Below are 55,082 nucleotides of genomic sequence, written 5' to 3'. Positions count from 1 at the left end.
CCTTCTCGCTGCCGTCCTGCACCAGGAAGCGCAGGGTCCGGTGGAAGGTCTTGTCCTGCACCGCGAGTGGTCGTGCGTGCAGGGACCCGTCCTCGCTGACCGTGGTCAGGAGGGCTGTTCGGGCTCCGTGGACGATGTCCGAGATGGCGGCGAGCTGGTCTGCCTGCGTGTCGGTCATGGTGCTCCTTCGCATCGAGTGCCCCGTTGCACCGACCTGGCCGGGCAACCCGGGGGCGTACCGTTCGGGTCAGTCTGCCCCTCCAGCCTGGACACGTCCAGCACGCCGACGAGCGGCTCCAGACCCGGCCTGGAGGCTCGGCACGGCCCCGCCCCGCCGGCTGCGGAGCGCGCGGTGCGGGTCCGTCAGGCGGGCTCGTGGATGGTCGTCTCGACGTCGACGACCTGCGGGATGCGCGGCATCGACGCGAAGCCGAAGCGCACCGGCGGGTCGAGCGGCGCGAGGTCCCCGAGGGGCTCCCCCGCCCAGGTCCCGCGGACGCCGGTGACGTCGTGCGCCCCGGTCACGCCGTAGTACTCGCGGCGGCCGTTGCCCGCCGAACCAGCGGTGCCGGCGCCCGGTGCGACGAGCCGCGCGATGGGGTTGATCGTCCGGAGCCACCTGGGGTCGCGGGCGATCGCCTTCGGCACGACGCGGAGCAGCCGACCGAGCGGCGAGATGGTGCCGACGTCGATGGTCGCGCGGAGCTGCCCGGCGTCGAGCTCCAGGCCGGCCGCCGTGCGCCTGGCGTTCACGGGCAGGACGTCGACCGCGTCGAACCGGTAGGTGCCGGAGACGTAGGCGGCGACGATCTCGTCCGGGGCGAGCAGCACGCTCGACCCGTCGGGCAGCTCCACGAAGACGTCCGTGAACGCACCGAACGGGGACTGCTCCCACATCCCGATGACGAGCCGGACGCCCGAGGTCGTGCCGACGCCCATGATCCGGCCACGGAAGCGACGTTCGATCATGCTGGAGTGCTGTGGCATGCGGTGGACGCTACCCGGCGCTCCCGTGAGTGGATGCGGCGGACGCGCCCCGGGCCTCCAGGCCGTGCCGCGTGCCCTTCTGTGCCCACGACGCGATCGAGGGAGCAGCAATCGTCGAGTGACCTGGGCCGACTCGACGATTGCTGCTCCCTCGATGCGGGGGAAAGCCCTCACGGGACGGGGACGGGCTCCGCCAGGAGCTCGCGGACCCGCGGGGCGACCGCGGTGCCGTAGAGCTCGATGGAGCGCATCATGTCCTCGTGCGGCAGGCGCCCGGTGGCGTAGCGCATGTCGAAGCGGGAGACGCCGAGGATCCGCATGTTGCGCGCGATCTTGCGGGCGACGGTCTCCGGGGAGCCGACGTAGAGCGACCCGCCGGCGGAGAGCCCGGCCTGGTACTGCGCGACGTCGAGGGGCGGCCAGCCGCGTTCGCGACCCAGACGGTCGGTGACGTCCTTGTGGTACGGCCAGTAGCGCTCGGCGGCTTCCTCGTCGGTCGCGGCGATGAACCCGGGCGAGTGCATCGCGATCGGCTGCTGCGGGATCTCGAGCTGGTCGAGGGCCTGGCGGTACAGGCGCGAGAACGGTGCGAACTGCGCGGGCTGCCCGCCGATGATCGCGAGGAACAGCGGCATGCCGTAGGACGCGGCGCGGATGACCGACTGGGGCGAGCCGCCGACGCCGATCCACGTCGGGATGGGGCCGTGCTCGAGCTTCGGGAAGACGTCCTGCTCGGTCAGCGGGGCGCGCTTGGTGCCGCTCCACGTGACGGTGTCGCCGCCGCGGAGGGCTGCCCAGAGCTGGAGCTTCTCCTCGAAGAGGACCTCGTAGTCGGACAGGTCGAAGCCGAAGAGCGGGAAGGACTCGGTGAAGGACCCGCGGCCGAGGATGACCTCGGCGCGGCCGTTCGAGAGCGCGTCGACGGTGGCGAAGCGCTCGTACACGCGGACCGGGTCGTCGGAGGACAGCACGGTGACGGCGGACCCCATGCGGATGCGCTCGGTGCGGGCGGCGATGGCGGCGAGGACGACCTCGGGGGCGCTCACGGAGTAGTCGGCGCGGTGGTGCTCCCCCACGCCGATGAAGTCGATGCCCACCTGGTCGGCGAGGACGGCCTCGTCGACGAGGTCGCGGAGGCTCTGGGCGTGGGTGCGGGTGGTGCCGTCGAGGCGGTCGGTGACGTCGCCGAACGTGTCGAGGCCGAGCTGCACGGGACCGACGCGGTCCGGTGCGGGCGGCGGGACGTCCGAGGGACGACCGGTGCCGAATGCGTTGCTCATGCGATGCCTCCTGTTGATGCGTACGCATGAATCTACCACAGGGGGACGACGGACGCGAGGGGTCGGCAGGCCCCGCGTGTACCGTCGCGCCCATGCCGCAGATCCCCGACCAGACCGGCCGACGCATCATCGTCACCGGGTCCAACAGCGGCACCGGCAAGGAGACCGCCACGCGCCTGGCCGCCGCCGGTGCCGACGTCGTCATCGCCGTGCGCACGACGTCGAAGGGCGAGGCCGCCGCCGACGAGATCCGTGCCGCTCACCCGGGCGCCTCGGTGGAGGTCCGCGAGCTCGACCTCGCCGACCTCGCGAGCGTGCGCCGCTTCGCCGCGGGCGTGCTCGACGACGACCGGCCGCTCGACGTGCTCGTGAACAACGCGGGCGTGATGGCGCCTCGCGAGCGCTTCGAGACCGTCGACGGGTTCGAGCTGCAGTTCGGCACGAACTACCTCGGCCCCTTCGCGCTGACGAACCTGCTGATGCCGGCGCTGCTCCGGGCCGAGGCGCCGCGGGTGGCGACGATGTCGAGCCTCGCGGCCGTGCCGGGGCGCATCCGGTTCGAGGACCTGCAGTGGCACCACGGGTACGCACCGTTCCGCGCCTACGCCCAGTCGAAGCTCGCCGACCTGCTGCTCGCGCTGCACCTGCACACGCTGTCGGTCGAACTCGACTGGCCGCTCCTCAGCACCGCCGCGCACCCGGGCTACACGCGCACGAACCTGCAGTCCGCCGGGCGGTCGCTCGGTCGGTCGGCGCCGGTGTCGACGGACCAGCGGGCGTGGCCGTGGACCCAGGGCGTCGAGCAGGGCAGCGAGCCGCTGTTGTTCGCCGCGGTCGGTCGTTCCGCCACGGGCGGGGCCTACTACGGCCCTGCCGGCGCCTTCGGCATCACCGGCCCGACCAGCGTCGCGTCGATCCCCCGCTCGGCCCGGAGCACGGACCTGGCGCGCAGCCTCTGGGCCGTGGCCGAGGACCTGACGGGGACCCACCTGCCGGCCTGAGGCCCCGTCGGCCGGCCTGGTTGCGGCGCTGCCGACACGGCGCACCGTGCGCGGTCGCTCGGCCCGTGCGAGGTTGTGCACCCCGTGCGCGGTCGTCGTGCCGCACTGGGTGGGCAAGCTCGCACCGGGCGGGTGTCCCCACCGGGGCCGAGCGGGTCAGGCGCGGTGGAGCTCCACCGAGCCGCTGATGTCGCCCGGGTCGGCGAGCCGTGCGTGCTGCAGCACCGTGCGCCCGGGCCCGACGGCCGCGGCCACGATGGAGAGGGTCGCGAAGTGCCCCTCGGGCTCGACGGTGTCGCGGAGGATCGCGTCGGGGTCGTCCGGCGCCAGTGCGGCCGAGGCAGCGAGCACCCCGAACCACGGCCCCCACCCGTCCCCGGCGTCCCCGGCGTCCGCACCCGCGGAGGCGTCGGCGTCCGCCGCACGGAGCTCGTCGAAGGGCGCGAGTTCGGGCGGTCCGTCCGGCGCGGCGACCTGCCGGAAAGCCTCGAGCCACCGGCCGATCCGCGGCGCCGCGGGGTCGTCCGGCTCACCGTGCGTGACCATGTGCACGCCGGGTCCGAGCTCGGTCGTCCGGACACGCGAGCCGTCCCACGACAACACCTCGGCACCGGACGCCGTGGCCCGCACCAGGTTGAACGCCCGCGTCGTCGGCAGCGACCCGTCGTGTCCCGGCAGCTCCCCGTCGGCGACGGCGTCGATGGGCAGCACCCCGCGGGTGGTCCAGGTGCCGTCGGCGGAGGGGACGTCCTCCCACCGGTTCAGCACGACGGCGAGACCCCGTTCGTCGGACGCGGCGAGCCAGGCGCCGCCGGCCTCGCGGTCGCGGACACCACGGACGGACGGGTCGCGGTCGGGCCACCAGGCAGCGGGCGGGTCCCACGGGCGGGACGGGGACTCGTCACGCATGGCGAGCATGGTGACGGGCCACGCCGATCGGGGATCGACGCGGACGACGACGGTGCACATGCGGTCGATCCTGCCACCCGCCGCCCGACCGCCAGGCGGTGCCGTCCGGGTAGCGTGACCGTCGTGAACGGATCACCCGAGCAGCGCAGGACCATCGTCGTCGGCATCACCGGAGGGATCGCGGCGTACAAGGCCGTGCAGGTGATCCGCGAGTTCGTCAGGGCCGGCCACGACGTCCACGTGGTCCCGACCGAGGGCGCGCTGCGCTTCGTCGGACTGCCGACGCTCGAGGCCCTGAGCCGGAACCCCGTCACGACGAGCGTGTTCGAGGACGTCGCCGAGGTGCGCCACGTGTCGCTCGGGCGTCGGGCGGACCTGGTGGTCGTCGCCCCCGCCACCGCGGACTCCCTCGCGCGGATGGCTGCGGGACTCGCCGGGGACCTGCTCGGCACGACCCTGCTCGCGACCGAGGCGCCCGTCGTCGTCGCCCCCGCGATGCACCCGCAGATGTGGGAGCACCCCGCCACCCGGGCGAACCTCGCCACGCTGCGCGACCGCGGCGTGCACGTCGTCGGACCGGTCGTCGGCGCGCTCACCGGGGACGACGCCGGCATCGGGCGGATGTCGGAGCCTGAGGACATCGCGGCGGCGGCCCTCGCGGTGCTCGCGCAGACGACGGACGCGCACCGGACCACCGGGGGCGAGCCGAGCCTCCCGGCCGGCACCGCGGACGAGACCAGCGCGACCAGCGCGACCACCAGCGGCACCGGTCCCGCTGCCGGGACCGGCTCCCCCGCTGCCGGCACCGGCTCCCCCGCCGGCACCGGCGCCCGCGGCGAGCAGGGCGACCTGGCCGGCGTCCACGTCGTCGTCAGCGCCGGCGGCACCCGCGAGCCCTTCGACCCCGTGCGCTTCGTCGGCAACCGCTCGAGCGGCCGACAGGGCGTGGCGATCGCCGCCGACGCCGCGTCCCGGGGCGCGACGGTCACCCTGGTGTCCGCGAACGTCGACGCGGGCCTGACCGCCGGCCTCGACGCCCGGATCGTGCCCGTCGGCTCCGCGCTCGAGCTCGCCGAGGCCGTGCACGCCGCAGCCGCCGAGGCCGACGTCGTCGTGATGACCGCAGCGGTCGCCGACTACCGCCCCGCCGAGGTGCTCCAGGAGAAGCTCAAGAAGGACGCGCAGGGCGAGCGCATGACGCTCGAGCTGGTGCGGAACCCGGACGTGCTCGCCGACCTCGTGGCGAACCGCCGTGCGGGGCAGGTCATCGTGGGGTTCGCCGCCGAGACCGAACCCGACCGGGACGCCCGCATCGAGCTCGGCCGCGCAAAGATCGCCAGGAAGCCGGCGGACCTGCTCGTGGTGAACCACGTCGGCTGGTCGGCGGGCTTCGAGCGCGAGGAGAACCAGGTCGAGGTCCTGGTGCCCGGCGGCGCGGTGGTGCGGGAGGCCTCCGGCACGAAGGCCGAGGTCGCCACGGTCCTGCTCGACCTGGTCGCCACCGCGCTGACCTGAGCCGGCTGCGGGTCCGGTGCCGGGTCCGGCGGCTGACAGCATCCTGTGGTGCCTCCGGGCTCCGAGGGCCACGATGGGCGCCATGGGACGACGCTCCGACCGCGCCAGGCGCGCCTCCAGGACGGCGGCCGTGCTCGCCGTCCTGCTGGGCGGCGCCGGTGCCACGCACTTCCTCCGCCCGCGCGGCTACGACCGCATCGTGCCGGCCGGTCTGCCGCCGCGCACGACGACCCTGGCGTCCGGCATCGCCGAGCTCGGCATCGCCGCCTGCCTCGCCGTGCCCGCCACCCGACGAGCCGCCGGGCTCGCCGCCGCCGCGCTCTTCGTCGCGGTCTTCCCCGCCAACGTGAAGATGGCGCGCGACCTGCTCGACAGCCCCCGTTCGACCAGGGCCTCGCGGCTCGTCGCCGTCGTCCGGCTGCCCCTGCAGGCCCCGCTCGTCGCCTGGGCCCTGCGCGTCGGCCGGCACGCACCCCGCCGGTGATCGTCGCCCCGCGGGACCGGGCCTCGGAGCCCCTGCTCCACCGGCCGGTGACCGTCCACGCGTGGGACGACGTCGTCTTCGCGCACTGGCGGCACGACCCGGAGGCCCTCGCACCGCTGCTCCCCCGCGGGGTCCGTCCCGACGTCGTGGACGGCAGCGCCTGGGCCGGGCTGTCCGCCTACGTCTTCCGCGAGACCGCCGTCCCGCCGTTCCCGCCGTCGCGTCGGCTCGGGTCGATGACCGAGGTGACGATCGAGGTCCTCACCGTGGACGACCGCGGCCGGCACGGGGTCGTGTACCGGACGGTGGACACGAACAACGTGCCGGCGATCGTCGCCGCGCACGCCCTGCTCGGCGTGCCGTACACGTTCGCCCGCGCCGGTGGTCGCCGCCGCGGGGACACGCTGGAGTACCGCTCGGTGCGGCAGCCGGACGGGTGGAGGGACCGGTTCGGGTCGCTGCGGTCGCTCCGGTCACTCCGGTCACTCCGGTCGCTCCGGTCGCTCGGGTCGCTCCGGCCGCTCCGGCCGCTCCGGGACGGAGGCTCGGCACGGCCCCGTCCCGCCGCCACCGTCCGGGTCGTGGCCGGGGAGGTCGACGACTCGCCCCTGGCCGCCGAGCTCACCACACGAGCGGGCATCCACGCGACGCTCCTCGCGCAGACGGTGTTCTGGCAGCGCCACCACCCGCAGCTCGTCCTGCGACGGGCCCGGCTCGAGCGGCTCGAGGGCGACCTGCCCGACGCCGTCGGTCTGCCGGGGCTGTTCGACCGCGCACCGGACTCGCTGCTCGTGCTCGACGGCACGACGGTCCGGTACGGCTGGGGAGACGTGGTCCGGTGAGCGGCGCCGACGAGCGCGACCCGTTCGACCTCGACCGCTTCGTGCGGGCGCAGGACGGCGTGCACGAGGTGGCCCTGGCGGAGCTCCGGCGGGGCCGCAAGTCCTCGCACTGGATGTGGTTCGTGTTCCCCCAGCTCGCCGGGCTCGGGCGCAGCGCCACCGCGGAACGGTACGCACTGACCGGCCCCGACGAGGCCAGGGCGTACCTCGCGCACCCCGTGCTGGGCAGCCGGCTCCGCGAGGTCACCGACGCTGCCGCGACCGCACCGGCGTCGAACGTGGAGGCGCTCATGGGAGGGATCGACGCGCTGAAGCTCCGGTCCTCGATGACCCTGTTCGCGGCGGTCGCACCGGACCCGGCACCCTTCCGCGCGGTGCTCGAGCGCTGGTGGGACGGAGCCGAGGACGAGCGGACGCTGGCGATGCTGCGCACCACGACCTGACACTCCCGATCCGAGCGCAACGCCGTTCGCATATCAGGTATCGTGACCGATGCGTCCGTACAGATCCCTGGTCGAACCGGACGAACCCGACCCGAAGGAAACGACATGCCGGTCCCCACCAGCGCTCCGACCGAGCACCAGCTGCTCCGCGACACCGTCCGTCAGAAGATCCACGAGGCGATCATGGACGGCACGCTCGAACCGGGAGAGCGCCTCAACGACGACGAGCTCATCTCCTGGCTCGGTGTCTCCCGCACCCCCATCCGCGAGGCCCTGAGCCAGCTCGCCCGCGCCGGCCTGATCGAGATGGCGCCGAACCGCTACACGCGCGTGACGACGCCCGACCCGTCCGAGGTGATCGAGGCCATGCAGACCCTCGGCGTGCTCTTCGGCGGCGTCGTCCGGCTCGCGGTGCCCCGACTCACGACGGCGTCCCGGAAGAAGATCCTCACCGCGCTCGACCGCACCATCGGCGAGCTCGAGTCGCACGACGTCGCCGCCGTGAACACCGACGCCCTCGGGGTCTTCGCGCTCTACGTCGCCGAGTGCGGCAACCCGAACCTGCAGCGCGTCTGCATCGACACGATGGACGGTCTGGCCTTCCGGCTGCGCTTGCCGAACCTCGACCAGCTCGTCGACTGGGACCGGATGACCGAGGACTTCCGCGCCCTCCGCGCCGCCACCGAGAACGGGGACAACGTCGCCGCCGAACTCGCGACCGAGGCCATCCACCAGCTGCCCGGCGAGAAGCGCTGACGACCTTCAATTCTGCGAGTACCTGAACACTCACACAGCAACCGCCCGTCGCGACCACCGAGACGGGCGGTTCGTGCGTCCCCCGTGGTCGGCCGACACCCCGCCCGAGGACTCCCAGCAGCAGGCTGCAGCCACCCGGTAGCATCGCGGGAACCCACCCGACGAGCACTCCCGGAGCAGCAGATGAGCACTCGGCAGACGGACCGCACCGAGGTCGCCGCGCGCCTCGCCGGAGCGGTCGGACGGATCAACCGCCGTGCCCGCACCGACTCCGCCTCGCTCGGGTACGGGATCATCTCCGCGCTCGCCACGATCCAGGCCCACGGACCCCTGCGTCCCGGCGACCTGTCGCGGATCGAGGTCGTCACGAAGCCCACGATGACCCGCATCCTGACGGAGCTCGAACAGCGCGGGTTCATCGCTCGTGAGGCCGACCCCACCGACGGTCGCGCGTTCATGGTCAGCGCCACCGAGGACGGGATCGCGGCGGTCGAGGAGGCCCGCTCCCGACGCACCGGACTGGTCGCCGAGCTCATCGAGGAACTGCCCGCCGACGACGTCGCTGCGATCGCCCAGGCCCTCGATGCCCTCGAGCGTGTGGCGCAGGGTCGGACCGCTCAGGAGAATGCCAGCTCGGACCGCTGAACCGCCCGTTACCGAACCGTTACCAGGCGTCGAGGGGGGCTTCACCGGGCCTGCGACGGACCGTCCGTTCAGGGTGACGAGTCATCGTTGCCGCTTCGCCACCGCGGCGGCCGCCCCACACGGCCCTGCACCGGCGGACGGACGGGCCCCACACCACCGTCCGGTCTCCCCCGGCTCCCGGTGCCCGTGCGACGACGCAGCGCGCACCCACGGAGCCGCCTGACCACCGGAAACGATGACAGGACAGCACCCTCTCCCCCCGAGCACGAGCCCGAGCACCACCCCCACCACCCGCCGTCAGGCGCTGGACACCCCGAGCCGCCGGCTCCGCCGGACCCTCCACAAGCGGGGTGGCCTCGCCGTCAGCGGCGCAGCGGTCCTCGCGGTCGCGGGGGGCGCCCTCGCCGTCGGCACCCAGCCGGCCATCGGTGAGGCGCTCGGCGTCCCGACCGCCAGCGCCTCCGCGACGCCGGCGCTGCACGGCACCGACCTCGACCGGGCCCAGGCGGCGGCGACCATCGTCACCGCGCGCACGGTCGTCGCGGACGCCAACGACAAGACGGACACCACGGCACTCGAGCGGCGCATCTCCGCACTCTCCGACTACCGGACGCTCTCCAGCGGCGCGCTCGGCGACCGGATCGAGTCGACCGTCGACACCGTGCAGGACGTCGCCCAGGCGAGCGCCGACCAGGACAAGCGCGACGCCGACGCCCGGGTCGCCGCCGCCAAGGCCCGGGCTGACGCCGCAGCCGTGAAGGCCGCAGCCGACGCAGCAGCAGCGGCCGCCGCGAAGGCCGCAGCAGCCCAGGCGGCGGCGAACACGCCCGCCGGTGCGAAGGCGACCGCGAGTGCCCTCGCCGCGTCGCGCTTCGGCTGGGGTGCCGACCAGTTCCAGTGCCTGGACAACCTGTGGACCAAGGAGTCCGGCTGGGACTACCGGGCCGTGAACCCGAACGGCGGCGCCGCCGGCATCCCGCAGGCCCTGCCCGGGTCGAAGATGGCGACGGTCGCAGCCGACTGGCAGACCAACGCCACCACCCAGGTGACCTGGGGGCTGCAGTACATCTCCGCCGCCTACGGCACCCCGTGTGCCGCGTGGGGCCACTCGCAGGCGAACAACTTCTACTGAGCGCGTCCCAGCCGTGTAAGCAGAACCCGTGCCCCCGCTGACCGGACTCCGCCGCATGGCACCCCGCGACCCCGCGGAGGACCACCGCGCCGCGAGTCCGCTCGAGCTGCTGTTCGACCTGGTGTTCGTCGTCGCGGTGGGCTTCGCCGCGACGAACCTGCACGAGATCGAGGCCGAGGGCCACGTCACGGCCGCGGTCCTGTCGTACGCGCTGGTCTTCTTCTCGATCTGGTGGGCGTGGATCAACTTCACGTGGTTCGCCACCTCGTTCGACACCGACGACTGGCTGTACCGCGTCACGACCTTCGTGCAGATGGCCGGCGTGCTCGTGCTCGCCGCGGGGGTCGGTCCGGCGATGCAGGACGGCGACTTCACCGTCGTCGTCATCGGCTACGTGGTGATGCGCCTGGCCCTCGTCGCGCAGTGGATCCGTGCTGCCGTGTCCAGCCCGGCGTACCGGCCGAACGCGGTCCGCTACGCCGTCGGCATCGTCGTCGTGCAGGCGCTGTGGGCCCTGATGCTGGTCCTGCCCGACGGCTCCATGCCGTTCGTGGCGCCGGTCTTCGTGCTGCTCGAGATGGCCGTCCCGGTGTGGGCGGAGTCCGGCACCGCGACGACCCCGTGGCACCGACACCACATCGCCGAGCGCTACTCGCTCTTCACGCTGATCGTCCTCGGTGAGGGGCTCGTCGCCTCCACGAACGCGGTCATCGACGGGCTGCACGACGCCGAGCACCTGACGCCGCTCCTGGTCCTCGCTGCAGGCGGTCTCGTCATCGTCGCGGGGCTGTGGTGGATCTACTTCTCCCGCGAGCAGCACGAGCACATCCACGGCCTGCCGAGCGCGCTCCTGTTCGGCTACGGGCACTACGTCGTGTTCGCCGCCGCTGCCGCCCTGCCCGCCGGCATCGAGGTCGCGGTGCGCGCCGACGCCGGCCACGCGGACCTCTCGCACGCCTCGGTCGCCGCCACCATCGCAGTGCCCGTCGCGGTCTTCGTCGCCGCCGTCTGGGCGCTCGCCCTGCGGCCGTCGCTCACGCTCCGCGCGAACGCGACCGTCGTCGTCCTCACCCTCGCGATCGTCGCGAGCATCGCCGTGCCGGCAGCCTCGCTCGTGGCGACGGCGCTGCTCGTGGCCGCGATCGTCGTGGTGCTGGAAGTCGCCACCGTCCCCCTCCCAGGAAGCAGGACCCCATGACCACGTTCCCTCACGGCACCACGTTCCCTCACGGCACCACCTTCTCCCACGTCACCGTCGTCGGTGCCGGTGTCCTCGGCGCGCAGATCGCGTTCCAGGTCGCCGTGCACGGCATCCCGGTCATCGCGTACGACGTCGACGACCAGGCGCTCGAGGCCGCGCGCACCCGGCTGCAGACGATCCGCGCGCAGTACCTCGCCGACCTGGGCGAGGACCAGCGCGACGCGGCCGATGCCGGGCTCGCCCGGATCACCCTCACCACCGACCTGGCGACGTGCGCGGCGGACGCCGACCTCGTCATCGAGGCGGTCCCCGAGGTCCTCGCACTCAAGGAACGCATCTACGCGGAGCTCGGCGCGACGGCCCCGGAGACGACCGTGTTCGCGACGAACTCCTCCACGCTGCTCCCGAGCCAGCTCGCCGACGCCACCGGTCGGCCGGACCGGTTCCTCGCGCTGCACTTCGCGAACCACATCTGGCGGCAGAACACCGCCGAGGTGATGGGCAGCCCACGCACCGACCCCGCCGTGTTCGACCGGGTCCTCGCGTTCGCGACCGAGATCGGCATGGTCCCCATCCCCGTCCGCAAGGAGCAGCCCGGGTACGTCCTGAACTCGCTCCTCGTCCCGCTCCTGGGCGCTGCCGCGCAGCTCGTCCTGCGCGGGGTCGCCGAACCGGAGACGGTCGACGCGACCTGGCGCATCGGGACCGGGGCCCCGATGGGACCGTTCCAGATCATCGACGTCGTCGGCCTCCGGACGGTCCACGCCATCTCGTCCGCGAGCGATGACGAAGGCTCACGGCTGTGGGCCGCGTACCTGCAGACGAACTACCTGGACCAGGGGAAGTACGGCGTGGAGTCCGGGGAGGGCTTCTACCGGTACTCCTGACCCAGCCAGGTGACGGACAGGAGGCTCGTGGCGGCGCCGCCACGAGCCTCCTGTCCGTCCTGGGGTCGCGTCAGCCGATGCGGGCGATGCGGACGTCGACGCGCGAGAGCACGAGACGGTGTCGTGCCGCTTCCGCGAGCGCAGCGTCGTGCACGGCGCGGGCCACGCCCGGAGCCGGCGCGAAGCCGTCGGTGCCGATCACGATGTGGAGCACCGCACCGTCGAGCACCAGGCGGCTGACTGTCGGCGTGACGCCGGTGCGGATCGCGGAGACGGCGTTCTGCACCGTCGGGCGGGCGCGGAAGACGTCGGCGACGCCGGGGACCTCGAGAACGACGGCCTCGATGGCGGTGAGAGCGGTGGCCGACCACGTCGGCGGCTCGGTCGGGACCGCGGTGGCACCTGATGCGGCGGTCGTGCCGGTCTGGTCGGCCTCGTGGGTCTGGTCCGTCTCGCGGGTCTCGTCGGTGTCGCTCATGCGTCTGCCTCCCCTGCGGTGGTGTCGGTGGTGTCGGTCGGCGGGGCCGTGCGGGTGCGGCCGGACGCGGCTTCGGCGACGGCGGCCGGCTCGACCAGGAGGTCGCGGACCACGACGTCGACGGCCTCGACCACGAGGTCGGTCTGCTCGGCCAGCGCGGCGGTCACACCGGTGCGGACCAGCTCCGCGGTGGCGTGGATGGCGGGGCCGGCGATGATCGCGACCTCGACCGTGACACGGACGGGTGCGGCGAAGACGGTGATGTCGCCGTCGATGGAGCACCGGGCGACGACGATGCCGGGGACGGCGTCACCGGCACGGCGCACGAGCGAGCGGATCGCGCCCTCGGTCATCACGGGGCGCTCGGTCTCGGAGACGGCGCGGAGGGGGACGTCGCGGCCGGCACGGGCCTCGAGCGAGATGTTCGCGAGCACGCCGCCGATCCAGGACTCGTCGGCGGGGGCCTCGTGCTGTGCAGCGGCTTCGAGCGCGCTGAGCGAGGCGTTCCGCAGCCGGATGATGGCGGCGAGGGCGTTCTGGCAGGCCGGCGAGTCGTCGATGCTCGGGTCCGCCGGCTGCATGCCGGCGTCGAGGTAGTCGGCGAGCTCGTCGATCGAGTGGCCGTCGAGGTCTTCGGGTTCGAGCGCTGCGAGGGCGGTCGAGTCCGTCTCGCGGGGGTCGGGTCCGGCGGTCATCGCCATCCCTCCATCAGGCTGATCATGTTCTTCCGGGCTCGGGACAGCAGCCCCCGGACGGTCGAGAGCGGGACGTCGAGCTCCTCGGCGATCTCCTCGTACCGGTAGCCCAGGAGTTCCTTCATCACCCAGCACCGCCGCTGCGCCTCGGGGAGGGAGGCCAGCGCCACCTCGGCCGCGTGCTCCCGGTCCCGGGCCTCGGCGACCCGCTCGGGGGCGCCGTCGGTGGGAGCGGCGACCTCGAGCTCGTTGACGTCGTCGTGCTCACGACGCGCACGGATGCGGTCGAGGCACTTCCGCGAGAGGATCCGCATCATCCACGCCCTGACGTGTGCGCGGTCCTCGAGGGCGTCGAGCTTGTCCCAGGCCGTGATGAAGGTCTCCTGCACGACGTCGTCGAGCTCGTCGGTGGAGCCGAGCGTGCGGCGGGCGTAGGCCCGGAGCAGCGGCGTGTGCCGACGGATCAGGACCTCGAACGCCCGGACGTCCCCGTCGGCCGAACGACCGGCGAGGACGCCGTCGTCCAGGTCGACGAGGGCCGTCCCGGGGTGTTGGTGCTGCACGCTTACCTTCTACTGGTCGCTGGTGAGGGAATGCCGTGCGCGAGGTCAGGCGACGCGGGCCGGCTGCTCGTCCTTGTCGTCGTCGTCCTCGCCCGGGATGAAGACGTCCTGCACGGTGACGTTGACCTCGGTGACGTCCAGCCCGACGAGCTGCTCGATCGCGCGGGTGACCGACGAACGGATGGCCTCGGCGAGGTCCTGGAGCGCGACGGGGTACTCGGCGACGATGACGACGTCGGCGGCGACCTGGTGCTCGCCGACCTCGACCTTGACGCCCTGGCCGTGGTCGCGCTGACCGATGGCGTCGCGGAGGGCGCCGATGGCACGCGCTGCGCCGCCACCGAGGCCGTGGACGCCCGGGACCTCGCGCACGGCGATGCCGGCGACCTTGGAGACGACGGCGTCGTCGATGACGGTCTTGCCGGAGGCCGTGGGGGTGGTGCTCGTGGCGCGGGTGATGTCGGTCATGGTCGTGCTCCTTCTGTCGCGGGTCGTGGTGCTGTGCACGTCGTGCGTCATTCACGGATGGGACGGCACGGTCGAGCGGATCGTCACGGGGTCCAGCCAACTGCCAGCTTCCGCCCGGGGCACCGGATGCGGCAGGTTGGGGACATGTCGACCGTGATCGCCGTCTGCCGCGTGGACCACCTGCTGCCCGACTCCGGCGTCATCGGGGTCACGGCGATCGACAAGCGTCCCGTCGAGGGCCCGGTCCGCGTCCGCCCGCTCGGTCTGCACGCCGACGTGCAGGCCGACCGCAAGCACCACGGCGGCGAGGACCAGGCCGTGTACGCCTACGCCGACGAGGACGCCGAGCACTTCGCCGCGATGCTCGACCGCCCCGTGCCCGCCGGGCTCTTCGGCGAGAACCTCCGCACCTCGGGGGTCGACGTCACCGGAGCCGTCATCGGCGAGCGCTGGCGCGTCGGCGAGACCCTGCTGCTCGAGGTCACGATCCCGCGCACGCCCTGTGGCACGTTCGCCCGGAGGATGGGCGTCGCGAAGTGGGTCAAGCGGTTCGCCGAGGAGGGCCGCCCCGGCGCCTACCTCCGCGTCCTGAAGTCGGGGCCGGTCGCCGCGGGTGACTCGATCACGGTCGTCGACCGGCCGGCACACGGCGTCACCATCGGCGACATGTTCGCGGGGCTCACGCCCGAGCAGGCGCAGGCCGTGCTCGACGTCGACCGGCCGGTCGCACCGAAGGTCGAGCGCGAGGCCCGCAAGGCGCTGGCCCCCGGACGCGTCGGCACCGCGGTCTAGGAGCGCGGGCCGGGCGCGCCGCGGCGCGCGGCCCGGAGTCGCGCCCACGCGCGGACGTCGCGCCCCGGCACGACGGGGCGCGAAGCGCGCACCGGGGCGCGAACCGGCGCCGCACCACCGGTGCCGGCTCGAACCACCCACGGACGCGGTGCGAGCCCGCTTCCGTTGTGCGGATCCGGACGGCACCGCCTGGAGGCCCGGCGCGCGCCCGGCGGGCTGGCGCCGGGCCTCCAGGCCTTCGGGTCGCGCCCGCCCGCGGACGTCGCGCCCCGGCACGGCGGGGCGCGAAGCGCGCACCGGGGCGCGATCCGGCGCCGCACCACCGGTGCCGGCTCGAACCACGCACTGACGCGGTGCGAGCCCACTTCCGTTGTGCAGATCAGGACGGAACCGCCTGGAGGCCCGGCGCGCGCCCGGCGGGCCGGCACCGAGCCTCCAGGCCTTCGGGTCGCGCCCGCCCGCGGACACCGCGCCCCGTCACGGCGGGGCGCGAAGCGCGCACCGGGGCGCGAACCGGCGCCGCACCACCGGTGCCGGCTCGAACCACGCACGAAGGCGGCGCGAGCCCACTTCCGTTGTGCAGATCCGGACGGCACCGCCTGGAGGCCCGGCGCGCGCCCGGCGGTCCGGCACCGGGCCTCCAGGCTCGGGAGTCGCGCCCGCCCGCGGACGTCGCGCCCCGGCGCGAGGGGGCGCGAAGCGCGCACCGGGGCGCGAACGGGCGCCGGCTCGAACCACCTACGGAGGCGGCGCGGGCCCACTTCCGTTGTGCGGACGCGGACGGAACCGCCTGGAGGCCCGGCGCACGCCCGGCGGGCCGGCACCGGGCCTCCAGGCTCGGGAGTCGCGCCCGCCCGCGGACACCGCGCCCCGTCACGGCGGGGCGCGAAGCGCGCACCGGGGCGCGAAGCGGCGCCGCACCACCGGTGCCGGCTCGAACCACGTACGGACGTGGCGCGAGCCGACTTCCGTTGTGCAGATCAGGACGGAACCGCCTGGAGGGCCGGCGCGGGCCCGGCGGGCCGGCACCGGGCCTCCAGGCCGATCGCGACGCCAGCGTCACGGAGTCGAGGGGCCGGCCGCCCGTCCGGACGGCTCCGCGCCGTCGCCTCGCGTCGGGTCGAGCGGCCGCCGCGCACGCGGGAGCCCCGCCACGACGAGGTCCCACGCGTTGGCGACGAGGTCCTCCACCAGGACCTCGTCGATGCCCGGCCCCGGCGACAGCGTGATCCAGTGGCGCTTGTCCATGTGCCACCCCGGCGTGACCTCGGCGAGGTCGCGGACCAGCGCGGCACCGTGGGGTGGTGCGCACTTGAGGTTCACGATCGGGACGCCCCGCAGCTCGGTCGTCATCACGAACATCTTGCCGACGACCTTGACGACGATGGCGCCCTCGCCGAAGGGCTGGGTCTCCTCGGTCGCGGGCAGGGCCAGTGCCGTCCGCAGTGCGACCTCGTGCAGGGCTTCCCCGTCCATCCCGCCAGCATGCCGCACGATCGGGACATCGTCCCCACAGCAGCTGAGGAATCCATATGATCAGCGTGCCGCGTACCCGATGCGGCATCGACCTCCCGGGGGAATCCGTGCGCACCAACCGTGTCATCCGCACCATCGGCCTGTCCGCTGCCGCAGCCGTCCTGGCGACCACCGTGTCGCTCGGCGGAGCAGTGTCGGCCCAGGCCGCACCGACCGTCTACAAGAACTGCACCGCGATCAACAAGGTGTACTCCGGCGGGATCGCGAAGAAGTCGGTGACCAAGAACAAGGTCACGTCCGGCGGCAAGGTCACCTACCGGGCGCTCAAGGGGACCGTGAAGAAGGACGACGCCCTCTACAAGGCGAACGCGAAGTCCGACCGCGACAAGGACGGCATCGCCTGCGAGAAGAGCTGACCCGACGCCGGGGTCCAGCCCCGGCGGTGTCCCGGTCAGAGCGCCGGCACGCCCTCGCCGCCCGAGCGCGGCCGGGCGGTGCCGGCGACACCGGTGACGACCGATCCCGCGGGGACGTCCTTCGTGACGACCGTGCCCGCGCCGACGACCGAGTCGTCCCCGACCGTGATCGCCCCGATCAACGACGACCCGGCGCCGAGCACCACGCGGTCCCCCACGGTCGGGTGCCGCTGGGCGCCCGGGCCGTGGGCACCGCCACGACCGCCGAGCGTGACGCCGTGGAACATCAGGACGTCGTGGCCGACGACGGCCGTCTCGCCGATGACGACCCCCATGCCGTGGTCGATGAAGAAGCGCCGTCCGATGCGCGCCCCGGGGTGGATCTCGATGCCCGTCAGCACCCGGGTCGTCTGCGCGACGATGCGCGCGGCGAACCGGGAGCCGGGCAGCCCCTGCGCCAGCCACAGCCGGTGCGACAGACGGTACGCCCAGATCGCGTGCAGTCCGGAGTAGACCACGGCGTTCTCGAGGTCCCCGCGCGCTGCCGGGTCACCCCGGCGTGCTGCGGCGAGGTCCTCTCGGACAGTGCGCAGCACGCCTCGTCGAGCTCGGGTCACGCAGTGAGTCCCTCGAACAGCACGGTGGACAGGTAGCGCTCACCGGTGTCGCAGACGATCGCGACGATGCGCTTGCCGGCGTTCTCGGGCCGCGCCGCGATCACCAGGGCAGCGTGGATGATCGCGCCGGAGGAGATGCCGGCGAGGATGCCCTCGTCGGTGGCCAGGGCCCGGGCCACGCGCAGGGCGTCGTCGAGTTCGACGTCGAACACCTCGTCGATGACCGAACGGTCGAGGACCTCGGGGACGAAGTTCGCGCCGATGCCGGCGATCTTGTGCGGGCCGGCCTTGCCGTGCGTCAGGAGCGGCGAGTCCGCGGGCTCCACGGCGACGATCTGCACGCCGGGCACGCGTTCCTTGAGCACCTGGCCGACACCGGTGATGGTGCCGCCGGTGCCGACGCCCGCGACGAACACGTCGACGTGCTCCTCGGTGTCGCGGAGGATCTCCTCCGCCGTGGTCCGACGGTGGATGGCGGCGTTGGCGGCGGTCTCGAACTGGTGGGCCAGGATCGCGCCGGGCGTCTCGTCGACGATGGCCGCGGCCCGCGCGACGGCGCCCTGCATGCCCTCGGAGCCCGGGGTCAGGACGATCTCGGCGCCGTACGCGCGCATCACGGCCCGGCGCTCGACGCTCATGGTCTCGGGCATCGTCACGATGACGTTGTACCCCCGCGCAGCACCGACCAGTGCGAGCGCGATGCCGGTGTTGCCCGACGAGCCCTCGACGATCGTGCCGCCCGGCTTCAGCTCACCGGACTCCTCGGCCGCGTCGATGATCGCGACGCCGAGGCGGTCCTTCACGCTGGCGCCCGGGTTGTAGAACTCGAGCTTCGCGAGGATCTCGGCACCGCCCTCGGCCGGCAGCCGGTTCAGCCGCACGAGCGGGGTGTTCCCGAAGGCCTGCGAGATGTTGTCGTAGATGGTGCCGCTCATCGGTTCCGTCCTCACGTCGGTCGCGTCCGCGACCCATCCTGGAGGCGCGGTGTGCGCCTGTGATCCTAGCCACCGGACCCGACGTGGCCCCTCCAGCCAGCATCGAGGGAGCAGAAGACGTCGAGTGGAGCCGCGCGACCCGACGATTCCTGCTCCCTCGATGGAGATGCAGGCACGGGCACGGGCACGCGCGGAGGCGTCAGCGCACGAGGGCCGTGCGGGCGAAGCGGTCGTCGGTGGCCTCGAGCACGCGGAGCACGTTCCCACTCGCCAGCGCCACGAGGTCCGGCGCGCCCCACCCACGGCGCGAGAGCTCGGCGGCGAGCACCGGGTACCGCGACACGTCGCGCAGGTCCGGCGGCAGCACCGGGGTGCCGTCGTAGTCCCCGCCGAGGCCGATGTGCGCCGCGCCGGCGACCTCGCGTGCATGCTCGACGTGGTCCGCGACGTCCGACACCGTCACGAGCGGCCCCTCACCCTCTGAGCCCGCTTCCTCCCAGTCGGCCCAGGCGCGCGACACGAACTTCGGCACGAACGTCAGCATCACGACGCCGCCGTTGTCGGCCAGGCGTCCGAGCACGTCGTCGGGGACGTTCCGCGGGTGGTCGTCGACCGCGATCGTGGACGAGTGGCTGAAGACGACCGGGCGGGTGGCGACGTCGAGGGTGTCCCGCATCGTGGTCGGGGCGGTGTGGGACAGGTCGACGAGCATGCCGATTCGCTCCATCTCCGCGACGACTGCACGACCGCGGTCCGTCAGCCCGCCGTGTGCCCGGGCGCCGGTCGCCGAGTCGGCCCAGGGGGTGTCGTCGTTGTGGGTCAGGGTCATGTACCGGACGCCGAGCCGCGCGAGGGTGCGGAGCACCGCGAGGTCGTCGCCGATCGAGTGCCCGCCCTCGGCGCCGAGCAACGACGCGACCCGGCCGGACCCGATCGCCGAGCGGACCTCGCCGGCGGTCCTGGCGAGGGCGAGGTCGTCCGGGTACCGCTCGACCATCCGGTGCACGAGGTCGACCTGCTGCAGGGTCGTCCGCACCGGGTCGGGGTCGTCCGCGGGCACGAAGACCGACCAGAACTGCCCGACGACACCCCCGGCGCGGAGCTTCGGCAGGTCGGTGTGCAGGGAGTCCTGCTCGGAGTCGATGCCGTCGAGCCCGGAGTCGTGCGACTCGCGGCGCTCCCAGGGCAGGTCGTTGTGGCCGTCGATCACCGGGAAGGGGGAGGTCATGCCCCGACGGTACCGCCGGGGCGGACGGACCCGCCGACGGCCGTCAGAACGAGCCGGTGACCGCCATCAGCCCGAGGCTCGACAGCGACACGACGACCCACAGCACGAGCCCGAGCACGAGCGGCCGGAACCCGGCGCGACGGAAGCCGGCGACGTCGGTGGACAGCCCGATCGCGCTCAGCGCCACCGTGATGAGGAACGCGGCGACCGTGGCGATCGCCGGGTGCACCGGGCCCGGGAGCACGCCGGTCGAGTTGACGGCCGCAGCGACGACGAACCCGATGAGGAACCACGGGACCAGGCGGACCACCCGGCGCGGGGTCCAGCGGACGGCCGGGGTCGGCTCGGCACCGGCGGCCGACGCGGCGACGGCAGCGGCGGCCTGCTCCCGTCGACCGACGAGCCACGCGAGCCCGAGCACGATCGGGATGATCATGAGCGTCCGGACGAGCTTCACGACGACGGCGAAGTTCGCGGCCTGTGTGCCGTACGTGCTCGCGGCGGCCACGACCGACGACGTGTCGTTCACCGCGGTGCCCGCGAACAGCCCGAACGCGTGCTGGCTCATCCCGAGCGCGTGCCCGACGACCGGGAAGACGATCACCGCGGCGACGTTGAACAGGAAGATCGTGGACACGGCGTAGGCGACCTCGACCGAGAGCGCCCCGATGACCGGGGTGACCGCGGCGATCGCCGACGCCCCGCAGATGCCCGTGCCGACCCCGATGAGCGTGCGCAGGTTGCCGACCACGCCGAGCGCCCGCCCGACCAGCCAGGCGGCGACCAGGCAGATGACGAGCGTGCCGAGCATCACGGGCAGCGACTCGACGCCGACGCGCGCGACCTCGAGGAGCGACAGCTGCGCACCGAGCAGCACCACGGCGAGCTGGAGCACGAACTTGCTCGCGGTCGTGATGCCGGGCTTCAGCGCGTCGGACGGTCGACGTACCAGACCGATCACCGCGCCGAGCACCACCCCGCTGACCGGCGCACCGACGACGGGCAGGAACCGACCGATGACGGTGGCGACCACGGCGATCCCGGTGGCGAGTGCGAGACCGGGGGCGAGCCTCCTGGCGGTCGTGATGGCGGACACGGCACCATCCTGCCGTCTGGGCGGCCAGGATCGGACCATGACTGTGACCTTCCGCATCCAGACCGGACTCGATGCGCCGCCAGCACGGGCGTTCGCGCTGTCCCTCGACATCGGCGCGCACGAGCGGTCGATGGCCGCCACCGGCGAGCGTGCCGTCGACGGCACGACCAGCGGCACCATCGGGCTCGGTGAGTCCGTCACGTGGCGGGCCCGCCACCTCGGCGTCGTCTGGCGGATGACCAGCCAGATCACCGCCCTGGAGGCTCCCCACCGGTTCGTCGACGAACAGGTGCGTGGTCCGTTCGCCCGGTTCCGGCACGAGCACCGGTTCGAGCCGTCGGCTCGCGGCACGCAGATGGTCGACACCATCGAGTTCCGCGCGCCGCTCGGTCCGCTCGGGCGGATCGCCGAGGTCCTGGTGCTCCGGCGGCACCTGGTGCGCCTGATCACCGAGCGGAACCGCTCGCTGGCCTCCGAGCTCCGGTCCTCCGGCGACGCAGCGAGCTAGGGGCCCGTCGGGTCAGGCGACGTACTTGTACATCGTCACGTAGTCGATGTAGAGGTGGCCGGAGGCGCCCCAGTTGCCCACCTGGAACATGTAGCGGTGCGGGGTCCTCGGGACGTCCTTCTTGACGATCTTGATGACCTTGCTGTCGAGCCGGTACTTCACGCTCTTGCCCGGCACCCACTCGATCGAGTACGTGTGCCAGTCCCGCCACGACACGTTCGTCGACAGGCTCATCGCGTTCGCCTCGGAGCCGGCACGCATCGAGTGGTGGTGGAGCATCGGCGAGCTCTCGAAGTTCGCTTCGGGGTAGTCGATCTCGCCCTCCGACCACGTGTTCGAGGTCGGCCAGAGGATGAACGCGGCACCGTTCCCGGTGCCGCCGGTGGCCCGAGCGCGGACGGTGAACTTGCCACCGACGTTGCCCCACGCGCCGCTCGGCGTGCCGAACGTGCCGGCGGCACCGTGCTTGCCGTCGAGCGCGACGTCCATCGACCCGTTCCGCACGCTGACCTGCGAACCGGACCAGTACATGCCGCCCATCCCGTCCGGGTAGGGCTGCCAGGACTTGGCGTACGTCGACGCCATCGCCCCCTTGGCCGCAGCGGCCTTGCCGAAGTTCTGCGTGAAGACCTGCTTGAAGTGCTTGATGTTCCCGACCGGGGCCGAGACCGTCGCAGCCGACGCGGTGGTGTCCGCCTGGAGCGGCACGGCGACGAGCGTGGCGGAGAGGAGCACTGCGGCGAGCGCTGCCCTCTTCGTGGTGCGGTTCTGCATGCGTTGTCACTCCCTGACGTGACCACGACACCACTGTCCCGAGCGGTGTCCGAGCGACCGCCTCTCAGCCACTCGCGGAGGATGTTACGTGGCACGGACGACAGGCGGAACGGGGTTGACACTGGTTCCCTACCCCCAGTAGAGGGAGCTTGTACCACCTCGTGCCGCATGGCAGGAACGGTTCGTCCAGAACGCGCCGATGCCTCGGGTGGCCCGGTCAGCCCTGGGTCGGCACCTGACCCGCGCGGAGCATCGCCTGCTGCAGGAGCTCGACGTCGATCCCGACGTGTCTCCTCGCGATGACCCCGGCGTCCGCGGCGCGTCCGTCGCACACGGCGTCGACGAGGGCCTCGTGCTCGTGCAGCGCCCGCTCCTCCATCGCGCTCATCCCGTCGGCGGTGCCCCACAGGTGGGCAGGAGCGGCGATCGAGATCTGCGCCTCGAGGCCGGCGAGCGCCGCGCGCAGGGCCTCGTTGCGGGCGGCCTCGATGATCGTGCGGTGCAGCACCGCGTCGGCCTGCTGCTTCTCGGCGCCGGACGCCGCGACACGGAAGGCCTCCAGGCACTGCCGGATGGCCGTGGCCTCGGACGGCGTGACCCGCTCGGCGGCAGCCGTCGCGAGCGCACCGTGCAGCAGGGCGATGGCGTCGGCGCTGTCCTGGATGCCGGCCCACCGGGCGAGCAGCGCGCGGCCGACGGCCTCGGACGAGGAGTCCGGCCACTGCGTCCTGACGAAGGTGCCGCCGCCACGACCGCGTCGGGTCTCGAGCAGCCCGCGGTCGACCAGCCGGGCGAGCGCGCCGCGCACGGTGACCCGGGCGACCCCGAGCAGCGCGGCGAGTTCCCGCTCCGGTGGCAGCCCCGTGCCGGGCAGGTACTCCCCTACGGCGACGGCGGTGACCAGGCGGTCCTCGACCTCGTCGACGCGGGTCTCCGGCGCACGAACCGTCACGAGACCCCTCTCCGCCGCGTTGCCCTGTTACGACCACGTTAAACGAGGAGAAAAGGTCTTGCCTGGGACCTTTCGCCCGTCCATGCTGACCGTCATGTCCCGCGTCAGCGAATCCACGATGCCGTTCCAGGACGGCGAGACCTGGTACCGGATCACCACTCCGGACACGCCCGTCCCCGGCGCCCTGCCCCTCGTCGTGCTGCACGGCGGCCCCGGCATGGCGCACGACTACCTCCGCAACCTCGCCGCCCTGGCGGACGAGACCGGGCGCACCGTCGTCCACCACGACCAGTTCGGCTGCGGTCGCAGCTCCCATCGACCGGATGCCCCGGTCGACTCCTGGCAGCCTCAGCTGTTCGTCGACGAGTACACCGCGCTCGTCGAGCACCTGGACCTCGGGGAGCACCACGTGCTCGGGCAGTCCTGGGGCGGCATGCTCGGCGCCGAGATCGCGGTGCGGCAGCCCGAGGGGCTCCGGTCGCTCTTGATCTGCAACTCCCCCGCCTCGATGCAGCTCTGGGTCGAGGGCGCCGCCGAGCTCCGCGCGCAGCTGCCCGCCGACGTGCAGGAGACGCTGACCCGGCACGAGGAGGCCGGCACCACGGACGCGCCGGAGTACGTCGCCGCCACGCAGGTGTTCTACGAGCGCCACGTCTGCCGCGTCGTCCCCATGCCGCAGGACTTCGTCGATTCGGAGGCCCAGATGGAGGCCGAGCCGACGGTCTACCACACCATGAACGGCCCGAACGAGTTCCACGTCATCGGCACCATGCGCGACTGGACCGTCATCGACCGACTCGACCGCGTCACCGTCCCCACGCTCGTCGTCGCCGGCGAGCACGACGAGGCGACCCCTGCCACCTGGGCCCCGTTCGTCGACCGCATCGCCGACGTCCACCAGCACGTCTTCGCCGGGGCCAGCCACTGCAGCCACCTGGAACAGCCGGCGGAGTTCCGCCGTGTCGTCGCGGCCTTCCTGGCCGCACACGACGACGCCTGACCCGACCACGGCCGGACGGGAGGCTCCCCAGCAGCCCGCCCCGCGCCTCCTGTCCGCCCCGCCCACGGACAGCACCGCCCTTCCGACAGCACCGCCCCCTCAGCACCGTCCCTCAACCCGAAACGGAACCGTCATGTCGCAGCAGCACACCGAGCTCTCCTCACAGCAGCAGCTCGAGGCCTACGGCTACAAGCAGGAGCTGAAGCGCTCCGTCTCCACCACCGACCTGCTCATCTACGGGCTCGTCTTCATGGTGCCGATCGCCCCGTGGGCCATCTTCGGCACCGTCTACAACGCCTCGTCCGGCATGGTTCCGCTCGTCTACGTGGTCGGACTCGTGGCGATGATCTTCACCGCCCTCGCCTACGCGCAGATGGCGAAGTCGATCCCCCTCGCCGGCAGCGTGTTCTCGTACGTCGGCCGCGGCATCCACCCGACCGCCGGGTTCTTCGCCGGGTGGGCGATCCTGCTCGACTACCTGCTCGTCCCGACGCTGCTCTACGTCTTCGCGGCAGAGAGCATGGTCGGCATCTTCCCCGGCACCCCGCGGTGGCTGTGGGCGCTCGTCTTCGTGGCGATCAACACCGTGATCAACCTGGCCGGGGTGTCCTCGCTCAAGCTCGCGAACCGCGTCTTCCTGCTCATCGAGCTCGTGTTCGTGGTGGTCTTCGTGATCATCGCCGTGACCGCGCTCACGGGCGGCACCGTCCCGGACGCGACGTTCAGCACCGACCAGATCTGGGACCCGGCCAAGGTGTCGGCACCCCTGATCGCCTCGGCGCTGTCGATCGCGGTGCTGAGCTTCCTCGGCTTCGACGGCATCTCGACCCTGTCCGAGGAGTCGACCGGGCGCCGCGGCGGAGCGGGCACGGCGATGATCCTGGCGCTCCTCATCGTCGCGTTCCTGTTCGTGCTGCAGACCTGGCTCGCCAGCGCGCTCGCTGGCGGTCGCGACGCGTTCCCGAAGAGCGAGGCGGGGAACGCCTTCTTCACGATCGTCGAGCAGGCGTCCTCGAGCGGCTGGGCGACCGCGTTCTTCGCCGTGAACGTGCTCGCCGTCGGCATCGCGAACGCCATGGCCGCGCAGGCCGCCACCAGCCGCCTGCTCTTCTCGATGAGCCGCGACCGCCAGCTGCCCGCGTTCCTGCACACGCTCAACGGCCGCAAGGTCCCGCAGAACGCGATCATCGTCGTGTCGGTGCTCTCCGCGATCCTGGTGCTGTTCTTCGTCGGGCAGATCGACACGATCTCGTCCCTGGTGAACTTCGGCGCCCTGTTCGGCTTCATGCTCCTGCACGTCTCCGTGTTCGTGCACCACATCGTGAAGGGGACGTCCCGCAACTGGCTGCTGCACCTCGTCGTGCCACTCGTCGGCTTCCTGATCATCGGCTACGTGCTGCTCAACGCCGCCGTCGAGGCGAAGGTCGGCGGCATCATCTGGCTCGCCGTCGGTGCCCTCGTGTTCCTCTACTACCGCTTCACCGGCCGGTCCACCGAGGTCGGCGCCGAAGGAGACGTCCGATGACCCCCGATCACCTCCTGCCGAACTCGCTCGGCCGCCCCGGGTTCGCCGCCGACCGGCAGCCCGTCCTGACGATCCGCCCGGGCACCGGCGAGACGATCGGCTTCGAGACGACGGACGCCGTGTACGCCGAGCTCGACGACCACCACGACATGGCGCAGCTTCAGGCACCGATCAACCCCGTCACCGGCCCGGTCCACGTCGAGGGGGCAGAGCCGGGCGACACCCTGGCCGTCACGATCCACGCGATCGAGCTGACCACGCACGGCTGGTCGGTCTCGCTGCCGGGGTCCGGTGCGCTGCAGCACGTGATGGGCGACCGTGTCTTCACTCGCCGCTGCCAGATCGAGGACGGGATGGTGCAGGTGTCCGACCGGCACCGGTTCCCCGTCCGCCCGATGATCGGCTGCATCGGCACGGCCCCGGCCGAGGGCGAGAACTCGACGATCATGCCGGCGTACCCCGAGGGCGGGAACATGGACGTCACCGAGGCCCGCCCCGGCTCCACCGTGTACCTGCCCGTCCGCGTGCCCGGGGCGCTGCTGTCGATCGGGGACATCCACGCGCTCATGGCCGAGGGCGAGTCGTCCTTCGTCGCGATCGAGGCCCAGGGCACCGCCGTCGTGTCCGTCGACCTCGTGAAGGGCGGCCCCACGCTGCGGGCACCGCGCATCGAGACGTCGGAGGACTGGCTCTTCGTCGGCCTCGGCGAGCCCGTGCAGGAGAGCGTGCGCCGCGGCTACGAGGACGCCTTCGCGTTCCTCGTCGACGAGCACGGCTGGGACGCCGACGACGCCTACGCGGTCCTCAGCGCCGTCGGCGACTCCAAGCTCGGCGGACCCACCGGCTCCGGGGCGCCGGACCCACTGCACCCGTTCGCCGCCGTCGGGGCGGTGACGCTGCACCGGGTGCCCAAGTCGGTGCTCTGAGCAGGTGACCGCCTGGAAGCCCGGTGCCGGTCCGACGGGCCGGTGCCGGGCCTCCAGGCGGTCCGTCCGCATCTGCACCACCGGAACGTGCACAGGCGTGTGCAGGAAGATGGGCTCATGGACCAGACCATCCGGTACGTCGCGATCGGCGACAGCTTCTCCGAGGGCATCGGCGACACGGGCTCCGTCCCCCTGCCCGGGTGGACGGGACGTCTCGCGAGCGGACTCGCGGCGCAGCACGGGGCCGAGGTGCAGTACGCCAACCTCGCGGTGCGCGGCCGCCTGCTCGCCGGGGTCCTCGACGGGCAGCTCGACGCGGCGCTGGCACTCGACCCGGCGCCGACGCTCGTCACCTTCTGCGCCGGCGGGAACGACCTGCTCCGACCGCGCTTCGACCCCGCCGCGCTGGCCGGACGACTCGAGCGGGAGATCGAACGCGTCCTCGCCCGCGGCATCCGGTTCGCCCTGCTGAGCCCGGCCGACCCGAGCGCGCGGATGCCGCTCGGCAGCCTGATCAACCACCGCGGGGACGCCTGGGCCGACGCGCTCGGCAGCCTCGCGCAGCGCCTCGACCTGCCCTTCGTCGACGTCTCCCGCGACGCCCACCTCGGACGCGCGGAGTTCTGGTCCGACGACCGGCTGCACATGAACGCGACCGGGCACCAGCGCGTCGCGGACCTGGCACTGCACGCGATCGCCGACGGCCCGTCGCCCGTCGTCCCGACACTGCCCGACTCCACGCGCACCCGGGCGTCCGAGGAGCTCCGGTACTACCGCCAGCACGTCCTGCCGTGGGTGGGACGTCGGGTGACGCGACGGTCCTCCGGCGACGGCCGATCGGCGACGTTCCCGGCGTGGACACCGGTGCCGCCGACGGCCTGATCACGGCCCCGGAGCTGGACGTCAAACGTCCGTGGGGGACCGCGATCCTGTGCGTCCTGGCAGTCTCGTGCGGGTTGCCGCAGCGATGACGCACGGGTCCCGTCCGGCCGGACGGGCGGGGTCGTGGCGCTGCTAGAAATCACGAATGACCAGGGGAATCAGGATCGACCACGTGGGCGTCACGGTGCCGTGCATCGACGCAGCCACGATGTTCTTCATGGCGGCGCTCGACGCCGTCGTCCTGTACGACATCAGGCTCCGCGACGAGGCACCGAACGGCACGCCCGAAGCGCATCGGTACCTCGGCATGCCGTCCTCGATGGCGCAGGGAGCCATCCGCATGCTCGCGCTCCCCGAGGGTCCTGGGCTCGAGCTGTTCGAGTACGTGGGCCCGGACCAGCGCGACCCCGCGCACCCGTCGGACCTCGGCTGGCAGCACCTCGCCGTGTACGCGGACGACCTCGACGCGACCCTCGCCAAGGTCGAGGCCGCCGGTGGTCGACGCAACTCCGACCCGCGCGACCTGCGCGGTCCCGAGGCGGGTGCCGGGAACCGGTTCGTCTACACCCGCACCCCGTGGGGGTCGACGCTCGAGATCGTGAGCTACCCGACCCCGCAGCCCTACCTCGCGCACGCGCCGCGGCCCAAGTGGGCGCCGGTGTCGGAGACGGACAGGATCGCCTACGCGATCTGACCCGACCTGATCGGGCCCGCGGGCAAGTCCGGTCGAGCCTGGTCCGGGCTGGCCCCGGTCCGGGCTGGTCCCGGTCCGGGCTGGTCCCGGTCCGGGCTGGTCCCGATCCGGGCTGGTCCCGGTCCGGTCCGGTCCGGTCGTCGTGGCTCGTCAGGGAGCCGTGATCGTGACCGTCCGGGACGCCTCCGCGCGGTCGCCCATGTGCAGCGTCACGGCGAGCGTCGCGTCGCCCAGGGGCAGGTCGGCCGGCAGGGTGAACCGCCCACGGACGGTGTGCCGCTCGCCGACGGCCCGGTCCACCGTGGCCAGCACGTACTCGTGCCCCGTGGACGCCGGGGTGACGGACACCGCGACGTCCTCGGCCGCCCGGTTCACGCCACCCGTGTCCTCGCACGTCGCGGTCATCCAGTCGACGCTGAGCTCGACTGCACCACCGGGGTGCAGGGACGAGTCCCCGAGCTCGATCTCCTTGGGGGCACACGAGCCCGCGGCACTCGACCCGACGACCCCGCAGCCCGACAGCGTGAGGACGAGCACCAGCGCCGGGACGCCGATCACCGGGGTCACTGCTCGTCGACGCGCCCGTGCCCGTGGTCTGCGCGTGCTCGCCCGCGCGCCCGTCGTCCATTCCATGGCTGCAGTGAATCATCCTCAGACGTTGAGCGGGATCACGATCAGGCCACGGACCGCGCACGGGGAACACGACCCGGCCCCGGGCCGTGACGGATCCGGTTCGCGATCATCGGAGTTCGAGAACCAGATCCGTCAGGTGGCGTCGAGGAAACGGTCGCACCGGCTCCACGCCCCGGACCAGGACCGGGACCGGCACCGGGATCAGGACCGGACGACGCTCACCTCCGGCAGCGGCCGGTCGGTGTCGGCCACGCGGGTGAGCTTCGCCGTGACCGGGGCGAAGAGCTTCGACATCAGCACCCGGTCGGCGACCCGTCGGGCAGCCAGACCGAGTCGGGTCTGCGGGTAGGCGAAGTGCACGATGCCCTTCGGGATGCCCTGGATCTGGTCGACCAGCGGCCGCAGCCACTCGTCGAAGGACACGAACGCCCGATCGAGGTCAGCCTGGGTGAGCGCGTCGCCCCGGTCGACAGCCTGCAGCGACGCGGCGAGCACGTAGCCGCTCGTGAGCGCGAGTGAGGCTCCTCCCCCGCCCATCGGCGTGACGCACCAGGCAGCGTCCCCGATCACGCAGACGCGACCGCGCTGCCACCGCGGCATCCGGATCTGGGTCAGCTCGTCGAGGTACACGTCGTCGGAGTCCGCGAACCCGTCGAGCACACGCTCGGTCTGCCATCCGGCGTCGGCGTACCGGTCCCGGAGCTTCGCGAGCATCGCCGCCCGGTCGAGCCCGACGAGGTCGTCGACCCCGGCGTGCGCCAGGATCGCCCGGGTCGTGCCGTACGGATCGGGACGCAGGTGCACCTGACGCCCACCGACCGCCGTGTACCAGCGCCAACGGTCGTCGTCGGAGGGGATCCTCGGGATCGTCCCGAACACCATCGTCACGCCGAGGTCCCGCTCGTCCACGTCGCCGTCCTCCGTGAAGACCCGGTCGCGCGTCCGCGAGCGCACCCCCTCGGCGATCACGAGCAGGTCGGCGTGCAGGACCCGGCCGGCACTGGTCGTGATCGTCACGCGGTCCGGCACGACGCTCGCGGCACCGTCCTCGACGTCCTGGATCGTCTCGCCGTAGACGAACTGCACCCCGTCGGGGAGGTCGTCGAGGACCACCCGCGCGAAGTCCCCGCGGAGCACCTCGAGCTCGGCGGTGGCCCCGTCCGGACCGTCCGACGGCAGCTCGGTGGTGACGCGTCCGTCGCGGTCGACGAGCACGGTGCCCGTCTCGGTCGTGTTCACCGCCCGGACCGCGTCGACGAGGCCCATCCGGTCGAGCACCTCGCGGGCGACCCCGCGGACGTCGACGTTCTGTCCGCCGTCGCGGAAGGCCGGGGCCCGTTCGACGACGGTGACGTCCCATCCGGTGTGACGGAGCCACCATGCGGCGGACAGGCCTGCGATGCTGGCTCCGGAGATCACTGCGTGCCGTGCGGTCATGCGCTGCTCCTCTGTGCGGGACTGTGCGGGACGGGCTCGCGCTGTCTGCGCCACCCGTCATGCTTTACAGTAAAGACACTACACAGCAAAGGAACCTGGATGCCCGGACTCGATCCCCTGTCCGTCGACTGGGACGACGACCAGGTCACGGTGATGCACCGCCTCCGCGACTGGGCGGTGACGTTCGACGAGCTGAACCGGCACCTGTCGACCTGGATGGACCTGCCGGTGTCGGACGCCAACGCCCTCGGGCAGATCGTCTGGGCGGAGCAGGCCGGCGATCCCCTGTCGCCGGCGCGGCTGGCGCGGCAGATCGGCATGACGTCCGGGGCGACCTCGATCCTGATCGACCGGCTCGAAGCCGCCGGGCACGTCGCCCGTCACCGGGAGAGCACCGACCGACGCCGGGTCTCCCTCCGGCCGACGGACACCGCCCGGGCGGAGAGCGCCCGGTTCCTCGGCTTCGCCGGGTCCGAGATCGCGGAGACCGTCCAGGGCACCGACCCCGCGGAGACCCGTGTCGTGATCGCGTTCCTCGCGCGCATGACCGCCGCAGCTGCAGCCGCGAACGCCCGTCTCACCGCGCAGCCGAGGCCGCCGGCGCCGGACGCGACCCCGGGTCAGACGATGACGTTGGGGGCGAACCGGCAGAAGTAGTCGGTGATCGGCCCGTCGGACTCCCGGATGCCGACGCCGAACGACTCCTGGTCGACGACCCAGGACCCGAGCACGGGGTGGTTCGAGCCCGCGCTGCCGGGGAAGTCGGGCAGCTCGTGGTACTGCTGCCAGACCTGCTCGCCGCCGCGGCCCGGGCGGCGGTACTCCGTGCCGTTCGAGAGCACCGAGCCGTCCGCACGGTGCACGCGGATGCCGTCGCCCTCGCGCCCGAAGACCGGCTTCACGACGTAGTCCGTCATGCCGTTCGGCCCGTCGGTGTACGACGGCAGCAGGTTCTCGTGTCCCGGGTACAGCCGCCACAGTGCGACCAGCAGCAGCTTGTTCGACAGGAACGTCTTCCACGCGGGCTCGTACCAGTGCCCGACGCGCGCGCGGTCGGACACCAGGAAGTCGCCGAACTCCTGGTCCCCCTCGGCCCGGTCGTCCCCGGAGAGCAGGTCCTCCCACGGGTAGAGCTTGAACAGGTTCCGGATCACCGGGTACTGCATGCCAGGGGTGTCCCCCGGCACGGCGAACGTGCTGCGCGAGGACCCCTCGGGCTCCGGCACGCCGACGAACGCGCGCTGCCCGGAGTGCCAGCCGATGTCCTTCATCTCGATGCCGGTGTGCTCCCAGCCGGCCTCGGCGGCGAGGTCGCGCATGTACGCGACCGTGTCCCAGTCCTCGCCGTAGGTGTCGAGGTCCGAGTGCGCGACGAACAGCCGCCCGCCCTCGCCCTCGCGGAGCGACCGGTGCAGCAGGGTCCGCCAGCGCGCGACGAGCGCCTCGTGCAGCCCGTTCCACTGGTCGGCGTCGGCCGCGATGTCCCCGCTGGCGAGCCGGTCGCGGTACCAGTGCCACTGCGTGACCGAGGCCTCGATCAGCCCGGTCGGGGTGTCCCCGTTGTACTCGAGCATCTTCGCCGGGGAGCCGTCGCCGTCGTACGCCAGGTCGAAGCGGGCGTAGACGTCGGGCTGCCCCTGGCCGAGCGACCACCCGGCGAGCTCGAAGGCCTCGTCACTGAGGCCGAGCGTGCCGAGCGCCCCCGACGCCATGTACCGCGCGGCCTCGAGCGACATGCGGTGCAGCTCCTCGGTCTGGCGTTCCAGCGCCTCGACCTCGGGCAGCGTGAAGACGTACGCTGCGCCGTCGTTCCAGTACTCGGCCACGGTGCCGTCGTCCCGGAGCGCCCGCGAGTAGATGAGCCCGGTCTGCTGGATCTTCCGCTCCCAGTCGGGCCGCGGGGCGAACTCGATGCGCTCCATCAGCCGCCGAAGCCCCCCTTGGACCCGGACCCGCCGAAGCCGCCCTTCGACACGGCACCGCCGCGCGAGGACAGCCCGGACTTCGCGGTCTTGCCGGACGGCAGTGCGTCGACGCCACCGGTGGCCTTCGCGCCGACCGCCGGCACCTTCGTCGCGCCGCGGGCCAGCAGCGGGAAGTAGTACCAGCCGGCGTGCCCGCCGTGGTTGTTGCAGTCGTCGTCAGGGAGACGCTTCTGCGTGGAGTTGTCGCGGCAGATCTGCGCGTAGTCCTCCTTGACCCCGCTCCCCTGCCCGCAGCCGGTCAGCGAGGCGGCCAGCGCCGCCACGACCCCGATGGAGACGACGTTGGAGACGCGACGGCGTCGTGGAGTGCTGCTCACGGTGTGGGAGCCTAGGGCATGCCGACGACGTAGGTGGCGGTGAGCCTCCCGGTCAGGGCATGCGGGAAGGTGACGCCGGTGGGCCGGAAGCCGGCCGCCTCGTAGAGCCGCAGGGCCGGGAGGTTGTCGGCGAGCGCGTGCAGGACCACCGCTGGGTGGCCGGCGGCCGCCGCCGCCTCGACGGCGGCGACGAGCAGTGCGCGGCCGACGCCGCGGGCCTGCAGGTCGGGACGCACGGCCAGGAGCGAGAGGTAGGCGGCGTCGGACGGGTCCGTCGGCCGGCCGGTGCCGCGTGCGGTGACGAGCACGAACCCGTCGAGCGGGGAAGACGACCCATCGGGACCAGAAGACGCAGACTCGGACGAACGCGCGGACGCCGACGCAGCCGACGCCACCAGGCACGCCACACGGGGCACCGCGAACTTGGCCTCAGCCCGGACCCGCACCGCGGAGTCCTCGGGCACGCCGTCCCGCGCTGCGACGGCCGCCGTCCAGACGTCGACGCAGGCGGGGTCCTCGTCCGCGGTGGCTGCACGCACGACCACGGACGACTCGATCACCCGGTCAGCCTACGGCCGCCCCACTGGACACCCGGAACCCCGCGCCGCGGTGCTCGTCCGGCAGCCGGTCGCCGCGGCCGTGCAGCTTGTGGCGGAGCGAGCCCTCGACGTACGCGTCCGGGTAGGCACCCCGCGCCCGGAGCTCGGGGACGACGAACTCGATGACGTCCTCCCACGTGCCCGGCGTCACGGCGTAGGCCAGGTTGAACCCGTCGACGTCGGTCTGCTCCTGGATCTCCTGCAGCTGCGTGGCGATCGTGGCCCCGCCGCCGACGGCCACGGGACCGAGTCCGCCGATGGCCGTGTGCCGGGCGAGGTCGCGGATGGTCCACGAGGAGCCGTCCGACCCGGTCGCCGCGGAGATGTTCGCCGCCGCCGACTGGATCGCGTTCGAGTCGACCTGCCCGAGCGGCTCGTCGAGGTCCCACTGCGACAGGTCGACGCCCATCCAGCCCGAGTTCAGCACGAGCGCGCCGAGCTCGGACGCGTACGACAGGTAGTCCTCGTACTTCGCCTGCGCGAGCTCGTCGGTGGCGTCCGTGATCACCGTCAGCAGCGTGTAGACCTTCGCCGCGTACCGGTCACGCCCAGCCGCTTCGAGGGCGTCCCGGATCTTCGTCACCGTCGCCGTGAGCTGGGGCAGGGTGGGCGCCCCGACGAAGACCGCCTCAGCGTTCTCGGCCGCGAACGCGATGCCCCGCGGCGAGGCCCCGGCCTGGTAGATCACCGGCGTGCGCTGCACCGACGGCTCCGACAGGTGGATGCCCGGCACGTCGAAGTGCTCGCCGTGGTGTTCGATCGGGTGCACCTTCGACGGGTCGGTGAACACACCGGTCTCGCGGTCCTCGACGACGGCGTCGTCCTCCCACGAGCCCTCCCACAGCTTGTAGAGCACCTCGAGGTACTCGTCGGCGACGTCGTACCGGTCGTCGTGGCTCAGCTGGTCGGTCTGGCCCATGTTCCGCGCGGCGCTCGGCAGGTACCCGGTGACGACGTTCCAGCCGACGCGGCCCTTGGTGAGGTGGTCGAGCGTCGAGACCCGCCGCGCGAAGGGGTAGGGGTGCTCGTAGGCGGTGCCGGCGGTGATGCCGAACCCGAGGTGCTCGGTCACCGAGGCCATCGCGGACACGAGCAGGATCGGGTCGTTCACGGGCACCTGCGACCCGGTGCGGAGCGCGGCCTCGTTCGACCCGCCGTACACGTCGTAGGTACCGAGGACGTCGGCGATGAAGATGCCGTCGAACGCCCCGCGCTCCAGCGTCTTCGCCAGGTCCGTCCAGTACGTCAGGTCGCGGTAGTCCCTGGACCGGTCGCGCGGGTGGCGCCACAGCCCCGAGGACTGGTGGGCGACGCAGTTCATGTCGAATGCGTTGAAGCGGATCTGCCGGGTGGGGTTCGTCGTGTCCGTCACGAGCGCGACGCTACGACCGCTCCCCGCGTCCGTCACGTGACGTGACGAAGGATGACGGGAGGCTCGGCTCGCCTCCGCCGTGGATTCGTCGCGACGAATCCCGCTGATCAGGCATTTCCCGGTCGGAGGCTCGTCATCCGGATGGCAGGATCGTTCCGTCCCGAGACGATGGCGTCCCGCATCCCCCCGTCCCGGAAGGTTCCCCATGTCGTTCTGGGCCCTGTTCCTCATCGCGCTCGGCGTCTCCGCCGACGCCTTCGCCGTCGCGCTCGGCAAGGGCCTGCACATGCGGCGGTTCGACGTCCGGCACGCCGTCGTCATCGCTGTCGCCTTCGGTGTCTTCCAGGCCGGCATGCCCCTCGTCGGGTGGCTGCTCGGCACCACGTTCGCGCAGTACATCGCCGGGGTGGACCACTGGGTGGCCTTCGGGCTGCTCGCGCTCGTCGGCGGCAAGATGCTCTGGGAGGCCATCCGCGGGGGTCAGGACGACGCGGAGGACACCGACCGCCTGCCGGTCCGCGAGCTCCTCGTGCTCTCCCTCGCCACGAGCATCGACGCCCTCGCCGTCGGGGTGACGCTGGCCTTCCTGCCGGTGTCCATCGGCTGGGCGGTGCTGCTCATCGGCATCACGACCGCCGTGCTCTCGTTCGTCGGCGTGGTCGTCGGCCGGCGCGTCGGTGCGCGGTTCGGGCGTCCGGCGGAGGTCGTCGGCGGGGTGGTCCTCATCCTGATCGGCGTGCAGATCGTGCTCGAGCACACCGGCGTCCTCGGTGCCGTCGGGGCTGCCGGCCCCGTCGGCTGATCGACCGCACTGTGCAGGTCAGGAGATCGATCTGCCGACCGACCAATCCGATCCGGCGACCACTCCGAACACCTCCTCGGATGCCGCACGATCACCCGAAGACCGTGCTGCAGCAGCGGCTCACTCACCCTGAATCGTGAGTCGCCCGTGGGAGCCCGACAGCGTCGTCGGGTCCTGCGTCCCTCCGGACGATCCGATGCGAGGCGGGACCGGCCACGAGCCTCCCGTCCGCACTCACCGCGTGGGGAACCGGACCTCCGCCTGCGCGCCTCCGGTGGGCCGGTTCGCGAGCCGGACGGACCCGCCGCCCCGCTCCGCCGTCGCCCGGACCAGTGCCAGGCCGAGCCCGCTGCCGCCGAGCCCCGAGCGACGGGCCGGGTCAGCGCGGGTGAACCGGTCGAAGGCCCGCGGGAGGAACGCCTCCGCGATGCCGGGGCCGTCGTCGAGGACCCGCAGCACCAGGTCGTGCGTGTCGTCCTGCAGGAGCGTGATCCGCACGACGACGGCGGCACCACCCGCGGCGACCGCGTTGGCGACGAGGTTGTCGGCCACGCGTGCGAACGCTGCCGATCCGACCGGATACTGCTCCCCGGGTGCCGGGACGTCGACCACGAAGTCGATGTCCGCGCCAGGGCCCGCGAGGGTGCGCATCCGGTCAACGGACCCCATCAGCTCGGTCACCAGGTCGGCGGCTGGTGTCTCCGGCGGCCGGCCCTGCTCGTCGAGCCGACTGAGTTCGAGCATCGTGTTCGCCAGGGCGACGAGCCGTCCGGCGTCGACCTCCGCCGCGTCGAGTTCGCGCTCGAGGGCGTCGGCGTCACCGGAGGCCCGATGCGCGAGTTCGAGCCGCGCGGTGAGGGCGGCGAGCGGCGTCCGGAGCTCGTGGCTCGCGTCGGCGATCATCCGCTGCTCGCGGGCGGTGTTCTCCCGCTGCCGGTCGATGAAGGCGTTCAGGGTGCGCGCGAGCTCGGCCACCTCGTCCTGGGACGACCCGATCGGCAGGTGCCCGCCGACGGCCCCGGTGCTCAGCAGCTCGGCGGTTCGGCGCATCCGCGACACGGGACGCAGCGCGAGCGTCGTCAGCAGCCAGGCCGTGCCAGCGAAGGCCGCGAGCGCCAGCAGCGTGCCGATCGCCAGGGACCGGTCGACGCTGGCGACCGTCTCCTCACCGGCGCGGCCGTCGTGCGCCGCCCAGACGACGTACGTCCCGCGGTCGTTCGTCACCGGGGTGCCGATGACCGTCGCCACCCGGCGCTCCGTGTGCAGCCGCAGGGTGACCGTACGGTCGGGGATGCCCGGCGGCAGCACGGGTCGGAGGTCCTCGGGCAGGGAGTCCGTGATCCAGCGGCCGCCCTCGGTCCTGATGCCGACCAGGACGTCGGCGGCGGGGACGTCCGGCGGCTCCTCCGGGTCCTGACGCAGGTCCGCGACGAAGGCCGCGGCGTCCCCGGCGGCGAGCGACCGGTCCGCCTCGAGCGTGGCGTGCTCGATCTGCTCGTGCAGGACGACGGCGACCCCAGACAGGACGACGGCGCCGATCACGACGCTGCCGAGCGTGATGCGCGCCCGGATCGACAGCCACCGGAACGGGGTCACGGGGTGCCCTCGACGTCGAGGGCGTACCCGACGCCGCGGACGGTGCGGATGACGAGGTCCGCGCCGGAGGCCTGGAGCTTCTTCCGCACGTAGCTGACGTACTGGTCGACGATCGTCGGGTCGAAGTGCTCGGCGCTCCCCCAGACCTCCTCGAGGACCTCGGTGCGTGACCGGGGCAGCGGCGAGCCCTGGATGAGGAAGCGCAGCAGGGAGAACTCCTTCACGCTGAGCGGCAGGTCCCTGCCGCGGACGGACGCCCGGACCGCGACGACGTCGAGGCGCACGACGCCGGCCTGCACGACCGTGGCCGAGCCGGCAGCGCGCCGTCGCAGCTGCGCCCGGATGCGTGCGTTCAGCTCCGCGATGGCGAACGGCTTCGTCAGGTAGTCGTCCGCGCCGGAGTCCAGGCCGAACACGCGGTCGTCGACGGCGTCCCTGGCGGTCACGAGGATGACGGGCAGGTCCTGCCCCGCCTCGCGGAGGCGACGGCACACCTCGAACCCGGTCATGTCCGGCAGCATCACGTCGATCGCGGCGGCGTCGAAGGCCCCGGTGACGCCCTGTCTGAGTGCCGTGGCGCCGTCGAGCACGAGGGTCACCGCGTGCCCCTCGTTCGTCAGGCCTCGCTCGACCAGGGCACCCATCTCCGGGTCGTCCTCCACCACCAGGATCGCCGCCACGGTCAGACCACGCCGCCGGTCCGCGACGGACGCCGGACGTCGCGCTGGTCGCTGACGAGGGTCGGTGCGGGTCGGGGCATCCGCTCAGCCAACCAGCATCGCGCCCCGGCGTTCGTGTGAACTCTCGAGTGATGCCACCCCGGCCGACCGTGCACGGCGGGGTTACCGTCTGCCCCATGACCGTTCCCTCCACCCGGGCCGCCGTGCGCGACGACGTCCGCGTCGCCGCTGGTCCTCGTCGCGCCTTCGCGGTCCTCGTGGGGCTGACCGTCCTGTTCGTGTTCCTGCAGTCACTCACCGCCGGGGAGTTCATCTCCGACGGGCTGTCGCAGGGCGCGAGGGAGGTCTGGACGGACGCCCACGGCCTGATCGCCTACCCCGTCATGGTGTTCGCGCTCGCCGCCGCGGTCGTCGGTGTGCTCCGCCTGCGCGAGGCCAGGGGTGCTGTCGTCGGCGCGGTGGCGCTGTTCGTCCTCGCCGTCGTCCAGTGGCTGCTCGGCCACTGCATCACCACGCTCGGCTGGGACTGGGTCACCCCGTGGCACGTCGTCCTCGCGTTCGTCGTCTACGGACTCTCGATCTGGCTCTCGGTGCGCTCGGCAGCGCTCCGACGAGGCCGCTAGGACCCGCGGTGCCCGAGCGCGTTCCCCCCTCTCGCTCGGGCACCGTGTGGTCAGCACCCGCTCTGCCCTAGCTGAGCGGTGTGCGTGAGCCGGTGGGGCGGAGGACCCGAACCCGCCCCACCGGCACTGAACGATGGGCACAGCGGCGAAACACCGTCGTCCCTACGGTCGCGACATGACCATCGACACCAGCCGCGTCCTCCGGGTCCTGGGCGGCATCGCCCTGACCGCGACGACGCTCCTCAGCACGCCCACCGGTTCGTGCCCGGGTACGACGACGGCCGGGCACCTACGGCGTGTGGACGATCGCGGAGGTCCACCACCCGGCCGGTGGACAGCTGCTGCAGCACGACCACGCCGCCATGACCGTGGAGCCGCTCGACGGCCGACGCATCGAGGACGTCGTCGGCGGCCAGCGGATCGCCTTCGACGCCCCGGTGCCCGACGCCGTCCACCTCTTCGAGTACCCGCGCGAACGCACGAACGCGCCCGACCGCCCCTACGGCGGCCAGCACCTCGTCATGAGCACCGGCCCGACCGTCGAGGGCCCCTTCGACCGGGTCGGCACCAGGAGCGACATGTCCCGCGGCGTCAGCGGGGGCCCCGTCTTCGCGGACTTCGACCCGGCGACGGGGACCGGCACCCAGATCGCGGTGGTCTCCGGCCACGCCTGCGAGGAGCACGACGACGACGGCTGCACCCGGGAGTCACTCGAGACGTCAGGTGTCCGCTTCGGCGCCGAGGCGCGCCGCGTCCACGAGGCGGCCGCCAGCCGGTGACCCGGCCGAGTGCCGGACTGGAGGCTCGTGGCGGCGCCGCCACGAGCCTCCTGTCCGCTGGGCACCAGCCCTGGTACCCTCCGACGCACAGGAGGCACCATGCACATCCTCATGATCATCGCCAGGGCGCTCGCCGCCGCGCTCGTGTCCGCAGCGAAGACGCTCGGTGGCATGAGCGGTGCGCACACGCACGACCTGGAGTCCCAGCGGGCGCTGTACGTGCAGCGGGACGAGTACCGGCCGTAGCCGCGCGGCGAGGCCGGGCGCACGGGACGCCTCGTGCGCTGTGCCCGGCGGCGAGACACCGGCGTCTCGATGCGCTGCGTCCCCGAGACGCCGGCGTCTCACGATGAGACACCGGCGTCCACGCGAGACACCTCGCTGCGCGCGAGACGCCGCGGTTTTCGGCGGCGTCTCGGCCACGTCGAGGCGTCTCAGCGAGACACCGGCGTCCCGCAACCCAGGCTCAGCGAGACACCGGCGTCTCGCGATGAGACACCGGCGTCCACGCGAGACACCTCGTCGGACGCGAGACGCCGAGGTTTTCGACGGCGTCTCGGCCACGTCGGGGCGTCTCAGCGAGACACCGGCGTCTCGCTACACAGCCTCCCCGAGACACCGGCGTCTCGCGATCAGACGCCGGCGTCTGCGCGAGACACCTCGCTGCGCGCGAGACACCGCGGTTTTCGGCGGCGTCTCGGCCACGTCGGGGCGTCTCAGTCAGACACCGGCGTCTCGCCGCGCTGATTCTCCGAGACCCCCACGCCCGGGCCGCGCTCAGCTGACGGGGAAGCGCTCCGCCCCCGCCTGCGCCGACGTCACCAGATCGTCACCGGCCAGGGACTGGTCCGTCCCGAGTGCGGCCACCCAGCGGTCCGTCGTCGCGACGGAGGCGAAGTTCGAGTGCAGCACCGCCATCAGCGTGCGGTGCACGGTCTCGGCGTCGGCCTGCCCGGCGGCGTTCGCGATGCTGATCGCACCCGTGGCGTCCGAGAGCACCTCGACCGCGATGGCGTGGGTCTCCGCCTCCGCCGCGCTCGCGATGATGCAGTTGTTCGTCATGTAGCCGACCAGGGTGATGGTGTCGACGTCCCGCTCCCGGAGCCAGGCGAGCAGGTCGGTCCCGGCGAACACCGAGCCGAACTGCTTCGTGACGCGCTTCCAGTCGTCCTGCCGACGGGACTGCACGTCGGGGTGCAGCGCGTACTCGGGGGTGGTCGGGTTGAACACCGGCGCGGTGGGGCCGCCGGAGTGCTGCACGACGACGACGGGGACGCCGGCCTCGGTCGCGGCGTCGATGGCTGCAGTGATCCGCGGCAGGGACTCGGTGTGGGCGGGGTACTGGATCTCGAGGGGTCCGGAGAAGTACTGCTGCTGGACGTCGACGAGGACGAGGGCGCGGTTCGGGTTGGTCATGCCACCAGCCTGCACCCCGGACGGGAGGCGCGTGGCGGCGCCGCCACGAGCCTCCCGTCCGGTGGTGGGTCGCGTCAGCGGGCCGCGCTCGCCTCGCGCACGGCGGCTTCCGCCGCCACCCAGGCGAGCATCCCGCACTTCACGCGCATGACGAACTTCGAGACGCCGTGGAAGGCGACGAGGTCCTCGAGGACGTCCTCGTCGGGCTCCCCCACGCCGCGGGAGCGCATCATCATGCGGAACGCCTCGGTCAGCGTGAGCAGCTCGGGGACGGTCCGGCCGACCGCCATGTCGGTGAGCACGGAGGCCGAGGCCATCGAGATCGAGCAGCCGTCCCCCTGCCAGGCGAGGCCGGCGACGCGGTCGGTGCCGGGCTCGAGCCGGACGCTGACGGTGATCTCGTCGCCGCAGGTGGGGTTCCGCTCGAAGTGCGACGCGTCGGCGTCGGGCAGGTCGCCGTCGCCGTGCCGGGCCTTGGCGTGGTCGAGGATGACCTGCTGGTACAGGCTGTCGAGGCTGTTCACGCGGTGGCTCCGAAGTAGGCGCGGATCTCGCTGACCGCCTGCACGAAGCGGTCGACGTCCTGGTCGGTCGTGTAGACGTAGGTGCTCGCCCGGCTGGTGGCGGTCAGGCCGAGCCGTCGGTGCAGCGGCTGGGCGCAGTGGTGGCCGGAGCGGACGGCGATCCCCTGCGCGTCGAGGTACTGGGCGACGTCGTGCGCGTGCACCCCGTCGACGTCGAACGACACCAGGCCGGAGCGCGGGACCCCGGCGGCGGGACCGACGACGGAGATGCCGGGGACGGCGGCCAGGCCCGTGAGCATGCGCTCGGCGAGGTGCTCCTCGTGCACCCGGACGCGCTCCATGCCGATGCCCTGCAGGTAGCGGACGGCCTCGGCGAGCGCCACGGCCTGGGACACGGGCTGCGTGCCAGCCTCGAAGCGCTCGGGCGCCGGCATGAACTCGGTGTGCTCCATCGTCACCGTGGTGATCATCGAGCCGCCGGTGCGGAACGGGGGCAGCGCGTCGAGGAGCTCCTGGCGTCCCCACAACACGCCGATGCCGTTCGGGCCGAGCATCTTGTGCCCGGAGAACGCCGCGAAGTCGACGCCGAGCTGCTGCACGTCGACGGGGCGGTGCGGCGCCGACTGGCAGGCGTCGAGGACGACGAGGGCGCCGTGGGCGTGTGCGGCCGCCACGATCTCGGCCACGGGCGCGATCATGCCGGTGACGTTCGAGACGTGGGCGAACGCGACGACGGCGGTCCGGTCGGAGATCAGCGCGAGGGCGTCGGCGGCGCTCCAGCAGCCGTCGTCGTCGACAGGTACGAACCGGAGGGTCGCGCCGGTCGCGGCCGCGAGCTCCTGCCACGGCACGAGGTTGGCGTGGTGCTCGGCCTCGGTCACCAGGACCTCGTCGCCAGGGCCGATGCGGAAGCGTTCGGCTGCGGCTCCCCCGCGCCCGCGGCTGGCGTTCGCGATGCCGTACGACACCAGGTTGAGCGCGTCCGTGGCGTTCGCGGTCCAGACGACCTCGCTCGGGCTCGCCGCGTGGACGAAGCCGGCGACGGTGGCGCGGGCGTCCTCGTACGCGTCGGTGCTCAGCGCGGCGAGGGTGTGCGCGCCCCGGTGCACCGCGGCGTTGTCGTGCTCGAGGAAGCGCCGTTCGGCGTCGAGCACCTGACGCGGGCGTTCGGCCGTGGCGCCGGAGTCGAGGTACGCGAGCGGGTGGCCGTTCACCTCCTGCTGCAGGATCGGGAAGTCGGCCTTGATCCGCTCGACCTCGTCGGTGGTGAGCGGCTGGTCTGGTGCCTCGATCGTCACGGCGCTGGTTCCTCCTGCTGTCGTCGGGGACAACCGACCCATCGTCCCCGTTGTTCCACCAGGAGTCCAGCCGGACGCAGGACGGGCCGGGCTCAGGCGCCCGGACGCAGGACGGCCCCGGTCCGCGCGTGCGGTCCGGGGCCGTCCGTGACGTCGAGTCGTGTCACTCGTTCCCGAGGTGCTTGTCCGCGGTGTCGCGCGCGCCCTCGATCTTGTCGTCGTACTTGCCGCCGGTGGCCTTCTTCACGGCGTCGGCGACGCCGTCGAGCACCTTGTCGCTGACGCCCTCGGCCTTCTCGCTCTTCAGGGCGTCCTGGACCTTGCCGTCCTTCAGGAACGCCTGGGCCTTCTTGGTGATGTCGTCGAACCCCGCCATGTCCGTGCCTCTCGTGTCTGGCGGGACTCCAGCGCCCCGCCGCGTGCAGCCGATGGTAGGCCGGTCGTCCGGATCGTGCGCACGCGTCGGTCTGGCGCCGGTCTGGCGCCGTCAGACCATCTGCGCGCTGCGTCGGCGGGCCAGCACGTAGCTGACGGCGACCGACCCGCTGACCGCGAGCAGCGACGGGATCAGGATGTCCGTGCCCTGCTGGGTGAACTCGACGACGAGCACCAGCGCGGTGAAGGGCGCCCGCATCGTGGTCGCGAGGAACGCGGCCGCGCCGATGAACGCGAACGACACCAGGCTCGGGCCGTCCGCGGGCCACATCATCGCCCAGGCCCCACCGAGGAAGCCGCCGAACGCCGCGCCGATGGCGATGGACGGCGTGAGCGTGCCACCGACCGCTCCGGCACCGATCGTCGCCGCCGTGGTGATGGTCCTGGTGATGCCGAGGACGAGCAGCAGCACGATGGGCACCATGCCGATCACGGTGCCGTCGTCGAGCCCCGTGTTCATCGCCGTCACCGCGAGGGCACGACCGTTGCCGAGGATCTCGGGGAAGGGCACGGCGATCAGTCCGACCATCGCGAACACGAGCGGCAGCAGCACGAGCAGGTGCCAGCCCTTCGGCGCGATGCCCTGCAGCCGGTTCGTCAGCTTCACGAACGCCACCCCGGCGAATCCGAGCACGGGGCCGACCACCACCGCCCAGACGAGCAGCGACGGCGAGAGGTGCGTCGTGGGCACGTGGTAGAGCACCTCGTCGGGGATCACCAGGCGGGCGACCCCGGCTGCGACGGCACTCGTGACGAACGCCGGCAGCGCGGTGGCGAAGGTGAGCTCGCCGAGCAGGACTTCGACGGCGAACAGGGCGCCGCCGAGCGGGACGTCGTAGACCGCGGCGAGACCGGCGGCCGCGCCGCAGGCGACGAGGATCTTCGTCTCGCGGGCGGACAGCCCGGCGCGGGCCGTCACGACCTGCGCCAGCCAGGCGCCGACCTCGCGCGGCGCGACCTCTTTCCCGATGGAGGCGCCGAGCCCGACGGCGAGGATCTGGACGCCCGCGTTCGCCAGCGTCGCGAGCGGGGGCATCCGCTTCCCGTCCACCGCCGCGGGGACCGAGACGACCGGACGCCCCCACCGCCGGAGCGCCCACCAGGCGAACGCCGTGAGCAGACCGGCCGCGGTGACCGCGATGAACCGGGTCAGCGCGGAGGGGGTGTCCGCCGCCTCGAGGTGCCCACCGAAGGCATGTCCGAAGGCGACGAACTGGATCAGCTGCAGGGCGAGCCACACGGCGATCCCGGCGACACCACCCCCGACACCGACGAGTGCGGTGACGACCCCGAGCTTGAGTGCCCAGCCGGACGTCGTACGAGCGGTGTTCGGCATGGCGACGACCCTATCGGCCGTCATGAACACCCCCGGGTCCTCAGAACCAGCGCTTCACCTTGAAGACGACGAACAGCGCCGCGGCGAAGACGACCATCGCGAGGACCGCGAGCGGGTAGCCCCACGTCCAGGTGAGCTCGGGCATGTGCGTGAAGTTCATGCCGTAGATCGCGGCGATGAGCGTCGGCGCGAACAGGATGGCCGCCCAGCCGGAGATCTTCTTCGTGTCGTCGTTCTGCTTCTGCGCCGCCAGGGTCGCGTCGACCGTCAGCGCGTTCTGCAGCAGCTGCCGGAAGGTGTCCACCCGTTCCACCGTGCGGATCGCGTGGTCGAGCACGTCGCGGTAGCGCCGCTGCATCTCCACGGGCAGGTGGTACTTCTCGGCGCCGCGGTGGATGTTCTCGATCATGTGGATGAGCGGTCGCGCTGCCCGCTGGAAGTCGACGACCTCGCCGAACAGCTCGTAGATGCGGCGGGACACCCCGGGGACGCCGGCGAAGAGCTGGTCCTCGATCTGGTTGATGTCCTCCTCGAGCCCCTCGGTGACCGGGCGGTAGTCGTCGACGATCGTGTCCATGAGCGCCCAGAGCTGCGCCTGCGACCCCGCCGTGACCAGGCCCGGCTTGCCGCTCATCCGCTGCAGGGCCCGCGGCACGACGTTGCGTCCCCGCGGATCGGCCTGCACGACGGCGAGGAAGAAGTCGTCGCCGACGAAGGCGTGCACCTCGCCGAACTCGACCTCCTCGCGGCGGTCGTTGTACAGCGCCGGCTTGAGGACCGCGAACAGCGTCGACCCGTAGCGCTCGAGCTTCGGCCGCTGGTGCCCCTCGGCGGAGTCCTCCACCGCGAGCTCGTGCAGGCCCAGGGCGACCGCGACGTCCCCGAGCTCGACCGGGTCGGGCTGGTACAGGACGATGCAGACGGTGGCCCCCTGCTCCCGCATCATCCGGAAGCTGTCGTCGAGTGAGGGACTCGCGATCGGGGCGATGCGATCGATGTACACGGTGTTGAGCTCGACGGTCACGTGCTCAACCTACGCACCCGCGGGGGCACGCTCGCGCTCAGGCGGTGGAATCGCGCGTCCGGAGCGTGAACGTCCGACCAGCAACGCGCGTTCGCGCTCCCCACGGCACCCGGTGTGGGTCGGAACGGGCGTGGCGAACGCGCACCGAGCCTCCCGGCCGGCTCCTGCTGCCTGGGTGTCGGCTGCGCACCGGGGCCGACCCGGGGCCTAGCGTGCAGGTCGACAGCATGCTGACGAAAGGGAAGACACCATGCGATGGTTCCGGAAGATCGTGATCGCGGCCAGTGCCGTCATCGCCGTGGTGGGCTCGTTCATCGGGTCCGGCGCTGCCGGTGGCACGCCGATCCAGGACGCCGCCGGTGGGGCGCTGTCCGCGTCCTCGACGGCGATCGCTCCCGGCGGGCCCGCGTTCGGCATCTGGAGCGTCATCTACGTCGGGCTCATCGCGTTCGCGGTCTGGCAGTTCCTGCCCCGCCGCGCCGACCAGGCCCGCCACGACCGGCTCGCCGTGCCCGCGACGTTGTCCCTGCTGCTCAACGCGGCGTGGATCCTGTCCGTGCAGTTCGGGTTCCTCTGGGCCAGCGAGCCGATCATCGTCGCGCTGCTCGGGGTGCTCGTCTGGGCGTTCGTGGTCCTGCGGCGCACGAGGCCGTCGGGCATCGTCGAGGCGATCGTCACCGACGGCACGTTCGGCCTCTACCTCGGGTGGGTGTGCGTGGCGACGGCGGCGAACACGGCCGCGGTGCTGACGGCGGCCGGCTTCCGCGGGTTCGGTCTCGGGCAGGACGTCTGGGGCGTGGGCGTGGCGCTCGTCGCCGGGCTCGTCGGGGTCCTCGTGGCGATCGGCGGACGAGGCCGGCTCTCCCCGGCCGTCTCCCTCGGCTGGGGTCTGGCGTGGGTCGCGGTCGCGCGGCTCGACGGGCCGCTCGTCTCCGTGCCGACGGCGGTCGCGGCGATCGTGGCCGCGGGCGCCGCGGTGGTCGTCACCCTCGTGGTGCGGGCCCGTGCGGGCTGGTCGGCCGCGCGCGCGGCGGGCGCTGCCCGCGTGAGCTGACGCGGGCCGGGCGAGCTGACGCGGGCCGGCCGGGCTGCTCGCGCGGCTGCTCGTGTGCGGCCTCCGCCCGCGTGAGGCTGCCCGCGTGAGGCCGCCGCCCGCGGCCGCACGCACCCACGCACCCGACGAAAGCGACACCGGGCGTGCGGAAGCGCCGCGCACTCCCCCGGCCCGTGTCGCTCGATGTGCCCGCATGGAGCGGCCCGCGACGAATGCGACACCGGGTGTGCGGAAGCGCCGCGCGATCGCACCGACGGTGTTGCTTCCGCCGGTCGGTCGTGCCCGCAGCGCACCAACCGCACGCACGCCTCGCCAGGCTCAGCGCGCGGCGGCGACCAGGCCGTGGGCGGCAGCGACGGACTCGTTCGTGACGCGGCCATCGTGCACGTTGAGCCCGCGGGCGAGGGCCGCGTCGGACTCCATCGCCGCCGCCCACCCCTGGTCCGCGATCGCGAGCGCGTAGGGCAGCGTCGCGTTCGTCAGCGCGATCGTGGAGGTGCGCGGCACCGCTCCTGGCATGTTCGCCACGCAGTAGTAGACGGCGTCGTGCACGGCGAAGGTGGGGTCGTCGTGGGTGGTCGGCCGCGAGCCCTCGAAGCACCCGCCCTGGTCGATCGCGATGTCGACGAGCACGGACCCCGGGCGCATGTCGGCGACCATCGCGTCGGTGACGAGCTTGGGCGCCGATGCCCCGGGGATGAGCACGGACCCGATCACCAGGTCGGCCTCGCGCAGCGCCGACGCGATCGCGTGGGACGAGGACCGCAGCGTGGTGATGCGGCCGTCGAACCGGGCGTCGAGGGCGCGCAGCCGCGGCAGGCTGATGTCGAACACGGTGACCTCGGCACCGAGCCCGAGCGCCATGGCCGCGGCGTGTTCCCCCGCGACGCCCCCGCCGATGACCACGACGCGGCCCTTCGGCGTGCCAGGCACCCCGCCGAGCAGCAGCCCGCGGCCGCCGTTCGCACGCATCAGGTGGTTCGCGCCGACCTGGGCGGACAGCCGCCCGGCGATCTCGGACATCGGTGACAGCAGCGGCAACGAGCGGTCGGGCAGCTGCACGGTCTCGTACGCGATCGCCGTCGCACCGGAGGCCGTCAGGGCGGTGGTCAGCGCCCGGTCGGCCGCGAGGTGCAGGTACGTGAAGAGCACCTGGCCCGGGCGGATCGAGTCGTACTCCGAGGCAACCGGCTCCTTGACCTTGAGCACGAGCTCGGCGTCCGCCCAGACCTCCGCTGCACCGGGCACGATCGTGGCCCCGGCGGCGACGTACTCGGCGTCCGGGAAGGACGAGCCGTCACCGGCACCGGCCTGCACGAGCACCTGGTGCCCGTGGGACGTGAGCTCGCCGACGCCCGCCGGGGTGACGGCGACGCGGAACTCGTTGTTCTTGATCTCGGTGGGGACGCCGATGCGCATGGCGGACTCCTTCGTGGGCGATGCGCGGGGTGTCCGCGCTGACCCCACCATCCAGCCACTCACGTGTGTCCGGCGGGTGACAGCCGAACATCTGGATGATCCTGCGCCGATCCGTGCGCCACGATTCGAACAGCCCCCGGAGACGCCCGGAGCGATCAGCCCCTGCTGCGGAGCGACTCGCTCGGCAGCTCGCCGAAGCGCACCCGGTACGCGGCCGAGAAGCGACCGAGGTGTCCGAAGCCCCACGCCCGAGCGATCTCGGCGACCGAGACCTCGTCGCGGTCGGCACGACGGAGCTCCGCGTGGGCGCCGTCGAGCCGCACCTGGCGCAGCAGCTCCCCCGGCGTCTGGTCGAGGTGCCGTCGGAGGGACTGCTGGAGTCCCCGCGGGCTGAGACCGGCGGCCATGGCGATCTCCGGCGTGCCGATGGCCTCTGCCGCATGGGCGTGCACGAACTCGAGTGCACGGCGGAGCCGCTCGTGCTCCGGCCCGGTGCCGGCCACCGATGCCCGCCAGACCTCGCGGCGGGGGAAGGCGGTCAGTGCCGCGCGGGCGAAGGACTCGGCGATGTCCCGGCGCGCGACGGTGCCGAGCTCGGTGCCGCGGTCGAGCCAGGTCGAGGAGTTGCGGCGGACGACGTCCTGCCACACCCGGACACCCTCGGTCGACGGCCGCTGCAGTGGTTCGAACGCGAAGTCCGGGTCCCCGGCCAGGGCCGTCACGAAGCGGCGGTCGAGCTGCACCATGTTGAGGGCGATGTCGCGGTGGTGCATCTCCCAGATGTCGCCGACGGGCATGACGACGGGCACACCGGGCTGCAGGTCGACGTGCTCACCGCGGTGGGAGAACGAGGTCGAGCCGGACCGCAGCCAGATCACGTGGAACTCGTCGTCGGTGCGGCTCTCGCCACGGAAGTCGACGGCGGCACGGACGGTCCTGAGCGACATGCGCTCGTCGCCGACCCCGGAGAAGTCCCACGGCGTGTGCCGGGACGTGCGCCGGACGACGGGCGAGCGGAGGTCGTAGCCCTCGGAGAAGAAGGCGACGGCGTGGTCGATGTCGGTGCCGGCGATGCGGCGGAACCAGCGAGCGCCGGGACGCTCTTGCCCGCCGGCGACCGGGTGGTCGCTGGCCAGGGGCGAGTGCCCACCGGCCACCACCGGGCTGCCACCGGCCACGGGGGACGTGGGAGGGGTGCCGAGCATCGTGGCCGTCGGCCGGGTTTCCGTGGAGAGCACCATGCTCGAGAACGTATCCACGACCACCGACAAACGAGCACGCCAGCCGGACCACCAGGACCACCAGGACCACCAGGACGGCCCACAGCGTCAGTTCTGCAGGATCGCCTGCCCGATGCTCTCGTCGAGGATCAGGTCCGTCACGAGCCCCGCCGCGAGCGCCCCGCGGAGCGACGCGGCCTTGCCCCGCCCGGCGACGACACAGATCCGTCGCGGCGCCCGCTTGATGGTGTCGAGGTCGGGGGCGCCGGCGCGGGCGTTCAGGCCGATGTCCCGCCACGACCCGTCCGCGCGGTAGAACACGGTCGAGACGTCGCCGACGACACCGGCGCGGGTGAGCTCCTCGCGGTCGGCGGGGTCGAGGTACCCGCCGGAGTAGACGTGCGAGGGCACCGGGGCCTGCGGCGCGCCGACGCCGAACACGACGACGTCCATCCGCTCGTGCAGGTCGAGCACGCGGCGGATCGACCGTTCGCGGAACAGGGCCTCCTTCGTCGCGGGGTCGTCGAAGAACGCGGGCACGGGGAACTGCTGCACGAGGGCGCCGTACGCCTCGCCGAACCGCCGGAGGATCTCGGACGCGTAGACGATGCCGGTCGTGCGGGTGTTCGCGGCACCGTTCACCTGCACGACGGTGGACCCGTGCGTGGTCTTCGGCACGAGGAACCGGCTGACGGCGCTCACGGTCGAGCCCCACGACAGGCCGATCACCATGTTCGACTCGATGTACTGCGTCAGGATCCGCGCCGCCGACAACGCGACCCGCTCCAGGCGGTCGACGTCGCTCGTGTGGTCGGGCACCGGCACGACGTGCGCGTGCACCCCGAACCGCGCCCGGATGTTCCGGCTGAGCGCCGCAGCCTGGTCCAGGGGCGATCGGATCTGGATGTCGACGAGCCCGGTGTCCCTGGCGTGCTTGAGCAGCCGCGAGACCGACGACCGGGACGTTCCGAGCTCGTCCGCGATGGCGTCCATCGTCAGGTCCTGCAGGTAGTACAGGTGCGCGGCGCGCAGCGCCTGCTGCGTCCGCATCGGCTGCCCGGCGTCACTCATGGACCCAACCATGCACGGACGTGCACGGCCTCTGCAACCGCGGTCGAGCCTCCAGTCCGTGTCACCGGGCGCATCCACAGACGTGCTGCACGTTCGTGCACGCGAGTTGCCCGGACTTCTCAGCGGGCGCACGATCGATGGAGACCACCGGAACCGACCCCAGAAAGCGACGCGTACGCACATGTCGAAGACGACGCAGCCCCGACGCACGGTGACCGACCTCACCGAGCGCCCGAACGCACAGGTCCTCATCGTGGGTGGCGGCATCAACGGCATCGCCGCGTTCCGCGACCTCGCTCTGCAGGGCGTCGACGTCGCGCTCGTCGAGCGTGGCGACTACGCCTCCGGCGCCTCCGCGGCGTCGAGCCACATGATCCACGGCGGCATCCGCTACCTCGAGAACGGCGAGTTCCGCCTCGTCCGCGAGAGCGTGCAGGAGCGCAACGGCCTGATCCGCATCGCCCCGCACTACGTCAAGCCGCTGCAGACGACGATGCCGATCTTCTCGACGTTCTCCGGCATCATGAACGCCCCGCTGCGCATGCTGACGCACAAGCAGCGCTCCACGAAGGAACGCGGCGCGATGCTCATCAAGATCGGCATGACGATCTACGACTCCTTCTCCCGCGACGGCGGCTCGGTCCCGAAGCACGTCTTCCGCACGAAGAAGGCGGCGCTGGCGGACATGCCGGCCCTCAACAAGGACCTGAAGTACACGGGCACCTACTACGACGCCTCGGTGCACGAGCCGGAGCGCCTGGCGCTCGACGTCCTCAAGGACGGCCTGGCCGCCGGCACCGGGACCGGCTCCGCCGCGACCGCCCGTGCGACCAACTACGTCGAGGCCGTCGGCACCCGCGACGGCGGCGTCCTGCTCCGCGACCGTGAGACCGGCGAGGAGTTCGCCGTCACGGCGGACGTCGTGATCAACGCCTCCGGGCCGTGGACCGACCTCACGAACCAGGCGTTCGGCGGCGAGACGAAGTTCATGGGCGGCACCAAGGGCTCGCACATCGTCGTGCACAACGACGAGCTCCTCGAGGCCACCAAGGGCCGCGAGCTGTTCTTCGAGAACGACGACGGACGCATCGTCCTGATCTACCCGCTCAAGGGCCGCGTCCTCATCGGCACCACCGACATCGACGCCGATCCGTCGAAGCCGGTCGTGACCACCGACGAGGAGATCGACTACTTCTTCGGGCTCGTCAAGCACGTGTTCCCGCAGATCGACGTCACCCGCGACCACATCGTCTACAGCTACTCCGGCATCCGCCCGCTCCCCCGTCACGAGGACACCGCCCCCGGCTTCGTCTCCCGCGACTACCGCATCGTGGACACCACGATCCCGGGGCTCGGGAAGACGACCGTGCTGTCGCTCGTCGGCGGCAAGTGGACGACCTTCCGCGCCCTCGCCGCGCACCTGTCGACCGAGGCCACGCAGAAGCTCGGCATGCCCCGCAAGGTCGACACGACCGGCATGCCGATCGGCGGCGGCAAGGAGTTCCCGACCACGGACGCCCAGCGCGCCCTGTGGGTCAAGTCGCACCGCGACGGGCTCGACACCGAGCTGGTCGAGGGTCTGCTGCAGCGCTACGGTACCCGTGCCGCCGAGGTCGTGGACGTCCTCACCGACGGACCGGTCGAGCCGCTCGAGTCCGACGCGGGCCTCACCCGTGCCGAGGTGGCCTACTTCGCCCAGCACGAGCACGCCGTGCACCTGATCGACGTGGTGCTGCGTCGCACGAACCTCGCGTTCGTCGGCGGGGTCACGATCGACCTGCTCGACGAGCTGGCCGACGTCCTCGCCGGTGTCCTCGGCTGGGACACCGAGCAGCGCGCGGACGAGGTCCAGCACACGCTCGACGTCCTGCGCGAGTCGCACGGCGTGGTCGTGCCCCTGACCGCGTCGGCGGCGCACGCCTGATCACAGCCCAGTGACGGACTGGAGGCTCGGTGCCAGCTGGTACCGAGCCTCCAGTCGTTCTGTGGCCGGGTCGCGGACGCTCGCCGCTCGCCGCTCGCCCCTCGCTGTCGCTAGAACTGCTCGCCGGTCGGGTCCTGCGCGGTCCGGTCGATGAGGTCGTCGCCACCGAGTGGTTCGCCCTCCCAGTCGACCAGGCGCCAGCCGTCGGCGGTCGAGCCCTCGAGCTCGACGACGCCCGTGTTCTCGAGGTGCCGCCGCGAGCCGAGGTCGTGCGGCACGTTCTGCGCCGTCGTCGCGGCCCAGATCCGGATCGCGGCACCGTGGCTGAACACGGCGACGACGTCCGCGCCGCTCGCCTCGACCTGGGCGACGGCGTCGTCGTAGCGCTCGAAGAAGTCCTCGCCGGTCTCGGCGCCGGGCATGCGGGCCTCGCGCTCCCCGGACGCCCAGGCGTAGCACGTGGCGAGGTAGCGCTGCACGGAGGTCTGGTCGCGCTGGCCCTGCAGGTCGCCGGCCTCGATCTCGCGGAGGCCCGGCAGCACCACGGGCTCGAGGCCGAGCGCATCCGCCAGCGGCGCCGCGGTCAGCTGCGTCCGGAGCATCGACGACACGAAGACCCGCTCGATGCCGCGATCGGCGAGGGCTGTCGGCAGCGCCTGGGCCTGCTGCTGCCCGAGCTCGGTGAGTCCGGGTCCTGGGACCTCGGCGTCGAGGACGCCGGTCACGTTGGCGGGGGTCTGGCCGTGGCGGATGAGCAGCAGTCGCATGCAGCCACCCTACGGATGGCGGGCGCTCCGGTCCCGGCCGCCCCAGCGCGTTGCGACATCATCGAGGTCGTACGACGACGACGATGTCGCGCGGGTGGTCCGCTCGGACGCGCCTCCACCGGCCGCCCCCTACGATCGGGCCATGGCGATCGAACCCGACACGAAGAACTGGACCTGGGTCATCGAGACCCCGTGCGCCGACTGCGGCTACGACGGCAGCGCGACGACGATCCGCGACGTGCCCGGCATCGTCGAGGCGAACGCGACCGGGTGGCCCGCCGCACTCACCCGCGAGGACGCCCGCCAGCGCCCGGACGAGGACACCTGGTCGACGCTCGAGTACGCCGCCCACGTGCGGGACGTGCACGCGAAGATGACCGAGCGCCTCACGCTGATGCTCACCGAGGACGCCCCGACCTTCCCGAACTGGGAGCAGGACGCCACCGCCATCGAGGACCGCTACGCCGAGCAGGACCCCGCCACCGTGGCCCGCGAGCTCGGCGCCGCTGCCCACCGCGCCGCGAAGGCCTTCGACGACGTCCGCGACGACCAGCTCGAGCGCACCGGGCTCCGTTCGGACGGCAGCACCTTCACGGTCGCGACGCTCGCCGTGTACTACGCGCACGACCCGGTGCACCACCTCTGGGACGTCCGCCAGACCCACGCCGACCGGATGTAGGCCGGAGCGCCGACCGGACGCGGGCCGGAGCGCCGACCCGACGCAGGCCGCGCCGCGTCAGGCCAGCGCGTCGAGCAGCGCCCGTGCCGTCGCCGCGTCCGACACGAGTTCGTTGACGAGCCCACCGCGGACGGCGCCGATGATGCTCGGCACCTTCGCCTCGCCCACGGCCACCCCGACGGCGTGCGGCACGGCGGCGAGGACCTCACGGGACGTCCGCACCATCCGGTCGCTCCCCGGGAACTCGATGGGCGAGCCGTCGGGCGCGTAGAAGTTCAGGCAGACGTCGCCGGCGGCCAGGTCGAACGCGCGGTCCTCGACGGGGATGCCCCGTGCCAGGGCGTCCCGCGTCGGGGTCGGCGCACCGATGCCGAGCACGGCGCCCTTCGCCCGACCCCACAGGCCGATGACGTGCTGGAACGCGGGGTCCTCGTCGAGCGACGCCCGCATCGCCTCGGACGGCAGCGCCTGCGCGAACAGGAACGCCGGGATCGCGCCCGAGTGCTCGGCGGCCGTCCTGGTGATCTCGTTCGTCTGGAACCACGGCATCGGGTCCGCCTGACCGCCGACGGTCGGGACGAGCTGCACGCCCGGCAGCTGCGGCATGCCCCCGCGGGCGACGTCGTACACGGTCCGACCCGAGGACATCAGCACCGCGTCACCGGGGACCAGCGCCATGTCCTCCACCGCGGCGGCGAGCGGGACGGCGAGGTCGGCGCCGAGCGTCGTGGTGTGCGTCACCGCTGCGAGGTGCACCGCGTGCAGCCCCAGCACGACCTGCAGCCGTTCGGCCAGCGCGACGGTCTCGTCCTGGAACGGGTCGACGACCTCGATCCGCACGAGTCCGGCGCGGCGGGCCTCGGCGACCAGACGCGAGACGGTCGGGCGCGAGACCCCGAGCCGTGCGGCGATCTCGACCTGGGTGGCGTCCTCGAGGTAGTACATCCGCGCCGCCTGGTACACCGTGTCGAGCGGGAACCGACTGCGCGCGGAGTCCGGGGCGGGCATCTCGTCGGACATGCTGCGATCGTAACGCCCCCTGCGTCCAGAAATTGTGTTCTGGACATCTGTTCTGGTCGGTGTACAGTCGAGGTCGAACCACTGCTGACCAATGGAGGACACAGCGCATGTCGACGACGACGGACACCACCACCCCTACGGACCCCACGGCGTCCGAGATCCCTGCGACGATGCGGGCGGTCGTGGTCCACGGCCCCGGGGACTACCGCCTCGAGACCCGACCCGTGCCCACCCCAGGACCCGGGGAGCTCCTGCTCCGCACCGACGCCGTCGGGATCTGCGCCTCGGACCTGAAGTGCTACCACGGCGCCGCGAAGTTCTGGGGAGACCAGAACCGGCCAGCGTGGGCCGAGACGAACCGGATCCCCGGACACGAGTTCGTCGGCACGGTCATCGCCGGCGACGACACCGCCCTCGCCAAGCGGAAGCTGGCCCTCGGGGACCGGATCGCGTGCGAGCAGATCGTGCCCTGCTGGGAGTGCCGCTACTGCCTCGAGGGCGCGTACTGGATGTGCGCCGTGCACGACATGTTCGGCTTCAAGGGCTACGACGGCGCCATGGCCGAGTACGTCCTCGTCCCCGCCAAGGCCCTCACCCACCCCGTCTCCGCTGACCTCCCCGGACAGGTCGCCGCGTTCGCCGAACCCCTCTCCTGCGCCTTCCACGCCGTCGAACGCGCCGACATCAAGTTCGGCGACACCGTCGTCATCGCCGGCGCCGGCCCCATCGGCCTCTCCGCCATCGCCGGAGCCCGCCAGAAGAACCCCCTGCGGATCATCGCCCTCGACGTCCTCGACACCAAACTCGACCTCGCGAAAGCCGTCGGCGCGGACCTCACCATCAACATCGCCACCCACGACGCCGTGCAGATCATCAAGGACCTCACCGACGGGTACGGCGCCGACGTCTACATCGAAGCCACCGGCCACCCCTCAGCCGTCCCACAAGGCCTGAACCTGCTCCGC

Annotated in this window: 61 protein-coding genes (1 of these 61 running past the window's edge); 27 read left to right on the top strand and 34 right to left on the bottom strand. The window is 72.5% G+C overall.

Going from position 1 to position 55,082, the window contains the following annotated elements:
- The 3 genes from BIU98_RS00845 to BIU98_RS00835 all read right to left on the bottom strand — a co-directional run.
- Positions 1-178 carry the start of a pyridoxamine 5'-phosphate oxidase family protein gene (locus BIU98_RS00845; RefSeq protein ID WP_071269838.1) on the bottom strand. The gene continues 314 nt to the left of window position 1, outside the view, so the window shows 178 of its 492 coding nt (coding positions 1-178); its start codon is at positions 176-178; the stop codon falls past the left edge of the window.
- A 185-nt stretch (positions 179-363) separates the two neighbouring features.
- Positions 364-987, bottom strand: coding sequence for a hypothetical protein (locus BIU98_RS00840; RefSeq protein ID WP_083392845.1), 624 nt, complete (start codon positions 985-987; stop codon positions 364-366).
- A 170-nt stretch (positions 988-1,157) separates the two neighbouring features.
- On the bottom strand, positions 1,158-2,267 hold the full coding sequence (locus BIU98_RS00835; RefSeq protein WP_083392844.1) for an LLM class flavin-dependent oxidoreductase: 1,110 nt from the start codon (positions 2,265-2,267) through the stop codon (positions 1,158-1,160).
- Between the two features lie 92 nt (positions 2,268-2,359).
- On the opposite strand from BIU98_RS00835, the gene BIU98_RS00830 reads away from it, so the two are divergent.
- A complete protein-coding gene (locus tag BIU98_RS00830; RefSeq protein ID WP_071269835.1) occupies positions 2,360-3,268 on the top strand; it encodes an SDR family oxidoreductase in 909 nt (302 codons plus the stop codon).
- Positions 3,269-3,424: 156 nt separating this feature from the next.
- On the opposite strand, the gene BIU98_RS00825 is transcribed toward BIU98_RS00830, so the two are convergent.
- Entirely contained in the window at positions 3,425-4,237 is an 813-nt protein-coding gene (locus BIU98_RS00825) for an NRDE family protein (protein ID WP_071269832.1), read from the bottom strand.
- Positions 4,238-4,300: 63 nt separating this feature from the next.
- On the opposite strand from BIU98_RS00825, the gene BIU98_RS00820 reads away from it, so the two are divergent.
- From BIU98_RS00820 to BIU98_RS00780, 9 genes are all read left to right on the top strand, one after another.
- The gene (locus tag BIU98_RS00820) at positions 4,301-5,692 is read left to right on the top strand and encodes a phosphopantothenate--cysteine ligase family flavoprotein (protein WP_071270503.1); all 1,392 of its coding nucleotides are present in this window, start codon (positions 4,301-4,303) and stop codon (positions 5,690-5,692) included.
- Positions 5,693-5,774: 82 nt separating this feature from the next.
- Complete coding sequence (locus tag BIU98_RS00815) at positions 5,775-6,176, top strand: hypothetical protein (protein ID WP_071269830.1); 402 nt, start codon at positions 5,775-5,777, stop codon at positions 6,174-6,176.
- A complete protein-coding gene (locus BIU98_RS00810; RefSeq protein WP_071269825.1) occupies positions 6,173-7,018 on the top strand; it encodes a DUF2071 domain-containing protein in 846 nt (281 codons plus the stop codon). The genes BIU98_RS00815 and BIU98_RS00810 overlap by 4 nt, the downstream gene beginning before the upstream one ends.
- Positions 7,015-7,461 (top strand): DUF1810 domain-containing protein, encoded by a 447-nt coding sequence (locus BIU98_RS00805; protein WP_071269821.1) that lies wholly within the window; start codon positions 7,015-7,017, stop codon positions 7,459-7,461. The genes BIU98_RS00810 and BIU98_RS00805 overlap by 4 nt, the downstream gene beginning before the upstream one ends.
- Before the next feature lie 105 nt (positions 7,462-7,566).
- Positions 7,567-8,217: a GntR family transcriptional regulator gene (locus BIU98_RS00800; protein ID WP_071269818.1), complete on the top strand. Its 651-nt coding sequence runs from the start codon at positions 7,567-7,569 to the stop codon at positions 8,215-8,217.
- A 183-nt stretch (positions 8,218-8,400) separates the two neighbouring features.
- Entirely contained in the window at positions 8,401-8,862 is a 462-nt protein-coding gene (locus BIU98_RS00795) for a MarR family winged helix-turn-helix transcriptional regulator (RefSeq protein WP_071269815.1), read from the top strand.
- A gap of 235 nt (positions 8,863-9,097) precedes the next feature.
- Positions 9,098-9,994, top strand: coding sequence for a hypothetical protein (locus tag BIU98_RS00790; protein ID WP_071269812.1), 897 nt, complete (start codon positions 9,098-9,100; stop codon positions 9,992-9,994).
- A 28-nt stretch (positions 9,995-10,022) separates the two neighbouring features.
- A complete protein-coding gene (locus tag BIU98_RS00785) occupies positions 10,023-11,192 on the top strand; it encodes a low temperature requirement protein A (RefSeq protein WP_254787749.1) in 1,170 nt (389 codons plus the stop codon).
- Entirely contained in the window at positions 11,189-12,082 is an 894-nt protein-coding gene (locus tag BIU98_RS00780) for a 3-hydroxyacyl-CoA dehydrogenase (RefSeq protein ID WP_071269806.1), read from the top strand. The genes BIU98_RS00785 and BIU98_RS00780 overlap by 4 nt, the downstream gene beginning before the upstream one ends.
- A 70-nt stretch (positions 12,083-12,152) precedes the next feature.
- Here BIU98_RS00780 and BIU98_RS00775 read toward each other — a convergent pair whose 3' ends face one another.
- From BIU98_RS00775 to BIU98_RS00760, 4 genes are read right to left on the bottom strand one after another with little or no spacing between them, the layout of a single operon-like run.
- Positions 12,153-12,560: a hypothetical protein gene (locus tag BIU98_RS00775; RefSeq protein WP_071269803.1), complete on the bottom strand. Its 408-nt coding sequence runs from the start codon at positions 12,558-12,560 to the stop codon at positions 12,153-12,155.
- Positions 12,557-13,255 (bottom strand): hypothetical protein, encoded by a 699-nt coding sequence (locus BIU98_RS00770; RefSeq protein WP_139200489.1) that lies wholly within the window; start codon positions 13,253-13,255, stop codon positions 12,557-12,559. Before BIU98_RS00770 ends, BIU98_RS00775 begins: the two co-directional genes overlap by 4 nt.
- Positions 13,252-13,818: an RNA polymerase sigma factor gene (locus BIU98_RS00765; protein WP_071269797.1), complete on the bottom strand. Its 567-nt coding sequence runs from the start codon at positions 13,816-13,818 to the stop codon at positions 13,252-13,254. Before BIU98_RS00765 ends, BIU98_RS00770 begins: the two co-directional genes overlap by 4 nt.
- 45 nt (positions 13,819-13,863) lie before the next feature.
- The gene (locus tag BIU98_RS00760) at positions 13,864-14,286 is read right to left on the bottom strand and encodes an Asp23/Gls24 family envelope stress response protein (protein WP_071270501.1); all 423 of its coding nucleotides are present in this window, start codon (positions 14,284-14,286) and stop codon (positions 13,864-13,866) included.
- A 144-nt stretch (positions 14,287-14,430) separates the two neighbouring features.
- On the opposite strand from BIU98_RS00760, the gene BIU98_RS00755 reads away from it, so the two are divergent.
- On the top strand, positions 14,431-15,078 hold the full coding sequence (locus tag BIU98_RS00755; protein ID WP_083392843.1) for an MOSC domain-containing protein: 648 nt from the start codon (positions 14,431-14,433) through the stop codon (positions 15,076-15,078).
- Between the two features lie 1,059 nt (positions 15,079-16,137).
- Here BIU98_RS00755 and BIU98_RS00750 read toward each other — a convergent pair.
- A complete protein-coding gene (locus tag BIU98_RS00750; protein ID WP_071269773.1) occupies positions 16,138-16,554 on the bottom strand; it encodes an MmcQ/YjbR family DNA-binding protein in 417 nt (138 codons plus the stop codon).
- 107 nt (positions 16,555-16,661) lie between these two features.
- On the opposite strand from BIU98_RS00750, the gene BIU98_RS00745 reads away from it, so the two are divergent.
- A complete protein-coding gene (locus BIU98_RS00745) occupies positions 16,662-16,970 on the top strand; it encodes an excalibur calcium-binding domain-containing protein (protein ID WP_254787748.1) in 309 nt (102 codons plus the stop codon).
- 35 nt (positions 16,971-17,005) lie between these two features.
- On the opposite strand, the gene epsC is transcribed toward BIU98_RS00745, so the two are convergent.
- The 4 genes from epsC to BIU98_RS00725 form a co-directional block, all read right to left on the bottom strand.
- Complete coding sequence (epsC, locus tag BIU98_RS00740) at positions 17,006-17,566, bottom strand: serine O-acetyltransferase EpsC (protein WP_071269770.1); 561 nt, start codon at positions 17,564-17,566, stop codon at positions 17,006-17,008.
- 17 nt (positions 17,567-17,583) lie between these two features.
- Positions 17,584-18,522 carry a cysteine synthase A gene (gene cysK, locus BIU98_RS00735; protein WP_071269767.1) on the bottom strand — a complete coding sequence of 313 codons (939 nt, stop codon included), beginning with the start codon at positions 18,520-18,522 and terminating at the stop codon, positions 17,584-17,586.
- 199 nt (positions 18,523-18,721) lie between these two features.
- Positions 18,722-19,750, bottom strand: coding sequence for a dipeptidase (locus BIU98_RS00730; protein WP_071269764.1), 1,029 nt, complete (start codon positions 19,748-19,750; stop codon positions 18,722-18,724).
- 43 nt (positions 19,751-19,793) lie between these two features.
- Positions 19,794-20,846, bottom strand: coding sequence for a YeiH family protein (locus BIU98_RS00725; protein WP_254787747.1), 1,053 nt, complete (start codon positions 20,844-20,846; stop codon positions 19,794-19,796).
- A gap of 37 nt (positions 20,847-20,883) precedes the next feature.
- On the opposite strand from BIU98_RS00725, the gene BIU98_RS00720 reads away from it, so the two are divergent.
- Positions 20,884-21,354, top strand: a complete 471-nt coding sequence (locus tag BIU98_RS00720; protein WP_071269758.1) for an SRPBCC family protein — start codon at positions 20,884-20,886, stop codon at positions 21,352-21,354.
- A 12-nt stretch (positions 21,355-21,366) separates the two neighbouring features.
- Here BIU98_RS00720 and BIU98_RS00715 read toward each other — a convergent pair whose 3' ends face one another.
- Together BIU98_RS00715 and BIU98_RS00710 are read right to left on the bottom strand one after the other, a co-directional pair.
- On the bottom strand, positions 21,367-22,128 hold the full coding sequence (locus BIU98_RS00715; protein ID WP_071269755.1) for a glycoside hydrolase family 16 protein: 762 nt from the start codon (positions 22,126-22,128) through the stop codon (positions 21,367-21,369).
- Positions 22,129-22,345: 217 nt separating this feature from the next.
- A complete protein-coding gene (locus tag BIU98_RS00710) occupies positions 22,346-23,080 on the bottom strand; it encodes a FadR/GntR family transcriptional regulator (protein ID WP_071269752.1) in 735 nt (244 codons plus the stop codon).
- A gap of 94 nt (positions 23,081-23,174) precedes the next feature.
- Between BIU98_RS00710 and BIU98_RS00705 the strand changes: the two genes are divergently transcribed.
- The 5 genes from BIU98_RS00705 to BIU98_RS00685 all read left to right on the top strand — a co-directional run bounded on the left by BIU98_RS00705 (position 23,175) and on the right by BIU98_RS00685 (position 28,107).
- The gene (locus tag BIU98_RS00705) at positions 23,175-24,080 is read left to right on the top strand and encodes a proline iminopeptidase-family hydrolase (RefSeq protein ID WP_254787746.1); all 906 of its coding nucleotides are present in this window, start codon (positions 23,175-23,177) and stop codon (positions 24,078-24,080) included.
- A 133-nt stretch (positions 24,081-24,213) separates the two neighbouring features.
- Positions 24,214-25,605, top strand: a complete 1,392-nt coding sequence (locus BIU98_RS00700; protein ID WP_071269746.1) for an APC family permease — start codon at positions 24,214-24,216, stop codon at positions 25,603-25,605.
- Positions 25,602-26,531 (top strand): acetamidase/formamidase family protein, encoded by a 930-nt coding sequence (locus BIU98_RS00695; RefSeq protein ID WP_071269743.1) that lies wholly within the window; start codon positions 25,602-25,604, stop codon positions 26,529-26,531. Before BIU98_RS00700 ends, BIU98_RS00695 begins: the two co-directional genes overlap by 4 nt.
- Positions 26,532-26,648: 117 nt before the next feature.
- Positions 26,649-27,413: an SGNH/GDSL hydrolase family protein gene (locus BIU98_RS00690; RefSeq protein ID WP_083392841.1), complete on the top strand. Its 765-nt coding sequence runs from the start codon at positions 26,649-26,651 to the stop codon at positions 27,411-27,413.
- Positions 27,414-27,558: 145 nt separating this feature from the next.
- Entirely contained in the window at positions 27,559-28,107 is a 549-nt protein-coding gene (locus tag BIU98_RS00685; RefSeq protein ID WP_071269740.1) for a VOC family protein, read from the top strand.
- 150 nt (positions 28,108-28,257) lie between these two features.
- On the opposite strand, the gene BIU98_RS00680 is transcribed toward BIU98_RS00685, so the two are convergent.
- A complete protein-coding gene (locus tag BIU98_RS00680) occupies positions 28,258-28,740 on the bottom strand; it encodes a hypothetical protein (protein ID WP_139200488.1) in 483 nt (160 codons plus the stop codon).
- Between the two features lie 201 nt (positions 28,741-28,941).
- Positions 28,942-30,177: an FAD-dependent monooxygenase gene (locus BIU98_RS00675; RefSeq protein WP_071269734.1), complete on the bottom strand. Its 1,236-nt coding sequence runs from the start codon at positions 30,175-30,177 to the stop codon at positions 28,942-28,944.
- 99 nt (positions 30,178-30,276) lie between these two features.
- On the opposite strand from BIU98_RS00675, the gene BIU98_RS00670 reads away from it, so the two are divergent.
- Positions 30,277-30,834, top strand: a complete 558-nt coding sequence (locus BIU98_RS00670) for a MarR family winged helix-turn-helix transcriptional regulator (protein WP_071269731.1) — start codon at positions 30,277-30,279, stop codon at positions 30,832-30,834.
- Here the strand turns inward: BIU98_RS00670 and BIU98_RS00665 are convergent.
- Genes BIU98_RS00665 through BIU98_RS00650 form a run of 4 tightly spaced genes read right to left on the bottom strand, consistent with a single transcriptional unit; the run spans position 30,798 to position 34,450 of the window.
- Positions 30,798-32,099: a glutathionylspermidine synthase family protein gene (locus tag BIU98_RS00665; RefSeq protein ID WP_071269728.1), complete on the bottom strand. Its 1,302-nt coding sequence runs from the start codon at positions 32,097-32,099 to the stop codon at positions 30,798-30,800. The genes BIU98_RS00670 and BIU98_RS00665 overlap by 37 nt on opposite strands.
- Positions 32,099-32,479 (bottom strand): tRNA-dihydrouridine synthase, encoded by a 381-nt coding sequence (locus tag BIU98_RS00660; protein WP_071269725.1) that lies wholly within the window; start codon positions 32,477-32,479, stop codon positions 32,099-32,101. The genes BIU98_RS00665 and BIU98_RS00660 overlap by 1 nt, the downstream gene beginning before the upstream one ends.
- Positions 32,480-32,490: 11 nt before the next feature.
- Positions 32,491-33,039, bottom strand: a complete 549-nt coding sequence (locus BIU98_RS00655; protein WP_071269722.1) for an N-acetyltransferase — start codon at positions 33,037-33,039, stop codon at positions 32,491-32,493.
- A 4-nt stretch (positions 33,040-33,043) separates the two neighbouring features.
- The gene (locus BIU98_RS00650) at positions 33,044-34,450 is read right to left on the bottom strand and encodes an LLM class flavin-dependent oxidoreductase (RefSeq protein ID WP_302847958.1); all 1,407 of its coding nucleotides are present in this window, start codon (positions 34,448-34,450) and stop codon (positions 33,044-33,046) included.
- 205 nt (positions 34,451-34,655) lie between these two features.
- Between BIU98_RS00650 and BIU98_RS00645 the strand changes: the two genes are divergently transcribed.
- Positions 34,656-35,252 (top strand): manganese efflux pump MntP family protein, encoded by a 597-nt coding sequence (locus BIU98_RS00645; RefSeq protein ID WP_071269719.1) that lies wholly within the window; start codon positions 34,656-34,658, stop codon positions 35,250-35,252.
- 234 nt (positions 35,253-35,486) lie between these two features.
- Here BIU98_RS00645 and BIU98_RS00640 read toward each other — a convergent pair whose 3' ends face one another.
- Together BIU98_RS00640 and BIU98_RS00635 are read right to left on the bottom strand one after the other, a co-directional pair.
- Positions 35,487-36,848, bottom strand: a complete 1,362-nt coding sequence (locus tag BIU98_RS00640) for a HAMP domain-containing sensor histidine kinase (RefSeq protein WP_083392840.1) — start codon at positions 36,846-36,848, stop codon at positions 35,487-35,489.
- A complete protein-coding gene (locus BIU98_RS00635; RefSeq protein WP_139200487.1) occupies positions 36,845-37,528 on the bottom strand; it encodes a response regulator transcription factor in 684 nt (227 codons plus the stop codon). The genes BIU98_RS00640 and BIU98_RS00635 overlap by 4 nt, the downstream gene beginning before the upstream one ends.
- A gap of 176 nt (positions 37,529-37,704) precedes the next feature.
- Here BIU98_RS00635 and BIU98_RS00630 point away from each other — a divergent pair, with 176 nt between their 5' ends.
- The 3 genes from BIU98_RS00630 (at position 37,705) to BIU98_RS19205 (ending at position 39,176) form a co-directional block, all read left to right on the top strand.
- Positions 37,705-38,151, top strand: a complete 447-nt coding sequence (locus BIU98_RS00630) for a hypothetical protein (protein ID WP_071269716.1) — start codon at positions 37,705-37,707, stop codon at positions 38,149-38,151.
- Positions 38,152-38,447: 296 nt separating this feature from the next.
- Positions 38,448-38,930: a hypothetical protein gene (locus BIU98_RS00625; protein WP_071269713.1), complete on the top strand. Its 483-nt coding sequence runs from the start codon at positions 38,448-38,450 to the stop codon at positions 38,928-38,930.
- Between the two features lie 99 nt (positions 38,931-39,029).
- Entirely contained in the window at positions 39,030-39,176 is a 147-nt protein-coding gene (locus BIU98_RS19205) for a hypothetical protein (protein ID WP_175481249.1), read from the top strand.
- 531 nt (positions 39,177-39,707) lie between these two features.
- Here the strand turns inward: BIU98_RS19205 and BIU98_RS00620 are convergent.
- From BIU98_RS00620 to BIU98_RS00595, 6 genes are all read right to left on the bottom strand, one after another.
- On the bottom strand, positions 39,708-40,346 hold the full coding sequence (locus tag BIU98_RS00620) for an isochorismatase family protein (RefSeq protein ID WP_071269710.1): 639 nt from the start codon (positions 40,344-40,346) through the stop codon (positions 39,708-39,710).
- A gap of 74 nt (positions 40,347-40,420) precedes the next feature.
- Positions 40,421-40,870, bottom strand: a complete 450-nt coding sequence (gene sufU, locus BIU98_RS00615; protein WP_071269707.1) for a Fe-S cluster assembly sulfur transfer protein SufU — start codon at positions 40,868-40,870, stop codon at positions 40,421-40,423.
- Positions 40,867-42,162, bottom strand: coding sequence for an aminotransferase class V-fold PLP-dependent enzyme (locus tag BIU98_RS00610; protein ID WP_071270483.1), 1,296 nt, complete (start codon positions 42,160-42,162; stop codon positions 40,867-40,869). The genes sufU and BIU98_RS00610 overlap by 4 nt, the downstream gene beginning before the upstream one ends.
- Before the next feature lie 169 nt (positions 42,163-42,331).
- The gene (locus tag BIU98_RS00605) at positions 42,332-42,544 is read right to left on the bottom strand and encodes an Rv0909 family putative TA system antitoxin (protein WP_071269705.1); all 213 of its coding nucleotides are present in this window, start codon (positions 42,542-42,544) and stop codon (positions 42,332-42,334) included.
- Between the two features lie 111 nt (positions 42,545-42,655).
- Positions 42,656-43,939 carry a chloride channel protein gene (locus BIU98_RS00600; protein ID WP_083392869.1) on the bottom strand — a complete coding sequence of 428 codons (1,284 nt, stop codon included), beginning with the start codon at positions 43,937-43,939 and terminating at the stop codon, positions 42,656-42,658.
- Between the two features lie 40 nt (positions 43,940-43,979).
- Positions 43,980-44,963, bottom strand: coding sequence for a magnesium and cobalt transport protein CorA (locus tag BIU98_RS00595; protein WP_071269702.1), 984 nt, complete (start codon positions 44,961-44,963; stop codon positions 43,980-43,982).
- A 250-nt stretch (positions 44,964-45,213) separates the two neighbouring features.
- Between BIU98_RS00595 and BIU98_RS00590 the strand changes: the two genes are divergently transcribed.
- Positions 45,214-46,017 (top strand): tryptophan-rich sensory protein, encoded by an 804-nt coding sequence (locus BIU98_RS00590; RefSeq protein WP_071269699.1) that lies wholly within the window; start codon positions 45,214-45,216, stop codon positions 46,015-46,017.
- Between the two features lie 318 nt (positions 46,018-46,335).
- On the opposite strand, the gene ald is transcribed toward BIU98_RS00590, so the two are convergent.
- The 3 genes from ald to BIU98_RS00575 all read right to left on the bottom strand — a co-directional run bounded on the left by ald (position 46,336) and on the right by BIU98_RS00575 (position 49,727).
- Entirely contained in the window at positions 46,336-47,436 is a 1,101-nt protein-coding gene (ald, locus tag BIU98_RS00585; protein WP_071269696.1) for an alanine dehydrogenase, read from the bottom strand.
- A 155-nt stretch (positions 47,437-47,591) separates the two neighbouring features.
- Positions 47,592-48,677, bottom strand: a complete 1,086-nt coding sequence (locus tag BIU98_RS00580; protein WP_071269691.1) for an AraC family transcriptional regulator — start codon at positions 48,675-48,677, stop codon at positions 47,592-47,594.
- Between the two features lie 87 nt (positions 48,678-48,764).
- Entirely contained in the window at positions 48,765-49,727 is a 963-nt protein-coding gene (locus tag BIU98_RS00575) for a sugar-binding transcriptional regulator (RefSeq protein WP_071269685.1), read from the bottom strand.
- Positions 49,728-49,908: 181 nt separating this feature from the next.
- Here BIU98_RS00575 and BIU98_RS00570 point away from each other — a divergent pair, with 181 nt between their 5' ends.
- Positions 49,909-51,651, top strand: coding sequence for a glycerol-3-phosphate dehydrogenase/oxidase (locus tag BIU98_RS00570; protein ID WP_071269682.1), 1,743 nt, complete (start codon positions 49,909-49,911; stop codon positions 51,649-51,651).
- 110 nt (positions 51,652-51,761) lie between these two features.
- Here BIU98_RS00570 and BIU98_RS00565 read toward each other — a convergent pair whose 3' ends face one another.
- The gene (locus BIU98_RS00565) at positions 51,762-52,418 is read right to left on the bottom strand and encodes a histidine phosphatase family protein (RefSeq protein WP_071269679.1); all 657 of its coding nucleotides are present in this window, start codon (positions 52,416-52,418) and stop codon (positions 51,762-51,764) included.
- A 142-nt stretch (positions 52,419-52,560) separates the two neighbouring features.
- Between BIU98_RS00565 and BIU98_RS00560 the strand changes: the two genes are divergently transcribed.
- Positions 52,561-53,097 carry a DinB family protein gene (locus BIU98_RS00560; RefSeq protein ID WP_071269676.1) on the top strand — a complete coding sequence of 179 codons (537 nt, stop codon included), beginning with the start codon at positions 52,561-52,563 and terminating at the stop codon, positions 53,095-53,097.
- Positions 53,098-53,154: 57 nt separating this feature from the next.
- On the opposite strand, the gene BIU98_RS00555 is transcribed toward BIU98_RS00560, so the two are convergent.
- Positions 53,155-54,117, bottom strand: a complete 963-nt coding sequence (locus tag BIU98_RS00555; protein ID WP_071269673.1) for a sugar-binding transcriptional regulator — start codon at positions 54,115-54,117, stop codon at positions 53,155-53,157.
- Between the two features lie 107 nt (positions 54,118-54,224).
- Between BIU98_RS00555 and BIU98_RS00550 the strand changes: the two genes are divergently transcribed.
- A partial coding sequence (locus BIU98_RS00550) for an alcohol dehydrogenase catalytic domain-containing protein (protein ID WP_071269670.1) occupies positions 54,225-55,082 on the top strand: 858 nt, incomplete at its 3' end.

It is taken from the genome of Curtobacterium sp. MMLR14_010 (assembly GCF_001865015.1).
Lineage (GTDB): Bacteria > Actinomycetota > Actinomycetes > Actinomycetales > Microbacteriaceae > Curtobacterium.
Note: the sequence above shows the minus strand (reverse complement) of the source record. Positions and strands in the feature narration are given on the sequence as shown.

Bases quoted from the DNA above. Each gene is read 5' to 3' on its own strand.
- BIU98_RS00645 (WP_071269719.1), top strand. From the start codon at position 34,656: ATGTCGTTCTGGGCCCTGTTCCTCATCGCGCTCGGCGTCTCCGCCGAC.
- BIU98_RS00715 (WP_071269755.1), bottom strand. From the start codon at position 22,128: ATGCAGAACCGCACCACGAAGAGGGCAGCGCTCGCCGCAGTGCTCCTC.
- BIU98_RS00755 (WP_083392843.1), top strand. From the start codon at position 14,431: ATGTCGACCGTGATCGCCGTCTGCCGCGTGGACCACCTGCTGCCCGAC.
- BIU98_RS19205 (WP_175481249.1), top strand. From the start codon at position 39,030: ATGCACATCCTCATGATCATCGCCAGGGCGCTCGCCGCCGCGCTCGTG.
- BIU98_RS00675 (WP_071269734.1), bottom strand. From the start codon at position 30,177: ATGACCGCACGGCACGCAGTGATCTCCGGAGCCAGCATCGCAGGCCTG.
- cysK (WP_071269767.1), bottom strand. From the start codon at position 18,522: ATGAGCGGCACCATCTACGACAACATCTCGCAGGCCTTCGGGAACACC.
- BIU98_RS00840 (WP_083392845.1), bottom strand. From the start codon at position 987: ATGCCACAGCACTCCAGCATGATCGAACGTCGCTTCCGTGGCCGGATC.
- BIU98_RS00730 (WP_071269764.1), bottom strand. From the start codon at position 19,750: ATGACCTCCCCCTTCCCGGTGATCGACGGCCACAACGACCTGCCCTGG.
- BIU98_RS00555 (WP_071269673.1), bottom strand. From the start codon at position 54,117: ATGTCCGACGAGATGCCCGCCCCGGACTCCGCGCGCAGTCGGTTCCCG.
- BIU98_RS00620 (WP_071269710.1), bottom strand. From the start codon at position 40,346: ATGACCAACCCGAACCGCGCCCTCGTCCTCGTCGACGTCCAGCAGCAG.
- BIU98_RS00795 (WP_071269815.1), top strand. From the start codon at position 8,401: ATGAGCACTCGGCAGACGGACCGCACCGAGGTCGCCGCGCGCCTCGCC.
- BIU98_RS00750 (WP_071269773.1), bottom strand. From the start codon at position 16,554: ATGGACGGGGAAGCCCTGCACGAGGTCGCACTGCGGACGGCACTGGCC.
- BIU98_RS00695 (WP_071269743.1), top strand. From the start codon at position 25,602: ATGACCCCCGATCACCTCCTGCCGAACTCGCTCGGCCGCCCCGGGTTC.
- BIU98_RS00670 (WP_071269731.1), top strand. From the start codon at position 30,277: ATGCCCGGACTCGATCCCCTGTCCGTCGACTGGGACGACGACCAGGTC.
- BIU98_RS00770 (WP_139200489.1), bottom strand. From the start codon at position 13,255: ATGACCGCCGGACCCGACCCCCGCGAGACGGACTCGACCGCCCTCGCA.
- BIU98_RS00760 (WP_071270501.1), bottom strand. From the start codon at position 14,286: ATGACCGACATCACCCGCGCCACGAGCACCACCCCCACGGCCTCCGGC.
- BIU98_RS00630 (WP_071269716.1), top strand. From the start codon at position 37,705: ATGACCGTTCCCTCCACCCGGGCCGCCGTGCGCGACGACGTCCGCGTC.
- BIU98_RS00705 (WP_254787746.1), top strand. From the start codon at position 23,175: ATGTCCCGCGTCAGCGAATCCACGATGCCGTTCCAGGACGGCGAGACC.
- BIU98_RS00825 (WP_071269832.1), bottom strand. From the start codon at position 4,237: ATGTGCACCGTCGTCGTCCGCGTCGATCCCCGATCGGCGTGGCCCGTC.
- BIU98_RS00665 (WP_071269728.1), bottom strand. From the start codon at position 32,099: ATGGAGCGCATCGAGTTCGCCCCGCGGCCCGACTGGGAGCGGAAGATC.
- BIU98_RS00605 (WP_071269705.1), bottom strand. From the start codon at position 42,544: ATGGCGGGGTTCGACGACATCACCAAGAAGGCCCAGGCGTTCCTGAAG.
- BIU98_RS00815 (WP_071269830.1), top strand. From the start codon at position 5,775: ATGGGACGACGCTCCGACCGCGCCAGGCGCGCCTCCAGGACGGCGGCC.
- BIU98_RS00590 (WP_071269699.1), top strand. From the start codon at position 45,214: ATGCGATGGTTCCGGAAGATCGTGATCGCGGCCAGTGCCGTCATCGCC.
- BIU98_RS00580 (WP_071269691.1), bottom strand. From the start codon at position 48,677: ATGGTGCTCTCCACGGAAACCCGGCCGACGGCCACGATGCTCGGCACC.
- BIU98_RS00575 (WP_071269685.1), bottom strand. From the start codon at position 49,727: ATGAGTGACGCCGGGCAGCCGATGCGGACGCAGCAGGCGCTGCGCGCC.
- BIU98_RS00570 (WP_071269682.1), top strand. From the start codon at position 49,909: ATGTCGAAGACGACGCAGCCCCGACGCACGGTGACCGACCTCACCGAG.
- BIU98_RS00565 (WP_071269679.1), bottom strand. From the start codon at position 52,418: ATGCGACTGCTGCTCATCCGCCACGGCCAGACCCCCGCCAACGTGACC.
- BIU98_RS00780 (WP_071269806.1), top strand. From the start codon at position 11,189: ATGACCACGTTCCCTCACGGCACCACGTTCCCTCACGGCACCACCTTC.
- BIU98_RS00830 (WP_071269835.1), top strand. From the start codon at position 2,360: ATGCCGCAGATCCCCGACCAGACCGGCCGACGCATCATCGTCACCGGG.
- BIU98_RS00680 (WP_139200488.1), bottom strand. From the start codon at position 28,740: ATGGAATGGACGACGGGCGCGCGGGCGAGCACGCGCAGACCACGGGCA.
- BIU98_RS00800 (WP_071269818.1), top strand. From the start codon at position 7,567: ATGCCGGTCCCCACCAGCGCTCCGACCGAGCACCAGCTGCTCCGCGAC.
- BIU98_RS00790 (WP_071269812.1), top strand. From the start codon at position 9,098: ATGACAGGACAGCACCCTCTCCCCCCGAGCACGAGCCCGAGCACCACC.
- BIU98_RS00560 (WP_071269676.1), top strand. From the start codon at position 52,561: ATGGCGATCGAACCCGACACGAAGAACTGGACCTGGGTCATCGAGACC.
- BIU98_RS00600 (WP_083392869.1), bottom strand. From the start codon at position 43,939: ATGCCGAACACCGCTCGTACGACGTCCGGCTGGGCACTCAAGCTCGGG.
- BIU98_RS00835 (WP_083392844.1), bottom strand. From the start codon at position 2,267: ATGAGCAACGCATTCGGCACCGGTCGTCCCTCGGACGTCCCGCCGCCC.
- BIU98_RS00700 (WP_071269746.1), top strand. From the start codon at position 24,214: ATGTCGCAGCAGCACACCGAGCTCTCCTCACAGCAGCAGCTCGAGGCC.
- ald (WP_071269696.1), bottom strand. From the start codon at position 47,436: ATGCGCATCGGCGTCCCCACCGAGATCAAGAACAACGAGTTCCGCGTC.
- BIU98_RS00685 (WP_071269740.1), top strand. From the start codon at position 27,559: ATGACCAGGGGAATCAGGATCGACCACGTGGGCGTCACGGTGCCGTGC.
- BIU98_RS00690 (WP_083392841.1), top strand. From the start codon at position 26,649: ATGGACCAGACCATCCGGTACGTCGCGATCGGCGACAGCTTCTCCGAG.
- BIU98_RS00720 (WP_071269758.1), top strand. From the start codon at position 20,884: ATGACTGTGACCTTCCGCATCCAGACCGGACTCGATGCGCCGCCAGCA.
- BIU98_RS00775 (WP_071269803.1), bottom strand. From the start codon at position 12,560: ATGAGCGACACCGACGAGACCCGCGAGACGGACCAGACCCACGAGGCC.